At 35.6% G+C, this 42,076-nt stretch carries 38 protein-coding genes; 14 read left to right on the top strand and 24 right to left on the bottom strand.

Going from position 1 to position 42,076, the window contains the following annotated elements:
• Positions 1-947 precede the first annotated feature (947 nt).
• From AAC069_RS17440 to AAC069_RS17430, 3 genes are read right to left on the bottom strand one after another with little or no spacing between them, the layout of a single operon-like run.
• Positions 948-1,202, bottom strand: a complete 255-nt coding sequence (locus AAC069_RS17440; RefSeq protein WP_339921714.1) for a hypothetical protein — start codon at positions 1,200-1,202, stop codon at positions 948-950.
• Positions 1,203-1,233: 31 nt separating this feature from the next.
• Positions 1,234-1,629: a DUF5675 family protein gene (locus AAC069_RS17435; protein ID WP_339921713.1), complete on the bottom strand. Its 396-nt coding sequence runs from the start codon at positions 1,627-1,629 to the stop codon at positions 1,234-1,236.
• 1 nt (position 1,630) lies between these two features.
• Positions 1,631-2,386: a hypothetical protein gene (locus AAC069_RS17430; protein ID WP_339921712.1), complete on the bottom strand. Its 756-nt coding sequence runs from the start codon at positions 2,384-2,386 to the stop codon at positions 1,631-1,633.
• 272 nt (positions 2,387-2,658) lie between these two features.
• On the opposite strand from AAC069_RS17430, the gene AAC069_RS17425 reads away from it, so the two are divergent.
• Positions 2,659-2,862, top strand: coding sequence for a hypothetical protein (locus AAC069_RS17425; protein WP_339921711.1), 204 nt, complete (start codon positions 2,659-2,661; stop codon positions 2,860-2,862).
• A gap of 1,349 nt (positions 2,863-4,211) precedes the next feature.
• Here AAC069_RS17425 and AAC069_RS17420 read toward each other — a convergent pair.
• A complete protein-coding gene (locus tag AAC069_RS17420) occupies positions 4,212-5,510 on the bottom strand; it encodes a Fic family protein (protein WP_339921710.1) in 1,299 nt (432 codons plus the stop codon).
• A gap of 628 nt (positions 5,511-6,138) precedes the next feature.
• On the opposite strand from AAC069_RS17420, the gene AAC069_RS17415 reads away from it, so the two are divergent.
• Both AAC069_RS17415 and AAC069_RS17410 read left to right on the top strand, forming a co-directional pair.
• Positions 6,139-6,558 (top strand): hypothetical protein, encoded by a 420-nt coding sequence (locus tag AAC069_RS17415; protein WP_339921709.1) that lies wholly within the window; start codon positions 6,139-6,141, stop codon positions 6,556-6,558.
• 143 nt (positions 6,559-6,701) lie between these two features.
• A complete protein-coding gene (locus AAC069_RS17410) occupies positions 6,702-8,879 on the top strand; it encodes a TonB-dependent receptor (protein ID WP_339921708.1) in 2,178 nt (725 codons plus the stop codon).
• A 935-nt stretch (positions 8,880-9,814) separates the two neighbouring features.
• On the opposite strand, the gene AAC069_RS17405 is transcribed toward AAC069_RS17410, so the two are convergent.
• Positions 9,815-10,282 carry a helix-turn-helix domain-containing protein gene (locus AAC069_RS17405; RefSeq protein WP_339921707.1) on the bottom strand — a complete coding sequence of 156 codons (468 nt, stop codon included), beginning with the start codon at positions 10,280-10,282 and terminating at the stop codon, positions 9,815-9,817.
• A gap of 1,717 nt (positions 10,283-11,999) precedes the next feature.
• Between AAC069_RS17405 and AAC069_RS17400 the strand changes: the two genes are divergently transcribed.
• Genes AAC069_RS17400 through AAC069_RS17390 form a run of 3 tightly spaced genes read left to right on the top strand, consistent with a single transcriptional unit; the run spans position 12,000 to position 19,004 of the window.
• On the top strand, positions 12,000-15,032 hold the full coding sequence (locus tag AAC069_RS17400) for a SusC/RagA family TonB-linked outer membrane protein (protein ID WP_339921706.1): 3,033 nt from the start codon (positions 12,000-12,002) through the stop codon (positions 15,030-15,032).
• 14 nt (positions 15,033-15,046) lie between these two features.
• The gene (locus AAC069_RS17395) at positions 15,047-16,417 is read left to right on the top strand and encodes a RagB/SusD family nutrient uptake outer membrane protein (protein WP_339921704.1); all 1,371 of its coding nucleotides are present in this window, start codon (positions 15,047-15,049) and stop codon (positions 16,415-16,417) included.
• A 1-nt stretch (position 16,418) separates the two neighbouring features.
• Positions 16,419-19,004 (top strand): prolyl oligopeptidase family serine peptidase, encoded by a 2,586-nt coding sequence (locus AAC069_RS17390; protein ID WP_339921703.1) that lies wholly within the window; start codon positions 16,419-16,421, stop codon positions 19,002-19,004.
• A 57-nt stretch (positions 19,005-19,061) separates the two neighbouring features.
• On the opposite strand, the gene AAC069_RS17385 is transcribed toward AAC069_RS17390, so the two are convergent.
• From AAC069_RS17385 to AAC069_RS17370, 4 genes are all read right to left on the bottom strand, one after another.
• On the bottom strand, positions 19,062-19,328 hold the full coding sequence (locus tag AAC069_RS17385; RefSeq protein ID WP_339921702.1) for a hypothetical protein: 267 nt from the start codon (positions 19,326-19,328) through the stop codon (positions 19,062-19,064).
• Positions 19,329-19,423: 95 nt separating this feature from the next.
• Complete coding sequence (locus tag AAC069_RS17380) at positions 19,424-20,935, bottom strand: MauE/DoxX family redox-associated membrane protein (protein ID WP_339921701.1); 1,512 nt, start codon at positions 20,933-20,935, stop codon at positions 19,424-19,426.
• Positions 20,936-21,086: 151 nt separating this feature from the next.
• A complete protein-coding gene (locus AAC069_RS17375) occupies positions 21,087-22,010 on the bottom strand; it encodes an AraC family transcriptional regulator (protein WP_339921700.1) in 924 nt (307 codons plus the stop codon).
• A 37-nt stretch (positions 22,011-22,047) separates the two neighbouring features.
• Positions 22,048-22,425, bottom strand: coding sequence for a hypothetical protein (locus AAC069_RS17370; RefSeq protein WP_339921699.1), 378 nt, complete (start codon positions 22,423-22,425; stop codon positions 22,048-22,050).
• A gap of 210 nt (positions 22,426-22,635) precedes the next feature.
• Between AAC069_RS17370 and AAC069_RS17365 the strand changes: the two genes are divergently transcribed.
• The 3 genes from AAC069_RS17365 to AAC069_RS17355 all read left to right on the top strand — a co-directional run bounded on the left by AAC069_RS17365 (position 22,636) and on the right by AAC069_RS17355 (position 26,930).
• A complete protein-coding gene (locus AAC069_RS17365) occupies positions 22,636-25,077 on the top strand; it encodes an aminotransferase class I/II-fold pyridoxal phosphate-dependent enzyme (RefSeq protein WP_339921698.1) in 2,442 nt (813 codons plus the stop codon).
• 279 nt (positions 25,078-25,356) lie between these two features.
• Complete coding sequence (locus tag AAC069_RS17360; RefSeq protein WP_339921696.1) at positions 25,357-25,674, top strand: hypothetical protein; 318 nt, start codon at positions 25,357-25,359, stop codon at positions 25,672-25,674.
• Positions 25,675-26,075: 401 nt separating this feature from the next.
• On the top strand, positions 26,076-26,930 hold the full coding sequence (locus AAC069_RS17355; RefSeq protein WP_339921695.1) for a hypothetical protein: 855 nt from the start codon (positions 26,076-26,078) through the stop codon (positions 26,928-26,930).
• An 825-nt stretch (positions 26,931-27,755) separates the two neighbouring features.
• Here the strand turns inward: AAC069_RS17355 and AAC069_RS17350 are convergent.
• The 4 genes from AAC069_RS17350 to AAC069_RS17335 are packed head-to-tail and all read right to left on the bottom strand — an operon-like array spanning position 27,756 to position 29,341.
• Positions 27,756-28,214 carry an NAD(P)H-dependent oxidoreductase gene (locus AAC069_RS17350; protein ID WP_339921694.1) on the bottom strand — a complete coding sequence of 153 codons (459 nt, stop codon included), beginning with the start codon at positions 28,212-28,214 and terminating at the stop codon, positions 27,756-27,758.
• Between the two features lie 6 nt (positions 28,215-28,220).
• Complete coding sequence (locus AAC069_RS17345) at positions 28,221-28,364, bottom strand: hypothetical protein (RefSeq protein WP_339921693.1); 144 nt, start codon at positions 28,362-28,364, stop codon at positions 28,221-28,223.
• A gap of 2 nt (positions 28,365-28,366) precedes the next feature.
• Positions 28,367-28,729: a DoxX family protein gene (locus AAC069_RS17340; RefSeq protein WP_339921692.1), complete on the bottom strand. Its 363-nt coding sequence runs from the start codon at positions 28,727-28,729 to the stop codon at positions 28,367-28,369.
• 15 nt (positions 28,730-28,744) lie between these two features.
• Positions 28,745-29,341, bottom strand: a complete 597-nt coding sequence (locus AAC069_RS17335) for an NAD(P)-binding domain-containing protein (RefSeq protein WP_339921691.1) — start codon at positions 29,339-29,341, stop codon at positions 28,745-28,747.
• Between the two features lie 115 nt (positions 29,342-29,456).
• Here AAC069_RS17335 and AAC069_RS17330 point away from each other — a divergent pair, with 115 nt between their 5' ends.
• The 3 genes from AAC069_RS17330 (at position 29,457) to AAC069_RS17320 (ending at position 31,062) form a co-directional block, all read left to right on the top strand.
• Positions 29,457-29,810 (top strand): helix-turn-helix domain-containing protein, encoded by a 354-nt coding sequence (locus AAC069_RS17330; RefSeq protein ID WP_339921690.1) that lies wholly within the window; start codon positions 29,457-29,459, stop codon positions 29,808-29,810.
• A 429-nt stretch (positions 29,811-30,239) separates the two neighbouring features.
• Positions 30,240-30,485 (top strand): hypothetical protein, encoded by a 246-nt coding sequence (locus AAC069_RS17325; RefSeq protein ID WP_339921689.1) that lies wholly within the window; start codon positions 30,240-30,242, stop codon positions 30,483-30,485.
• The gene (locus AAC069_RS17320; RefSeq protein ID WP_339921688.1) at positions 30,475-31,062 is read left to right on the top strand and encodes a hypothetical protein; all 588 of its coding nucleotides are present in this window, start codon (positions 30,475-30,477) and stop codon (positions 31,060-31,062) included. Before AAC069_RS17325 ends, AAC069_RS17320 begins: the two co-directional genes overlap by 11 nt.
• 728 nt (positions 31,063-31,790) lie before the next feature.
• Here the strand turns inward: AAC069_RS17320 and AAC069_RS17315 are convergent.
• From AAC069_RS17315 to AAC069_RS17300, 4 genes are read right to left on the bottom strand one after another with little or no spacing between them, the layout of a single operon-like run.
• Positions 31,791-31,967 (bottom strand): hypothetical protein, encoded by a 177-nt coding sequence (locus AAC069_RS17315; RefSeq protein WP_339921687.1) that lies wholly within the window; start codon positions 31,965-31,967, stop codon positions 31,791-31,793.
• A complete protein-coding gene (locus AAC069_RS17310) occupies positions 31,954-32,193 on the bottom strand; it encodes a hypothetical protein (protein WP_339921686.1) in 240 nt (79 codons plus the stop codon). The genes AAC069_RS17315 and AAC069_RS17310 overlap by 14 nt, the downstream gene beginning before the upstream one ends.
• Positions 32,194-32,202: 9 nt before the next feature.
• The gene (locus AAC069_RS17305; protein WP_339921685.1) at positions 32,203-32,598 is read right to left on the bottom strand and encodes a DUF5675 family protein; all 396 of its coding nucleotides are present in this window, start codon (positions 32,596-32,598) and stop codon (positions 32,203-32,205) included.
• 1 nt (position 32,599) lies between these two features.
• Positions 32,600-33,355, bottom strand: a complete 756-nt coding sequence (locus AAC069_RS17300; protein WP_339921684.1) for a hypothetical protein — start codon at positions 33,353-33,355, stop codon at positions 32,600-32,602.
• Between the two features lie 647 nt (positions 33,356-34,002).
• Here AAC069_RS17300 and AAC069_RS17295 point away from each other — a divergent pair.
• Both AAC069_RS17295 and AAC069_RS17290 read left to right on the top strand, forming a co-directional pair.
• Positions 34,003-34,767, top strand: coding sequence for a hypothetical protein (locus AAC069_RS17295; protein ID WP_339921683.1), 765 nt, complete (start codon positions 34,003-34,005; stop codon positions 34,765-34,767).
• 189 nt (positions 34,768-34,956) lie between these two features.
• Complete coding sequence (locus AAC069_RS17290) at positions 34,957-35,697, top strand: CpsB/CapC family capsule biosynthesis tyrosine phosphatase (protein WP_339921682.1); 741 nt, start codon at positions 34,957-34,959, stop codon at positions 35,695-35,697.
• A 17-nt stretch (positions 35,698-35,714) separates the two neighbouring features.
• Here the strand turns inward: AAC069_RS17290 and AAC069_RS17285 are convergent, their stop codons facing one another.
• The 7 genes from AAC069_RS17285 to AAC069_RS17255 form a co-directional block, all read right to left on the bottom strand.
• Positions 35,715-37,568: a nucleoside-diphosphate sugar epimerase/dehydratase gene (locus AAC069_RS17285; protein WP_339921716.1), complete on the bottom strand. Its 1,854-nt coding sequence runs from the start codon at positions 37,566-37,568 to the stop codon at positions 35,715-35,717.
• 272 nt (positions 37,569-37,840) lie between these two features.
• Positions 37,841-38,980 (bottom strand): DegT/DnrJ/EryC1/StrS family aminotransferase, encoded by a 1,140-nt coding sequence (locus tag AAC069_RS17280; RefSeq protein WP_339921681.1) that lies wholly within the window; start codon positions 38,978-38,980, stop codon positions 37,841-37,843.
• Between the two features lie 33 nt (positions 38,981-39,013).
• Positions 39,014-39,589, bottom strand: coding sequence for a sugar transferase (locus AAC069_RS17275; RefSeq protein WP_339921680.1), 576 nt, complete (start codon positions 39,587-39,589; stop codon positions 39,014-39,016).
• Positions 39,590-39,617: 28 nt separating this feature from the next.
• Positions 39,618-40,571, bottom strand: coding sequence for a glycosyltransferase family 4 protein (locus AAC069_RS17270; RefSeq protein ID WP_339921679.1), 954 nt, complete (start codon positions 40,569-40,571; stop codon positions 39,618-39,620).
• A gap of 139 nt (positions 40,572-40,710) precedes the next feature.
• Positions 40,711-41,580, bottom strand: coding sequence for a glucose-1-phosphate thymidylyltransferase RfbA (gene rfbA / locus AAC069_RS17265; RefSeq protein WP_339921678.1), 870 nt, complete (start codon positions 41,578-41,580; stop codon positions 40,711-40,713).
• A 19-nt stretch (positions 41,581-41,599) separates the two neighbouring features.
• The gene (locus AAC069_RS17260; protein ID WP_339921715.1) at positions 41,600-41,725 is read right to left on the bottom strand and encodes a GxxExxY protein; all 126 of its coding nucleotides are present in this window, start codon (positions 41,723-41,725) and stop codon (positions 41,600-41,602) included.
• 88 nt (positions 41,726-41,813) lie between these two features.
• A partial coding sequence (locus AAC069_RS17255) for a hypothetical protein (RefSeq protein ID WP_339921677.1) occupies positions 41,814-42,076 on the bottom strand: 263 nt, incomplete at its 5' end.

The raw sequence follows: 42,076 nt of genomic DNA, 5'->3' as shown, positions 1-42,076 counted from the left end.
TTTTTGTTACTTTTTTTATCAAGGAAAAAAGTAAAAACATTCAATCGAAGATTCAGCGAACTGACAAAACAATATCCCACACATTAAAAACGTCCAATTTAGAACCGCCCTTAAATTAAAAACGAAAAAAAACAACGATAAAACGAAGTGGCAGCAGTCCGCGAGTTGAGCCTGAAAGGCGAACGGCTCGGGCTGCGGAATGGCGTTTTGAGGTAGTTTTTAAGTTTTGAATTTTCAGGCAGTGATTTTTTTGTTACTTTTTTTATCAAGGAAAAAAGTAAAAACATTCAATCGAAGATTCATAAAGACAATAATAAACCATGAATATTTTTTTATTACCGTCACACTGAGCGAAGACGAAGTGTTGATCAAGCAAAAAAGTAAAATCATAAATTAGAGAATATTCGTCCTTGTAAATAACAACTTCAAATCAATCTCAAAAAATGATTCCCCTTCTAGTGAGATTGCTTCGTCCCTCGCAATGACCCTGTACTCCTCCAACTATTTTATCTTCAAGATCACGATAAGCATTTCAACATTGGCCAGCGGGATTACCCGGGAGTCGAGGAGGAACGACGAGCGGCTCGGGCTGCGGAACGGAGTTTTGAGGTAGTATTTAAGTTTTAAATTTCCACGCCGTGAAATCGGAGATTATTTCATACGTTCGCCTTTCAGGCTCGGGTCATGAATACAAAAAAAACAAAAAAGCCCAAACCTAGTGGTCTGGACTTCATTGTAGCTAACTCAAATCACTTCAAATTAAACTATTGTTTGCGCTTCTTAATTAAAAACTTGAGCAGCATCGATACTATAAAACTGACTGTGGCGCCAATAGCAGCCAAAACAACAGTTTTGAAAATGTCTTCCGAATACAAATTCGGCACAATACTCAAAAAGATACCGCCTGCAGTATTTATTTTGGTGGAAATATCAATATGCATTGATAACTACACTTTACTGCCAGCTCCCTTAATCCCAGTCGAAGGACTAAGAGCATCATCATTACTGGTTGTAATCTGACTTATTGCCGAAAGCACGCCTCCAGCAACAGCTAAATACCCCCCAACGGACCCCACTAAAGTAGGCAATGCAATAGGCGCGGCTAAAATAGTTCCGCCAACTGCGGCCAATGCCAATCCAATATTTCGAAGCACTTTGAAAAATTTTGGCGTGGGAGCTTTCGCTCTTTTTACTATATTCATAATTTTACTTTTTTTTATTCCCGTTAGGGAATCAAGATTGAACAATTAAACTAACTTCCTCATCACGATCTAAAACTTTATAAATCGACTCTTTCAATTTATAAAATGCTTTTCGTGACATCAGACCCAAACCAGGTCCTGAAAATTGAGTTACGGGAGCTATACAGCCATTTAATTCTAAAAGGGCATTGTTCGCAGGATGAATCAGAATAAACTTTCTGCTTTCAACATTCATAACCTCCAAATGCCACTTGAATTTGTTACTGTAACGTTTTCTGATAAAATATTTCCCCTCTGGAATACAGGAAACCTTCGTTTCATTCTTTTTCCAAGGCAATTCAATGGTATTGCAAATAAATTTTCCCTCACATTCGAGTCTGCTATTTGTTCCATCAGGGAAATAAGTTCTGGATAGTACTAAAACCATCTTACAATCCGTTTACTAAAATCAAAGCCAATGGATTGTAGGAACCATTTTTCAACGGATACATCCTTCCATTAACCTCTTGAAAATACTCAACTCCAAGTGCCAAAAATAACGGACTGACACTGTTCGAACTGACCGAATTCAAATGGTTGATTGCGACGGTGGGCGTGTTGTCCCACGGAAAGACAACAGTCTCTGAAGTCGCTACTTCAAAAGTTTCAGCTTCAAAATTAATTGCAGCACCTGCCGAAATAATTTTAAAATGACTAGTCCCTCCTGGAGCTGCAATCATGTTCGCAGGGACAAATGAAGCCAAATCAACCGAAATTTCACCACTAGCCCGATCAATTGTCCCAACAAAAGGTGCAAACAAACTGGTTCCCAATTTCCCTCTAATGTTAAACTCAAAGCCTACAAGCAAATCCGCCTCACCATCAATTACATTGCGCAGTCCACGCTCATTAACTAAATCAGCTTGGATCACTTTAATCATACTCTGGGTCAATCGACTCACCATTCTGCTGTCTGCAGAATTCAAAAGCAGCGTTCGCAAAGCAGTTCGCAAAGTTTTCCCCGCCTTCCCTGCCCTACCAAATTCAGCACCATTCTCCCGCGTTCGCTGAAACGCTGGATCGTTCGCAATTCTACTCGCTTCAATGCCACCTTTCTCACGGGCCAAATGCCCGTCTTTGGTTTTGTAAAAAGTAATATCCCCGATAGTACCTTTTAACTTAATTATGCCTTTCTGTCTTGCCATAATTTCTAAAAATTTAAGTTTAAAATAATCCAATTACTCTCTCATTCCGAATACTCGTTGCAACTAAATCTTGAATGATTTCAAACAAAGATTCCATCAATTATTCCACATTTCAAAAAACGCTGGTCAATAACGGTACTAAATGGTACATAATTACCTACTTTAGTCACTTTTTTAACTAACTAATTTTCATAACTTTACAAATAAAAGTACGCCAATTAGACAAAAAAATAAATTGAGTAGGCGTAGATAACACCATAAAACGAACAAGTGTGATTGCAAGTAACATCAGGGTATGTATTTATCCAAAAGATGTACAACGGATTACTGGTAAAACGTACCGCCAAGCAAGGTTGTATCTCAACAAGATTAAAACCAACTTGAATAAAGAACCACATCAACTAATTTCAATCGAGGAATTTTGTGTGTATTCAGGTCTGCAAATGGAACATGTTTTGCGTTGTATAATCGGATAAGGGTTTAAAAGGCAATTCAAGAAAAGCCTCATATACTTCCACAATAAAGCATTACCAGTTCAATAACTAGTTCAACCAGTGGTTCAAATAACGAACCACTACATCAAAAGAAAAACCATAGTCAAAATCACCCTCAAATTTAAAACGTAAAAAAACAATCAATACTCCCTTTTTTAATTTCTCCCAGTCATTGCGAAGAATGAAGCAATCTGGCGGGGAAAAAATTAAAAAAAACCGACCCCATAACAAACCGCATATCCTTTCGAATAAAAACGCATGCTTTAGAACCGCCCTTAAATTAAAAACGTCAAAAAATAAAATTTGAAATTAAAAGGAGGACTGCCAATGGCAGTCAGGTAAATACTCAAAAACAGTTTTTAAATTTTCAGGCCGTGAAATCGGAGATTATTTCATCCGTTCGCCTTTCAGGCTCGGGTCATGAATACAAAAAAAAACAATATTAAAGCATGAATAATTTTTTGTTACTTTTTTTATCAAGAAAAAAAGTAAAATCGCAATTCAAAGAATATTTGCAATTCACAACAAAAATAGAAAATTTAGTAAACTCTGTTCCGTAAAATACATGATCCGAATTGTTATTTAATCTTAAACGTGATTGGAACTGATTTCTGAACCGCCCTTAAATTAAAAACGAAAAAAAACAACGATAAAACGAAGTGGCAGCAGTCCGCGAGTTGAGCCTGTAAGGCGAACGGCTCGGGCTGCGGAACGGCGTTTTGAGGTAGTTTTTAAGTTTTTAATTTTCAGGCAGTGATTTTTTTGTTACTTTTTTTATCAAGAAAAAAAGTAAAAACATTCAATCGAAGATTCAGCGAACTCTGGAAATACGAACTGACAAAACAATATCCCACACAATAAAAACGTCAAAATTAGATTCGCCCTTAAATTTAAAACGTCAAAAAATATTTGAAATTAAAAGGAGGACTGCCAGTGGCAGTTAGCTAGCAGCAGTCCGCGAGTTGCGCCTAAAATGCGAACGGCTCGGGCTACGGAACGGCGTTTTGAGGTAGTATTTAAGTTTTAAATTTTCAGGCCGTGAAATCGGAGATTATTTCATCCGTTCGCCTTTCAGACTCGGGTCATGAATACAAAAAAGACAATAATAAACCCTGAATATTTTTTGTTTCTTTTGAAATCAAAGATTCACGAACTCCAAAAAATTATTAACTCGTGAGTAATCAAGACAAAAGAAAAGATAATCAATATCAAAAACTCTTTTTTTGACAACTGATAATCCCAAATTGACAAGTATACCAACTATAAAACTAAAACGATGAATAAAACTGTTTAGTTTCGCTAAAAAAATTCGTAAATAGACAATTAAATTATTAAGATGTGTATTTTCCCATTATCAGGTCGAATTTATCAGATTTAATAAAATTTCGCTTCTTTTTATTGACTTGAATTATATCCAAAAAACCTAATTCAACAAGTGCTTTTAAGTCAGTTCTAGCGGTGAAATTTGAAACGTTGAACCGAACCTCAATTTCTTTTGTAGTCAAAATTCTATCGGAATCATCATGTAAAATTTTCAGGATCTGTGCCATCCTATCATTCACATTTGGAATCTTCATAAACTTTGCTGCTTGAAAAACTTCCTGCTGTTTTTTGCTAATATACGTTTTCAATGCTGCATATGATTTCTCCATCGTCATAATATGATAGGTAATGAAATATCCCAGATCATTACCATCTACCTCTGAATATAAAAATGCTTTTTCATATTGAGCTTTAGTGTCTTTAATAATTCTTGATATGGACAAGTATTCTGTTAACCAGTACCCTTTTTTTAGCATATACCAATAAAATATCGCTCTGGCCGTTCTCCCATTTCCATCAGTAAAAGGATGTATCCAGCCAATCATAAAGTGAATAATACAACCTTTTAGTATCGGATGTATAAAATCCTCATTGTCTTTATTAAAAAAATCACATAAATCTTTTACTAACACATTAAGTTCATCTTTCAATGGAGGTGTGTGAACAATTTCACTATTAACATGATTGACCACATGAACATCATCATGATCTCTAAACTGCCCTTCATCTTTGGCATCATCTAAAGTATTATTTGATATTAGTTTATGTAGGTATAATATTTTTTCAGCACTAATAGCTTCATTCTTATGCTGAACAATATATTTCATAGTAATATAATTGTTCATTATCATTTGCTCAGATTTATTTTTAGGCTTTTTCTCTTGCTGTATCATTTCCTTCGCTTTCTTTCTGGTAGTATTTGCACCTTCCATTTGACTGCTCGAAATAGCTTCCTCCATTATTGAACTAATAATAAATTTCGTTTTATCAGTTTCAGCAATCCCTATATTACTTCCCAAAGTTCCGCCAATATGCATATCAAATTGATGCAATGCTCTTTGAATGTAATCTGTAATCATATAACTAAAAGTATTTTTCCCGAAACGAATAGTATTACTTCTAATAAAGCGATATAATTTTACTGCATTCCATAACTCCTCAGGGGTACAGTTTTTTGCCTTATATTTTATTTTATCCCAATATAGATAATCATCTTGTATCTTTTTTAAGGTTCCATCTCCTTGCAAGTTTACCATTAGTGTAATGGTATTATCTTCCTTTATATATTTTGGAGCAGCTTCTAGCATAATTGTTATAATAAAGATTTCAACACAAAAATAGTCAAAATTGCGAGATTATACAAAAATCTCGCAATTTTGACTATTACATAATAGGATCTCGTCCACTCCTCTTCCAACTCAAATAGAGAACGCATAGGATTTTCTTTTTTAACATGAAATCAAAAACTCCTTTTTTTGGCGACTAATAATCCCAAATCAACAAGTACTTTACAGATAATTAAAAACTAATCCTTTGAACTACCTGAACTCTTGAAATTTCAATTTTATTTAGGATTGCCCAAATCTTAACTAAATAACAATCGATTCGATCTTCATCTGTTTCATTTTTACTGCTGGGCACGCAAAAACCATTTCAGTCATTGGTTTTGCATATTTCGCATCATTTAAATCACTTTTGATGTATTTCTTATAAAAAAGAATTGCTACCCATTTGCCTTTCTACGGAATTATTAAGCAAAAAGGACTTTTAGCAATGCTAATTTGGATTATTTTTCACTGTCAAAATAAAATCCAATCCTAAAAAAACAAAAATTCATACTATTTTCAAACACTGTTGATATTTAGTCTAAATAAATTTGCCGATTCAAATATGGAATTTTATATTTGCGCAGTTATTTTTAATTATTCTAAATAAATGAGAGGAAAATACTTTTTAATTGGATGTATTGCAGTGATAACACTATCTAGCTGTACTGATGATTCCCAATATACGTCTGTGGTTAGCAATAAAATTGCAATTACAACATTAATTTTCTTTGATAGTAATCTATCTAAACTCATAGGGCAAGCAGGCGCTTCTTATCATGCCGCTCAAACTGATTTTAGTGACCTATTGCACCCAGAGCTGACAGAAGGAGCTCTAACAGGAAGATTCTCAAGTATCAATTCTTCAAGGGTAGCTCACAATGTATTTGCACCTGAACATATTTACAATTCAACTGATCAACTATCATTCCGAAATATAGCGCTTTCAGCACCTTACTTTCATAACGGTTCTTTTAAAACTGTAAAAGAGGTCATTCCTTTTTATAATGTTCGAGATATAAGTCCATAAGAATGCCCAGAACCTGAAGTATTTGACAACATAAACAAAACAGAATTAGGGAATTTTAAAATTTCCTTAGAAAAAGAATCATTACTAGAAACAATTACTGATCATTACCGAAAATAATCTTTTTATAATCTACAAATAACAACATGAATTTCAATAAAATAATAATTATAACGGCATTCGCTTTAATAAGCAATCAATTTATAAAAGCACAAGTAAAAACCGAGAATACACTAAAAGAAGTAATAATTAAAGGATTTAAAACGGTAAATGGAATTGGCCATTTACCTAATAGTAAGGATGGGATTATTTATGCCGGTAAAAAAAGTGAAATTATCCTTGTAGATAGTCTGGATGCTAATAAAGCAGTCAATAATACCCGACAAATCCTTGGAAGAATTCCCGGACTGAATATTGTTGAGACAGAAAGTAGTGGATTCACTGCCAATGGGATAGCAACCCGCGGTCTTAATCCGTCACAAAGTGTAGAAATGAATACGCGACAAAATGGATACAACATTAGCGCTGATATATATGGTTACAATGAATCGTACTACATTCCACCTATGGAAGCAGTGAGTCGCATCGAAATGGTTAGAGGTGCTGCTTCCTTGCAATTTGGTTCTCAATTTGGTGGTTTAGTGAATTACGTCACCAAAGATGCTCCAAAAGACAAACCCTTCGAATTTATTACATCACAATCCATAGGTAGTTATGGGCTGTATAACTCTTTTAATTCTATTGGTGGAAACTATAATAAAATAAGTTACCATGGCTTTTTACAATACCGTAACATGGATGGATATAGACCCAATAGCCAGCAAACGCAAGTTTCTGGATTTGGAAAAATACAATACAATCATTCGGATAAATTAAATTTTGGTGTAGAATATTCTTTGCTAAGAAATAAAATAAAAATGCCTGGAGGACTAACTGATAGTTTATTTTATGCCAATCCAAAAAGTTCAACCAGAACTAGAAACTGGCTAAAAAGTCCATGGAATATTATTACAGCATACGCTAATTATACACCTAATAAAAACAGTACTTTAAGTGTAAAATCAACTTATTTATTTAGTGGCCGTTCATTAGTTTGGAGAAATGAAGATGGAGGAGCCCAAGCCACAGATGATATAGATCTCGCAACAGGAGAATTTGTACCTAGAGAAGTAGGCATTGAAAAAATGCACAACACAACAACCGAAGTCCGCTATTCTCAAAATTATTCTTTAGGAAATCAAAAATCTACATTGGCAATTGGAGTACGTCAAAGTTATGCTTGGTTTAAGCGCCAAGGTGGCGGTGAAGGTACTACAAAAAGTGATTTTGACTTATCCATTACTGGCGATTGGGGATATGATTTAGATTTTACTACCACTAATTTGGCACCATTTGTAGAAAATATTTTTAAAGTATCTAAAAATTTCACTGTAACTCCTGGATTTCGATTAGAATATTTAAGAAGTACTTCAAAAGGACATAAAGAAGTAGAAGGTGACATTCAAATTACAAATGAAAATAGAAACAGAACTTTTGCATTAGCAGGGCTTGGATTAGAGTTAAAATCTGGAAGAAATACGAATGTATATGCCAATATCAGTCAAGCATATCGCCCAATCGATTACAGCCAATTAGAACCTTTTGGAACAAGTTCAAAAATAGACCCCAACCTGAAAGATTCCAATGGATTCAATAGTGATTTAGGATATAGAGGAACCATAAGCAACTACCTTAATTTTGATATTGGCGGATTTTATATGGCGTATAACAAACGTATCGGACTAACATTAGCAACCAATCCAAATACTGGAGATTATTATTCTATCAGAAAAAATATTGCCAATAGTGTACACCAAGGAATCGAAAGTTATATCGAATTTAATATTCTAAAATACTGTAATTCACAATCTGATATTGGCTTAAGTATTTTCAACTCCTTTTCTTATGTAGATGCCAAATACACTACAGGAGAATTTAAAGGAAAAAGAGTCGAAGCAGCAGCCGAAACCATAAACCGCATAGGCTTAATTTTTAGCACTACTAAATTATCAACCACTTTACAATACAATTATGTTGGAGATGCTTTTGGAGATGCTTCAAATGCAATGACTAGCGAAGATCCAATTGCGGGTTACATCCCTTCGTATACAGTTTGGGACTGGAGCGCTTCCTATACTCTAAATAATTTTGCAATTAAATTTGGGGCTAATAACCTAACCGATAAAGCATACTTCACTCGTAGAACTGATGAATACCCAGGTCCAGGTATTATACCTGCTGTGGGACGAAGTTTCTACCTTGGATTTACTGCCAAATTTCAATAAACAAAACACCTATCTTTCTATTTCTAACCACACATATCTTTTTTGATAGGTGTGGTTTTTAATTTTAAAAGAGAGCTTTTGATTCTTTAATCTCAATAAGAAAAGCACATGTTCAATTCCAACCTTATCACACCACCATTAAAGAAAAACCCTAAGAAAACAATGTTTGAAATTAAAAGGAGGACTGCCTGTGGCAGTCAGGTAAATATAAACGAGCTAGTTTTCAAGCTTGCAGTCCCGATAGCTATCGGGATCAGGCTTGAAATCGAAGATTCATGAATACCAAAAAACAATAATAACCCATGAATAATTTTTGTTTCTTTTGCATCAAGGCAAAAGAAAAAATGTTCTTCAAATAAAAATACTGGAAATAAATATACAATTACATCTTGTTAATTCCCTTACACAACTCAAATATCGCATATTGCGATTTACGATATACTTAGGTACCAACTAGTAATTACCTTTATAAATGCTAATATTGCATATAGCAATATGCATTTTACCAATAAATATGGCACAATTAAAATACACTTTTAGCATGCTCTCCAAACTACTGCATTGAATTGCTCACCTTCATAAAACAAAAAAAAAGACACCTCATCAGCATCTTTTCACCCCTTTCCCCTACTCCTCCAACTATCATTTTTATGATAACCCTTCCTGAACTTATCCATCTTGATTCCCAGATAAAGTCCTATAGGCCATACTACAACAAACCCTATTATCTCATACCATTCCATACCTCAAATATAGAACGCATAAGGTTTCCTTTTTTGCAGCAAGCCAATTACTCCTTTTTTGACAACTAATAATCCCGAATTGACATCTGTTCCATCTAAAACCGAAAAAAATGCTTGAATATCTTTTTTAAAATCTTTTCCTTTACGTGCTTTTTTAGATGATTTATAAAGTCTAAATCAAATTTTGTAGTCTCAAAGCAAAATATTTTTTCCATAAAACTCCTCAAATAATTCACCTGGTTTCTTTCCGATAGCTTTTTCAATAAATATTAATTCGTAGGCATCTAAAGCACCTTTTCTATAATACAATTCACTTAATCTTATTTCGTTAATTCCAGTTTTGGCTGAAATTTCTTCTAGCGAATTTGTAATATTTTCGTATTTAGACATTATTTTCCCAAATTCATTCCGCTCTTTAGGAATCCATTTATTTAAATCAAATTTCTGATTCAGAAATACAATTCTAGTTGCATTATTTATAGAATCATTAAAAGCTTTTACAACTAAATAAAAGGTTTGAGCAGATAATCTTGATACTGAACCATTTTTAAGTTTGCTAACTTGTCCTTTTGATATCCCAGATATTTCGGATAGTTGTTTATCCTGCCATTTTAGTTCAAAAATCTTGTCACTAATGTATTTATCAATATTATGATTCATTTTCTTTGTTTAAAAATTTTGTAATTAAGAAACTATTGTTATATTTGTACTAGCGAATTGACAATTAGCCATTTTAGGCATAATTAAAACGATGTTTTCTCGAACCGAAACGACCAATTTTACTATCGAGAGTATCGTGAAATCGCTCCATGTCAAAAAGTTTCTTACTTTTGCATCCGGCATGCGAGCGGTTCTCACGTAAGCTTTAGATAGTACCTTTCCAATCGAAAGATTGCAGAGACGGGTTTGGTCGCCCACGGTTCTAAAGTGTGAGGCCGCTCCTTGCTTTTTTCTGCAAGTACCCTTCATACCCGAAATACATCGTTCCATAACCATAAACCTCTAAATTATGAGAACGATTTTTTTATGTACAACCGTTACCAAACCACCTTAACTACCTGCTAAAAGCAAGCCGCCTTTTGTTATCCCAAAACTGAAACAAACATTGCGTTAGGATAGAAAAACACCGTGAAGTACTCTTATTAGAGACACTTCCACCATCAAATTTGTAGTACTGATGTGTTCAACTATACCTTGATATATGAAAAAGGGAATTATATAAAATAACAATCACCTCTATATCAATCCTCAACCCTAACCTAAAATGCTTTTGGCACTTAGATTTAAGCTTTTTCTCTTTAAACTCGCACTTTAAAAGTATTGCCTTTATTTCTATTTTCCAAATGGTATCTTAAGATTTTAAAGTTTGTTTCAGAAAGGAGAGCAAAAGCAGTTTTTTTTAAATCCTAAACCCATTATTCATAAATCCCAGTTAGGAAAATGTCCCTTTCTTAACCGGTCGGGAATACCTATGTCAACTTTAAACTTTAAACAACTATTAACTACTCACTATTAACCATTAACTGTGAAGTGCCTATGATGAAATAAACGAGTACTACTAACTAAGAAACTCCTGCACCGCAAGCCTCTTTGAACAAAAAGTCTCATTAATTTAATTTGAATTTATTAATAAATGGTGCAGGATGTTTTACCCTAACCACAAAACAAACCGATAATAATTAACAATAAGATGAAATATTACAGACACATACAAGCCGCATTAATAATAGCACTTATAACATTGATATGCCTTTGGATTTATGGTTGAAACAATTATAAAAAACGGATATTCCAAAGTCACAACTGAACGAACGGTCCTTTAAATAAAAACACCTAACTAAAGACTTATAAAATCACGCTGTAGCTCATACCGCCCTTAGACTGTGGCAGCCGGGCACCTGCTTTTAGAAAATTCTGAAAAAATCCAACACTGTTTGAGCGGAGTCGAAATCGAAGATTCGCGAATTCCACTAAAAGTTAAATAGCGTGAGCAGTTTGTTGGATTTCAGAATTGATAAAATAGCGGGTCGGCGAACAGTCCAGGCTAGCGTTTTTTGGTTCTTTTTTGGGCGATAGGGCCAAGCGTTAATAAACAGTACGGTGGACTGTTTTAGCGAAGGAGCCAGACTGCCGCGCGGGCAAAAGAACAATTAAAAATATATTAACTAAACCTCCTCACTATGATAAAATAGAATCTCAAAACAAAAAAGGCCCTCTAACCCGTCTGCAAACTAGTATAGAGAACCCTCGCAAACAAAACTAACGTTTCATTTAACTAAACCAATATTATGAAATGAGCATAACGCTTATACGATGCAAGCATCAATAGCTATTTGCGAATTACATAAGACCGATAAAAAACAATAAATATAAACTTATGAAAAATATTTCATTAAACAAAGGCTTGGGAGCACTTTGGTGTCCGCTTATTTTCGGCCTTTACCTCTGCTGTACCCCTGCTCAAGCAAACAACAGACTGAGGCAAATGCAATCCCCACACCAACAAAACCAAATAAGCGGTACCATCACTGATGGCACTAATCCTTTACCCGGTGTGACAATTTCCATAAATGGAAAAAGAAACAATACCGTTAGCTCCGACCTCAACGGGCAGTACATCCTTTCGGCTACTGCTACAGATACGTTGTTAGTCTCCTTTATAGGCTTCAAAACAGCAATAGTTCCCATACGCGGACAGAAAATAATTAACATACAATTGCAGGAAGACATGACCTCCTTACAAGAAATCCGCGTCAACGCAGGTTATTATTCCGTGAAAGAAAGCGAACGTACCGGAAGTATCGCGAAAATCACAACCAAAGACATAGAAAAACAACCCATCAATAATCCCTTGGCTGCAATGCAGGGAAGAATGGCGGGTGTCAATATTACACAGAATACTGGATTACCCGGCGGGGGATTCAGCATTCAAATACGGGGTATCAACAGCATCCGTAACGGAGGCAACGATCCTTTATATATAGTCGACGGACTGCCATATGGCTCTCAATCACTGGTAACAACCAGTTTAGCCAACGGTATCCTCCCCGGAACAATAAGCCCTCTCAACAATATCAACCCCAATGACATAGAAGGTATTGAAGTACTCAAGGACGCCGATGCAACTGCAATTTACGGTTCTCGTGCTGCCAATGGAGTGGTGCTGATCACTACCAAAAAAGGAAAAGCTGGCGCAACCCATTTCAACATAAACACTGCAACTACCATTGGGAAGATTGCCAGAAAAACAGACTTGATGAACACCCAGCAATATCTTGCCATGCGCCGGGAAGGATTTGCAAATGATGGAATTGTAGAATACCCTGACTATGAATACGATGTAAATGGGACTTGGAGTCAGACCCGCAACACCGACTGGCAAAAGGAACTCCTCGGTGGCACCTCATATAGCAACAATACCCAAGCATCAGTTTCCGGCGGTAGTGAGAATACGCAATTCTTATTAAGCGGAACCTATCGTAGGGAAACTACCGTTTTTCCAGGTGAAGCGCGTTATGGAAAAGGGGCCCTGCATAGCAGTATGGTTCACTCTTCAGGAGATCACAAGTTTAAGCTGACATTCTCCGCAGATTATGTAGCGGATAAGAATACATTACCGGGTATAGACCTTACGAATGCGGCCTACAATTTGCCTCCAAACGCTCCGGCACTCTATGACGCATCTGGTAAACTCAATTGGGAAAACGGCACTTTTGAAAATCCGTTGGCCTTTCTCGAAAGCACCTTTTTGGCGACTACCCAAAACCTGATTTCAAATGCATTGCTTTCCTATAAACTCTCGCCTGCATGGGAATTTCGGACTAGCTTAGGTTATAACGATATCCACCTGTCTGAATCACTCACCTCTCCGTCAACAATGTTTAACCCAGCCTATGGCGCCGGCCCGGAATATTCGGCTTTATCGGTAAGTTCGGCAAAACGCAACTCATGGATTATCGAGCCACAATTAAATTGGGCAAAAAAATGGGGAGCTCTTGAATTCAATGCATTAGCTGGTACAACTTTTCAAATGCAAAAATCGCAACAACTTTCCCAGAACGGAGCTGGTTTTGTAAGCAATAGCCTGATCAATGATCTGGCAGCTGCCGCACGCCTTTCCATAGTAAATCATGAGCTCTCTGAATACAAATACAATGCGGTGTACGGGAGACTTAATATAAATCTTAAAGACCGATATATCATAAACTTAACGGGGCGTCACGACGGCTCTAGCCGTTTTGGTCCGGGAAACCGCTTCGCCAATTTTGGTGCGATAGGTACTGCTTGGATTTTTTCGAAGGAAAATTTCCTCAGTGCGATTCCGTCAATAAGTTTCGGAAAACTGCGTGTCAGTTACGGAACATCTGGCAACGACCAGATTGGCGATTACCAATTCTTAGATACCTATCAGGTGTCGGGGCAAAATTACAATGGAATTATAGGTATAAAGCCCACAAGACTGTTCAATCCTGATTTTGGATGGGAAACTAACCGGAAATTCGAGGCGGCCATGGAGATGGGGCTTTTCTCAGACCACATTTTTCTAACTTTAGCATACTTCCGGAACCGCTCATCAAATCAGTTGGTTGGTATTCCATTGCCGGCAACAACTGGTTTCACTTCGCTACAGGGAAATCTCGATGCGACAGTCCAAAATACTGGGATTGAAGTAGAATTGCGTACCGTCAATTTCAAAAAATCCAATTTTCAGTGGATCTCAACAATCAATTTGACAATTCCTGAAAATAAAGTACTGGCATTCCCTAATTTAGAAGGATCCACTTATGCAAATACGCTAGTTATAGGAAAATCACTTAACGCTCGTAAAGTATACCACTACACGGGCATAAATCCGCAAACGGGAATATATACCTTCGAAGATTATAATGGTGATGGAAAAATAGCATCAAATGATCGACAGTATGTTGTCGATACCGCTCCAAAATATTTCGGTGGCCTTTCCAATCAACTCACTTATAAAAATTGGGCTTTCGATTGCCTTTTTCAATTTGTCAAACAGTTGGGGGGCAACTACCTTACTTCTAGCGGATTCGCTGGTGTAATGGCAAACCAGCCTGTTGAGGTGCTCAACCATTGGCCTCAGGACGGTGCTGGGGCTGCAACCCAAGTATATACCAGCGGATCGAATAATGATGCTGTCATTGCGGCTTCACGCTATAGCAACAGCAGCGCAGCCTTCACCGATGCATCATTTATAAGGCTCAAAAATGCAAGCATCTCGTACCAGCTTCCAACACCGTGGTCAAAATCACTCTCCGCTAAATTATACTTGCAGGGACAGAATCTTTTTACGATAACACACTACAGAGGTGCCGATCCCGAAAATCATTCCGGGCTATTTCTACCGCCCTTACGACAATATACCTTGGGATTTCAAATCAGTTTCTAATTCAAATATTAATAATGATGAAAAAATTTAAAATAATACTTTTGGCAGTCATGGTGTTTTGTCTGGATGCCTGTGAGAGCTTTACTGAAGTGGATCGGCCACAGTCACAGCTTACCGGATCTTCTGTTTATGAAAACGCCGCAACGGCTACTGCCGCCCTGTCGGATATTTATGCAAGCCTACGCGATCGCGGGATCGCTTCGGGAAATGCACAAGGGCTATCCATACTGATGGGATCGTACTCAGATGAGTTACAGGTCTATTCTAACGATAGTCACGTTACAAATTTTTACAAACACAATGTATTGGGTTCAGACCCTAGTGTATCCCAACTCTGGAGCAACAGTTATTCACAAATCTACGCAGCTAATGCGCTTATCGAGAGATTGCCAAATTCATTAGTAGACAATGAAAGTAAAAATCAAATTCTTGGCGAAGCCCTTTTTCTACGCGCCTACCTGCATTTTCAACTGGCGAACTTGTTTGGTGACATCCCGTACATAACAACTACCGATTACAGTCTCAATAGAATTGCATTAAAATCAGCTCCCCATCAGGTATACCAGAGCGCAATAAATGATCTCTTAGTAGCGCATAACCTGCTGGGAGAAACGGATCCCTCGGGAGAACGGATAAGGGCTAATAAAGCGCTCGCCACAGCATTGCTGGCACGTATTTATTTATACACGGAAGATTGGTCAAATGCAGAACTAGCCTCGCAACAAATGATCGACAATCCAATGTATAGTATCCCTGATAATCTTACCGAGACCTTTCTGAAAGATAGTCCTTCTGTGATATGGTCACTACATCCCGGACTGGCAGGCAACAATACGTCCGATGCCCAAATCTTGATTTTTACAAGCGGTCCTCCCCCTTTTGCGGCTGTCAGTCCCTCGCTACTGGCTGCTTTTGAAACGGGGGACAACCGTAAAAGCCAATGGTTAGGCAAGATAACAAACGGCACGAATACCTGGTATTATCCGTTCAAGTATAGGCAAAATACCAATACCGGAACTTCTGAGGAATATACTATAGTATTCAGGATCGAAGAACAATACCTGATTCGTGCCGAGGCACGAGCGCATTTGAACAAGGTATCTGGAGCGCAGATGGATTTAAATACAATCCGTAACCGCGCTGGTCTTTCCAATACCACAGCTGCAACAGAAGGCGACCTTATTACTGCTATTTTACACGAACGACAGGTAGAATTTTTCATGGAACAGGGGCATCGATGGTTCGACCTCAAAAGAACAAACCTGGCCAACATGATAATTGGCGGGCTAAAACCGGCATGGCAAGACACGCACGTCCTGCTACCAGTACCAGAATCAGAACTTTTGCTCAACAGCAACTTGCAACCACAAAATCCAGGTTATTAAAATGAGAAAATTATTTTTTACAATAGCTTTTTTAGGGGCGATATCCAATATGTGTAGCTATGGTCAGCTAAGAAAAAAAAGCCTGACACCAAATGATTACGATACCTTTAGTACGCTTTTGGGTGAAAGTATCGCTCCTGACGGAAAATGGATTAGCTACACCCTCGATTATGATGTCGGGAACGACACACTGTTTCTACAACAAGTAAAGACAGCAAAGAAACAGGCGTTTTCCCTCGCAACTGATGCTCGCTTTAGCCCGGATGGGAAATGGTTTACTGCGCTGCACCCCCAAAAAGGAATGGTACTTCAAAATCTAAGTACAGGTGTGCAACGCTGGTTTGAAGGAACTACTGATTCAGAATTTTTTGGACGCAATGAATATCTGGTAATTCGTCAGAATCAAGAATTAATGGTGCTTCAGTTGCAAACCAATAAGGAATTTTATATCCATGATGTAGAAAACTTTACAACGACTGCTGCTGGAAACACTTTGATTTTCTCTACCAAGGAGGGTGTTTTTCTTTTGCAACCCGAAAATGACACTATAACGAAAATACTAGTGAGCCGTCATGAAGGCACTTTTAGTAATTTCGTCTGGAAGAACGATGGTGATGCACTGGTATTTATGGAACTGCAAGACACCAAAGGATACAAACTGGCCAATTATAAAATCTGGAATTATACTGATATCAAAACCAATCCAAAATTATTTTGCCTCGACACTCAAAAATCAGAAACAATAGCAAACAAACACATTGTAATCCCAAACGGAAAGGAAGCAATTGGTATTTCACCCGATGGCAAACGCATATTTTTCAATATGGCGCTTCCTGAGAAAAAACCGAAACAAAAAACAGTTGAAGTGTGGGATGCGCTTTCTCCCTTGGAATATCCGCGCCAACAAAATATAGGAACGGGCGAACATGTACCAATAGGCGCAATATGGATACCAAGTACAGATAAAATAGTAACGCTGGGCAGTCAAGAACAGCACGAGGTCTGGCTCACTGCGACCCACAATCATGCAATCACGTATAATGCGCTGGATTACGAGCCCCAATATTATTTACATGGGTGCGCAGATATGTACTTAATCGATGTCAATACTGGTAAGAAACAATTATGGCTCAAAAAACAAACACTCGAGCCGCAAACCATGGGCTCTTCACCAGACGGAAAATACATCAGCTATTTTCGGGATGGTAATTGGTGGGTGTATGACATTACTAAAGCAAATCACACGAATATAACAATAGGTTGGGAAATAGTATTATTCGATTACAGCTATGGTGTAAAAACACAACTGGAGCCATATGCTGGTCCCGCATGGACAACTGATGGGCGATTGATTATATGCAGCCAGTATGATATTTGGATAGCCTCAGCTGACGGTAAAAATAAAAACAGGATTACAACTGGACAAGACACTCAAGTCAAGTTCAAGATTTCTCCAGCCTCAGAAATAACCCACAAGCACAAATCCTATGACCTGCTTACTCAATATTATGACCTTTCAAAAGGCTTGGTGTTAGAAGCAACCGCCGAAAATAGGGCTACGGGCTATTACCTATGGTCTCAAAAGACCGGTCTAAAGAAATGGATTTTTACCGATAGCAAATACAGCCATTTACAAAAAGCGCAACTTAATAATAAATATAGTATTCTGGAAGAAAATACCGCACTCTCCCCTCGGATTCTCTTTTGTTCCAAGTTGGGAAGCAAACCCGCTATTGTATTTCAAAGCAATCCGCAACAGGAACATTTTGAATCTGGTAAAGCGGAATGGCTTTCATATAAAACTCCTGATGGGAAAGCACTGCATGGCGTCTTGTTTTATCCCGCTGGTTATATCGCCGGCAAGCGGTACCCTATGATCGTTTACATATATGAAAAACAAGGCTACAGATTACATCAGTACCTGAAACCTTCAGCTTACCAAGCTATTGGTTTCAGCCATGCAAATTATGTAGCCGACGGCTACCTTGTATTTTGTCCCGATATAGTATATGATTTAGGAAGTCCCGGCAAATCTGCAGTTACTTGTGTAGAGACTGGTGTCCGTGCCGTAATTGACAGGGGGATTGTAGACAGTGGACATATTGGACTAATTGGTCACTCTTACGGTGGTTATGAGACATCCTATATAGTAACGCAGTCTAAGCTTTTTGCCTGCGCTGTTGCTGGAGCTGGCGTAACAGATATGGTGAGTGCTTCACTGAGCATGAGCGAGGGTGCTGCCCGTTCACAAATGTGGAGGTACGAAACCTACCAGCCCAGAATAGGAAAATCACTTTATGAATCTTATGAAAAATACATTAATAATTCTCCAATCTCACAAGCGGAAAACATTAGCACACCACTGTTGAGCTGGAGCGGTAAAGAAGATAAGTCCGTAAATTACAGCCAAAGTATGGAATTACATCTGGCAATGCGAAGGCTGCAAAAAAGGCATGTTTTATTACTGTATAATGGGGAAGGCCATTTGTTAGAACAACCTCACAATCAATTAGACCTCAATGGTCGTATTCGGGATTGGTTTGCCTATTACCTTAAAGAAAAACCTTTTACATACGATGAATTCTAGAAAACAACAAAGCCAGGTTAATATCCTGGCTTTGTCTTTTTTTAAGCTTTACCCCGCTTAAGGAATGATTTTGTAAAGCTGGGTAGGACAGGAAGAACCATTAAAATGACGAAGAGTCACATTACTGCTGTTTTTACACGGCAACGCTGTTTCTTCCACACTACAGCTCACATTAGTCTCTGTACACTGAGGATTTGGGAGCCTTCCCAATTCAGTAGTCAAAACGGAATCATTTTCAGGAGCTTGGCTAAAAGCAAATGCTCCTACAACTGCAAACAAGATGGTTGCGAATTGAAGTCCTGGTTTTAAAAAACGTGTTTTCATAATATTAAAATTTAAATTAATGGTTTACTCTATTACAGGTTTTCAACCGTTTCCCTGACATCTAGCTAGGATATGCTTTATACTTATTCAATCTTTTATAATTTTATTCGCTCATAATAGTCGGTCTGCAACTGGTAGACCTGAAGATACTTTCCACAAATTACAATGACCTTATTATCATCTACTTTAAACTGGGAAACTTTTTTCCCGGATTTATCAGGAAGGTAAAAGCTAAATACATAACTGTAGTCGATAAGATTATAGACATCAAGTACTGAAGCGCTTTTCCACATAGCAACGGGCTCGAATCGGCCTGTCATAGCAGCATTAATAAATAGATATTTTCCGAAAGTCGAAGCCCCCTTATTAACTATATAGGGAGGACTGGCAAGTTTTCCTATTTTGTCACCGTCACTATAGGCAACCTTTATTCGCGCTATACTGACGGTATCAATGGTTTTGCCTGTACGCTCCGGTAGTAAAGAGGGAGTGGCAACCACATACTGATTGCGGTAATAGTAGGTATAGATAACCTTTTTCATAAACGGATTGTACTGTAAAATACCATTGGTGTCAAAATAACCGTCTATTTGCTTGGTTAGCAAATTAGGGACTATTTTTACATCTAAATCATCTTTCCCAGCAATTGTACCCAGTACATTCCTGTGCGTAACACTACTAACAGTTGATATAACAACACTGCTAGAGTCTATAGGCTCAATACGCGAAAAAAACACCTTCTTTTGCATCCATAGTTGTGCTTTCCAGTCTTTCGTTGAACCCTTGAAAATACAGGGAACACTTCCGTCACTGACATAAAAATAGGGTGATCTTACCATAATTTTTAAGGATCTGAAGGGAAAGTCGGTCCTTGAAAGTTTTATAAGGTTGACCTGCTGAACTTGTAAAGAAGTATCTATTATTGTTATGCTTAAAGGGGCTCCATAGTTTCCAAGAAATATTTTCCCTTCACCGGCTCCGGCTATGTAGTACGCATCAGACTGAAGGTTGCGCTCATGTATAAGCTCAGCAGAATGCTGTGGAAACCGTCGTATAAAATTATTATGATGATGCATCGTATCTTCAGACAACAGGAATAAAACCAGAACAATCGAAATACTGCAAAATACATTAAGAAATAGAAAAGGAAAACGGAGCACCTTTCTCGTCAAATTAGGATAATCTGGCTCTTTATTGACAATAAATATACCGGCCATAGCCAGAAACACAAAAATGAAATTAAAAATAAGATGTTCATGCCAGCCCAATTTTTCAAGAACTCCTCCACAAGAACAAGGTACAAATGGACTAAAGTTCAAGATAATTATTATATACGTAGTAAACATTACCATAATGCTTAAAGCAATAAATAATGCAACATTCCTGAATTTTGGAATAAGGAGCAGACCTACAGTAAAAAATTCTGCCAATGGAACAAGATAAGAAATCCACCCCGCATAGGCGCTCAATAATGGAGATTGAGCCAGCTGTATCTGAAAATTCTTAAAATCCATTAATTTGTTAACGGCAGCATAAACGAATAATAAAACATACAGCAGGCAGATACTGTCGAGAATAATACTTTTGGTTACGGTACTTAGTTTCATATCGGTAGACTTTAAATTTAATCCGATATAAAATTCCGAAAAACAAAAGACTAAGGCTTTGCAAATCGGTAGTATTTAGTTGTCAAAAAGGTATTATTTACACACCCATTATAAAACAGCATCGTATTTAAGGCAGTAGAAAAGGCTGTCGCTATTGCTTTCTTGTAATTTTATTAGGTGCATAACCATACGATTTCCTAAATGCTTTTGAAAAATTAGAGTAATCTATAAACCCGCTCATTGCGGCAATTTCTTTAAGTGGTATGCCAGTATTCTCAATTAACAAATGTGCTTTTTTTAAGCGTTCTACATTATAAAATTGATAAATAGTGGTTTTAAATAAATGTTTAAAACCATATTTTAACTTATACTCATTTGTACCAAAAATATGAGATAGCTCTTTTAAATTTGGTAAAGGACTATCAATATGAATTAAAATATAATCGTAAACCTGCTGAATTAATTGTACATCGGACAAACGATAAACGAACTCTTTTCTTGGAATCACAGGGACAGCAGAAGAATCATTGGCAATAACATTATCCTTAACTGCTGTAGTAACTATTGTAGTAACTAAGCTAATTAATATTTTAGTACTATCCATAAAACGGCAAATGTTACAAAAAGCAGGCACAAGCAATTGGTTTTGGCTTACAAAAACCAACTCCAAGTTTTCTGAATAACTACTATTCTTTGACAATTTCTCCTTGATGCTATTAAAAGATACAGCGGATTCTTCTGATAAAATAATTTCAAAAGTGGCTCCATAAAGCATTTTTGGACTGTATCCCAATAAAATAGATACATCTGTACTTATCTTTTTTACTATCCAACTGGAATCTACAATAAAACTGGCCTGAACATAGGAACTATAGCTGTTGTGTGGATTTACATAACTCAGATGAGAAAAAGAGGACTTTAATTCTTCGGCTACCATATTCAACAGCAATATTAAGGATTCCACTTCATCATCAGCTGTACTCCGCTGAATACGATAGCTGAAATTCCCTACTGCCATTTCAAGCAACATTTGGCGAATAGGCCTAATACGTTCATGATTAATTTTATCTTCCATGAAATACCATAGCATTTAAAAAGAGTTTTTAGTACAACTAAATATAATTGGAAACAAATGCTATCGCGGCCAATTGATCTGTAAATAGTCGGGTAGGAACGCTGGGTTTATTAATTTTAAGATAAAAATAACTTACCATCACAGAAACTTGTTCGTTGACCAGTAAACCAACTGCTTTAATAAGCAACGAACCCGATTGCGCTAAATAATCTCGTGCTGGTTTATCCATGGATACAATGCCTCGGGCATCACAAAAAATTGGATAAGCCACATCATTTTGAAACTGAATCCTATCAGCTACAATACATTCTGCAGCCTCTAAATTAATGCTGACATTATCTTTATATATAAAAAAAAGAATAGTCCCATCAATCCAAAAACGAGCAAATTCATTCTCAAAGCCGTCTATATCCATTTGGTAATATTAAGTAAAACAGCACAAATAAATGAAATATTATTCACAAATAATTAACAAATACTAATAATTTTATACAAAAAGCAACAATTATTCATTATTGTTGTCAATTCGGGAGTATTACATGTCATATAGGGATTTTCGCATAAAAAAGCCAAAATATCTAATTTTTTATACTCACTTTTATAAAAATAATCAAAACCTTACACTATGGCAAAAATTAAACACAACAACTTTATTGATACCGTTGATGAAGTATTTTCAGGAGCGAAAAAAGAGGGCGTAATGCATCTTTATGCAGAGGATAAATCCTTAAATGGGAGAACAATTCAAATAAAAGGCAAAGAAATGTTCCATTTTGGAACTACAGGTTACCTTGGATTAGAGCAAGATAGCAGATTGAAAGAAGCAGCAATTGATGCCATAAAAAAATTTGGAACCCAATTTCCATTATCTAAATCCTACATATCAAATCCACTATATGCAGAACTAGAAGCTAAAATGGAGGCTATGTACGGTATTCCTACTATTATCACCAAGAACAGTACCCTCGGTCATATGGCGGTAATTCCAACAGCGGTGAGAGATGAAGACGGAGTCATTCTCGATCATCAGGTCCACTGGAGTGTCCAAACTGCTTGCCAATTACTCAAATTAAGAGGTATTCCAGTCGAAATGATTAAGCACAGCAATATGGTTTTGCTAGAAGATAAAATCAAACAATTGATGTCAAAATGCAAAAAAATTTGGTATATGGCTGACGGAGTCTATTCCATGTTTGGTGACTATGCTCCTATTGCAGCACTAATGGAACTTAGTAAAAAATATCCACAACTGCATTTGTATTTTGATGACGTCCACGGGATGAGTTGGAAGGGTAAAAACGGCACGGGCTACGTGTTAAGCGTACTAAAAGAAATACCGGATAACGTGATGATTATGGGCACATTAAGCAAAACATTTGGAGCCAGTGGCGCCGTTTTACTTTGTCCAAATGCAAAGCTTCGCGAAAAAATAAAAGTTTTTGGTGGCCCGCTAACTTTCTCTGCACAACTGGAGCCAGCTTCGGTAGCTGCTGCCATAGCTGCTGCAGATATCCACCTGTCTGTAGAGATCACCATTTTACAATCGGAACTAGCCGAAAAAATAGCCTATTTTAATGAATTAATTTCTAAAACGGCTTTACCAATAATAGTCAAAAACGATTCTCCGGTTTTTTTCCTTGGTACGGCAATACCAATAACTTCTTATAAATTAGTTCAAAACCTATTCGAAGAAGGATTCTTTGTCAATCCTGCAATATATCCAGCGGTTCCTGTTCAAAACACAGGGATTCGCATCACACTTTCGAGACACAACCAAAAAGAAGAAATAAAAGCATTAGTCGAAGCAATAGAAAAGTATTTACCCATCGTGCTCAAAGAAACAGGAAATAGCTTAAGCAAAATACAAAGTGCATTTGGTTTGGTCGAGACCCATACTACTATAGACACAATAGTTGACAAATCCTCGTTACAACTGAAATATGAAACATCGATATCAAAAATGGACAAACCTACTTGGAATGAGTTACTAGGACAACAAAGCACATTTGATTGGGATGGCCTTCATTTTTTAGAAGTTGCTTTTGCCAATTCTGATGAACCTGCAAACAAATGGGACTTCCACTACTACATAATCAAGGACAAGAATGAAATTCCTTTAATAGCCACTTTTTTTACTTATGGACTTTGGAAAGACGACATGATGGCAACAGAATCAATATCAAAGCATTTAGAAGAGGAAAGAATAAAAAATCCTTTATACCTAACCTCTAAAGTGTTAGGAATGGGGTCTTTATTCACCGAAGGAAATCATTGCTATCTTAATACATCACATCCATTAATAGAAGAAGCTATTCTAATGCTATTGCAAGAGATAGAAACTCTTTACAATAATTTAAATGCTGATATGTTAGTATTAAGGGACTTTGAAGAAAATGAACAATTAAATCGCATATTCCATAATCAAGGTTACTTAAAAGCTAATATGCCCGACTCCTGTGTGGTTGAAAATCTGGAATGGGACACTCCACAAGCCTTTACCAACAAACTTTCCCCACGTTCTAAACGCCATTTTATCGAAGAAGTGCTTCCCTTTGAAAAGGCTTTTGATGTAGTAATAAAAAATGAACTAACTATAATAGAAACGGAACAGATCTATCAACTCTATAAAAACGTAAAAAACAATAATCTCGCCTTTAACACTTTTACCTATCCTCCTAACGTATTTATAGCCATGGTCACCGACCCAAATTGGGAATTTATAATGCTATATTTAAAAGATGAAGACAATGAGCAACAACAGGGGCAATTAGTGGGCACGCTTTTTTGTTATAAAAACAGCAACTATACCTATTCTCCCTCTTTGATAGGAATGGATTATAACTATGTTAGAGAATTTCAGATTTACAGACAACTTTTGTATCAAGGAATTAAACGCGCCAAGGAACTGAATTTTAAAAAAATAGATTTTGGTTTTTCAGCCACTTTTGAAAAGAAAAAACTGGGTGCCACAGTAATTCCGAAAGTAGCCTACGTTCAAGCAAGAGATAATTTTTCAATGGAATTGATGGGAACACTTCAAAACGATGATAAAACACACAAAAAATAACAAACCACAATATATCATAATTCGTCGATATCCTCCATTTTGTAATTCCAACAAAGGAGGACACGACGCCGTGCGCCAACTGATGAAGTAATCTCGTCAAATGCAATTTTATGTATTTAATGAAACGCAACTCAGAATCCTAAACCTGAACATGTAACACAGAACTCAGAATACTGAAGACTGAAAAAGGAATACTGAATACTGATCACTAAAAACTGATCACTGATCACTGAAAATTGACCATTAAAAACCAAATATTAAAAAACTGAACACCATCCAATGAATTACATAAAACACCTCACTGGTTTTTTTGATCGTACCATACAAGACCACCACCTAAATCCTACACATATAAGCCTTTATATTGCATTATTCCAATACTGGAATGTAAACCATTTTCAAAATCCTATAAGCATATCCAGAGAGGAAGTGATGCTAATAAGTAAGATTTACTCAAAAGCAACCTATCACAAATGCATGAAAGAGCTAAACGAAAAAGGATATATTAAATACGAACCCTCATTCAACCCATTCAAAGGCAGCATGGTAATTCTATTTAATTTTTCAGAAGACCAAAACCAGTTCAAAAAAGAGTAAACCAAAAAAAATCATTAATAAAAAACACCAATAAGAAAAGTATACGTTCTCTGACAACCTCCTTACCCCCACGCTGGCACGAATCCTTTCGTGTGGTTCTTTATTCAAAAACGATAGTTGTAAAAACAGAAAAAAATGAAACAGGCACTGAGATGTTAGATGTTTTTTGTTCGAGTTAGCTATTTTGGAGTACCGTTCTTTGAAGTCTCTGACTTCGAACTATAGCATCTTCCAGACTAGAAATACACATAGGTAGCAGAAAATTCCTGAGATATATTGCATTCCAAAAATGCGAAAATTCCAGTTTTGGCACAACTTTTTTGTTATATTTGATGCAACTAAAACGGATGTTTTTCACAAACTGACTTTAGCTGTAATTCTAAATCCAATTTTTTACCAAATTGAAATACAATCTAAAAAACACCACATATGTTGAATTTTTCAATAAACTAAATACATTTTTGGAACTTATTGAAAATGAAAACAAAAGTCTAATTGAAATAAAAAAAGAAATAGATTTATTTTTAGATGAATACATCTATCCTAGTTCTGTTGTTTTTTTAGATATTTTTGATGAAAATAATTATTCAATTTTCAACAGATTTAAATCAAATGCAAAGACGGAAAACTTAGAATATGAACGAATTGACCTTTATAATAAACTCACAATATTAATTGATTATCTATCGATCATTGAGTATTTCGACAATCACAAAGAATATCTAATTCTAAATAGCATAACTGAAAAATCAGACTTTTTATTAAATAAACTCAACAAATTGTTTAATGATAATTTTTACTCCATTAGCCTTGTTTTTAAATTAAATGATATTGAGTTTAGAGACGGAGAACCTAGAGAAATAGCTGAAAATTTATTCAAAAGAGGATATCTTATATTACAAGAAGAATATGGTAAATCTGATAATTCAAAAATATCTATAAAAGGCGCTAACTATATTGAAAGAAAAAACAAATCAAAACTCATAGAAAAGAATACAAAGAAAAAGAATACAGACTTAGATAGAAAATTAGATCAAATAACAGAGTATTTAATTAAATTAGGCTATGGACAGGAAATAATTTTTGAAGAAATTGAAGAATTGAGAGAGTTGCAATCAAAAATTTCGAAAAAATCTTGGAAACAACTTTTGAAAGGAAAATTATTTGATTTGGTAGTTGACGAAATTTTAAGCAAAGAAACTGTAAATCAAGTATTTGAATTCATAACAAATTCTTCAATAAAACTAATAAAATAAGTCCACAACTGGTACTCGCTCGTTGACAACGAGTGCCTAAATTATAATCAGATAACGCGGGATCGCATTCCGTGACCGTCAATAAGAAACGTACAACTCCTTAAAAGTACAGGAGTGTTCTTATATAAAATTTTAAAGTAAAGATCTTTTATCACTCAAATTTAAGTATTCAATTCGCGAATCACACACTACACTATTAGTTACTAAGGCATTAAAATTATAGGTTTGAAGTCTAATCAAATCAACAATGACAATGCTGTGGTATGAAATTCTAATAGCAATACCAGTTATAATTACCGGTGCTTACATCCGAGGTAAAATCTACGAGCATAAAAAGAACTGGTTTAAAAACGATAGCTGGAAAAACAAAAAAAATGAAAGATGTTGAGAGGTATCTTTTTTAGTTGGGAGATATCTTTTTTTATATGATATTTTTACTGATAATGTAGAAAACCGTAAAGGATAGTAGAAATGGTTTTGTAGGTTTGGTACGTCCTGTATAAAACTATTTTATGCCACAAACCCGACCATCGGCTACTAGCCCAAACGTAAGCGGCCACCATTCTAAAAATTGAACGGACTTACCATATGTTACGACTAAAAACATTAATAAGTAGATTTGTGATCCACTGATGCGCCAGGATCACCTTTAGTATTCCTACTTTAAAAATTTTAATTTCCAATGGTAATCTTATTCTTAGATGCAGAAAAACCGAGATGTCATATTACCTTGAAGAAAGGATGTAATGACAAAGTCATTTTTAATAATAACGTCCTAAAATAAGTTGTGTTTGGTGCTATCTTATTTCAGGACGTTTTTTATATTTAAAATGAAAATTCGTTTACAGTTTTTAATGCTTTGGTTACAGCCATATCTTTTATTTCAGGGATTACGGTTCCCTCAACTCTGAAAACAGTAATATCCGTCATACCCAAAAAGCCCAAAACGGCTCTCAAATAAACTTCCGTAAAATCAAACGGCTTCATTGGTCCTTCAGAGTAGATACCGCCAGAAGCAATTGCTAAATACACCTTTTTATTTTTTATTAATCCTTCTGGTCCATTTTCTGTATAAGTAAAAGTAAAACCTGCTCTTGCTATATGGTCTATCCAGGATTTTAGTGTCGATGGTATCCCAAAGTTGTACAAAGGCACGCTGATCACAATTATATCGGCTTCCATCGTTTCTTTGATTGCATCACTGGAAATTTTGATTACTTCTTTATCATCATCTGTTTGCAAATTTTCGGGTGTAAAAAATGCTGCTAAATGAACTTCATCCAAATGTGGCTAAGGATTTTTTCCTAAATTAACTGTTTGTAAACTACTGTTAGGATATTTAGTTTGCAATTTTTCGACAATAGCGGTTGATAATTTGCCGCTAAAAGAATTCTCTCCCGTAGCACTAGATGTAATATTTAATATTTTTTTCATTTTTATTCATTTATTTTATTGCTATAGATATAGGATACTAAAAGGATGCCTAAAAAAATCAAAGGCATAATTGCTGTTGACATTGGGTCGCCACTTGATATGTGAGCAATAAATGCAGAAACAAATGTTATGGTAAAACCCAAATAAGCCAAACCTTTAATGTTTTTTGAAATAGTGGGAATCAGCAATAGGATTGCTCCAATAATTTTAGCTATCGCCAATTCAATTCTGAAATAATTTGGAAATCCGAGATGCACAAAAGCACCTTTCATCTCTTCATTTGTTAAATAGCTATAAGCACTAAAAAGCATCATAGCACCAATTATACCTGTACTAGTCCAATAGATAATCTTGTTTGTTTTCATTTTGATATATTTAAATTAAAGTTTTATAAAGTTTAGAGTAGATAAAGCCCCTTTTGCTTGTTGAAATTTACTGCCAACCGATAAAGAACCTAGATCTACTGGTGCAAATCCTATTGCCTTAATCATCTCACTTACCTGAATTTTAGCCTCTTTATCATCACCGGATATAAAAAGGACTCGATGGCCATTTGCTACCTTTGGGTCAGCTTCAAGTATTTTAAAATAAAGGGTGTTAAAAGATTTTACAATTCGAGCACCAGGAAGGTAATTCTGGACAATTTCACTAGATGCACGGTCACCTAAATCCTCAACCTGAAAATCAGGTGTTATAAAGTGGTTGGTTGCATCAATTACAATCTTGTTGTTCCAATCTGTAATTTGTGTAAGTGTTTTAACTTGGGACCATGGTAATGCTAAAAAAATAATTTCAGCTTCAGTTGCCTCAGCTATTGTTACAGCTTTTACTTCAGTTCCTAGTAACGCAACCGTTTCTTTTAAAGATTCTGGACCTTTACTGTTGCTGATCATTACAGAGTAGTTGCTTTTTAATAGGTGTACTGCAACCGTTTTTCCAATATTTCCTGCTCCAATAATTCCGATGGTTTTTTTCATTTTTATTTATTTTGTTTATTCAGCAAATGTCACTATATTTACTATACAAAAGTTAGAACTATACTAAAGTATAGGACTATACTTTGGTATAGTGACTTAAATAATTAAATAGAAAATGGAAAAAGAAGTAATAAAAACACATGGCTCTTGTATAGGTTTATTACAACCTGTATCAGATGCGTTGTATGTACTGAGTGGAAAATGGAAGATTCCCATTTTGATTTCATTAACATTCGGAAATAAACGGTTTGGACAAATGGCAAAAGAAATACCAAAAATTACAGAAAAGATGTTGTCAAAAGAATTAAGGGAATTGGAATTAAATCAGTTGATAAAACGTACTGTATATGATACTATTCCTGTTGTAGTGGAATATTCTATAACAGAATATGGTCATTCTTTAGATAAATTGATTTTTGAACTTGCTACCTGGGGAACTGAGCATAGAAAACGAATTATTGGAAAATAAATATTGTTTGTCGTCCGATACTGTTGGCAGTAATATTTCCCCTACTCTTCGCGGTCTCCTGACCTCAAACCAGTATCTTTTCGAAATACCGCAAATAAAAAATATGCGGTGATTACTCTATTAATCAACGTGTTTTTGCGGTAAATACAAAGCCTTTTTAAGGTACGGTTATCAAAAAAAAGTATGCAATTCCCGAATTTCCCCACTCACGCATGAATCCTTTCCTGTGACTCCCAAAACTACAGCGAACGTACGAAGTAATGAAAGTAACTTTTTTCTAAAAATGAATACAAAGTATAATCTTCAACTAATCTTATGAAGCTTTGAATTTGTAGCTAAATTGGAATTATTTAGAAGTTAATGAAAAGTAAAATTGCCATACAATGAATTATGATTTTACTATATTTGTAATTCAATAAATTTATTATCATGAGTGTAAAGAAAGCTTTCAGAAAAGATGTTTTACAAACAAAATCGCTTGTAAAAGCAGGCAAGGTAAGTGCTACAAATGCATTACGTGCCTCTAGGGCACTGGGTTTGACAGTGGCTTTTATTGAAAAAGGCGTAATATATGAAGAACTGCCTGATGGTTCTAAAAAGGCAGTAGAAAAGGTAAAAAAAGGAACGGAAGCTCCATTTGTGTTATCTAAAGGAATGGTACTCCATGCCAAGTAGTAAAAAAATAAGGATTTTTGCTGGGCCTAACGGTTCAGGGAAGAGTACTTTATTTAAAGAATTTTCCAAGAACTACAATACGGGCTTTTTTATTAATGCTGATGAACTGGAACAAAAACTTTCAGAATCAGGCTTAATCGACTTAAAAGAGATAGGCCTTTCGGCAACCCAAGCTGATTTAGATGCTTTTAAATTGTTACCTTCTTCACAGTCTCTTATTCAAAAAGCAGCTCATGATGGGCGCGCAATAGATGTTCTTATTAAAGAGAATTTTATTGTTGACCGCTCTAAATCAACTCATAGCTATGAGGGTTCTTTTACCGCATCATTTATAAGAGATTTACTAATAAAGCAAAATAAATCTTTCAGTTTCGAAACAGTAATGAGTCATGAATCTAAAATTAATGAGATAAAATCTGTAGTTGACCTTGGCTATAGTGTTTATCTATATTTTGTTTGCATTGACAGTCCTGAAGTAAATATTTCTAGAGTTTCAAAAGAAAAGATTTACTTAAAAATAAAAAAACTGCATGCAACCAATAAACGTTCAATTACAACCTCCTCACACCGCCCTTAAAGAAAAAGCATAAGAAAACAACGATGAAGTAAAGTGGCAACAGTCCGCGAGTTGAGCCTGGAAGGCGAACGGCTCGGGCTGCGGAACATAGTTTTAGAGGTAGTTTTTAATTTTTTGGCTTGATCGTTTGTTTCTTTTGAAATCGCAGATTCACGAACTACAATAAATTATTAACTCGTGAGAAATCAAGACAAAAGAAAAGATTCATGAACACAACAAACATGTTATTACAAACTCCTCACAACGCCCTTAAATTAAAAACGTCAAAAAACAACGAAAAAACGACGTGGCAGCAGTCCGCGAGTTGAGCCTGAAAGGCGAACGGCTCGGGCTGCGGAACATAGTTTTAGAGGTAGTTTTTAAGTTTTTAATTTTCAGGCTTGATTTTTTTGTTTCTTTTTTAATCAAGAAAAAAAGAAAAAATTCCCTTCAAAGTAAAAATCACTCCATCTGTTCCTACTTCTGTGATCTCTCCTACGTCGAGATGACAAATTACTCAATAAAACATTTTTTACTCCTCCTCCTTTATCTTTTTAAACAAGAAAAAAAATTAACAGTAGTACACCCGCAATTCTTTCATAATAATAAAAATCGAGTGACGAGTAACGAGTAACGAGCAACGATTTTCGATTTTCGATTTTCGATTCTCGATAAACAAAAAAAGCCCATTCCTTTCGGTTTGGGCCTTCACTTCGTTTTAATTTTCAGTTATAAAAACCAAATTAAAACTATTTCTGGTACTTCTTTATTATAAATTTAAGTACCATCGATATTCCAAAACTGACTATCGCTCCAACAGCAGCCAATAAAACAGTTTTCAAAACATCCTCCGAATGCAAATTCGGAACAACACTCAAGAAGGTGCCTCCTGCCGTACCCATCAGAGTACGATTACTCGTTATCATCTCCTACGGGATAAGGAACATCTCCATAAAAGGTAGTAAGCTGACTTACTGCTGACAGCACTCCTCCAGCAACAGCCAGATACCCTCCAATCGAACCAATCACGACAGGTAAGCCAACTGGCGCGCTAATGATAACGCTCCCTAAAGCAGCCAAAACCAATCCTATAGTACGAAGGTCTTTAAAAAATTTTGGCGTTGGAGCTTTTGCTCTATTTACTATATTCATAATATAAATTTAAGATTGAACAATTAACGAAACGATTGCGGACTGATCCAAAGCTTGATATACTACATTTTTAACTTTAGTAAAAGCCAATCGGGATTCCAAACCTGAACCAGCCCCCGAAAGATGCGTTACTGGAGCAATACAGCCTTTCAATTCACGAATAGCATGATTAGCAGGATGCAACAAAATAGAACTTCTGTTTTTTACAGCAACCACTTCAATATGCCATTGAAATTTCCGATTGTATCGCTTTCGCAATAAATAATACCCTTCTGGAATGCAGGAAACGCATTTCTCATTTGCTCGCCATGGCAATTCAATTGTAAAACAAATAAATTGGCCATCACAAACTAGTTTTCCATTAGTTCCCTCTGGAAAATAAGTTCTGGACAATACCAAAACCATCTTACAATCCACTTACTTGAACCAATGCCAATGGATTATAAGCCCCATTTTTCAAAGGATACATCCTCCCATTAACCTCTTGGTAATATTCCACTCCAAGAGCCAAAAATAAGGGACTCACACTATTTGGTGTTACTGAATTCAAATGATTGATGACAGCAGTTGGGGTCATATCCCATGGTAGAATAGCTGTTTCTGAATTGGAAGTAACAAATGTATCAGCCTCAAAATTGATTTCAGCTCCTGCTGAAATAATTTTGAAATGGGTAGTGCCTCCAGGAGCAGCAATCATATTGGCAGGTATAAAAGAAGCTAAATTAACAGTTATTTCCCCTGTAACTCGATCAATTAACCCTAAAAACGGAGCAAATAAACTTGTCCCTAATTTTCCGCCTACATTAAATTCAAATCCCACAAGCAATTCTGCTTCACCGTCAATAACATTGCGCAAGCCACGTTCATTGACCAAGTCGGCTTGGATCACTTTGATCATAGATTGAGTAAGTCGGCTCACCATTCGGCTGTCGGCAGCATTCAATAGTAAAGTCCGTAATGCCGTTCGCAAAGTTTTACCTGCCTTACCAGCTCGTCCAAATTCAGCACCATTTTCACGTGTGCGCTGAAAAGCGGGATCATTAGCAATTCTACTTGCATCAACCCCTCCTTTTTCACGGGCCATATGACCGTCTTTGGTTTTGTAAAAAGTAATATCGCCAATAGTACCTTTTAATTTAATTATTCCTTTTTGTCTTGCCATAATCTTTAAAATTTAAGTTAAAAAAAATTTACTACTTGTTCATCCTGAATATTCGTTGCAACTAAATCGGGAATGATTTCAGTAAAGTTTCAATTAATTAAATCATATTTCAAAAAGCAGATGTCAATAATGGTACTAAAAGGCCTACAATTACCCTTTTTAATCAATCCATAAGTGATTAATTTTCATAACTTTACATAAGTTTTCAAATTAAAAGAAGTCAATGGACTTTAATTAGGGATTAAAATAAAAAAATGTGATTGCAAGTAACATCAGGGTATGTATTTATCCAAAAGATGTACAACGTATTACTGGTAAAACATACAGACAAGCACGGTTATATCTGCACAAGATAAAAACCACCTTGAAAAAAGAGCCACATCAACTACTCTCCATTCAAGAGTTTTGTGACTATTCAGGGCTTCAATTGGAACATGTTTTGCGTTGTATAATTGGATAACAATTGAAGTCATAAAAAACGGCTGATGTACTTTTCTAAACACACAATACCTGTTCAATAAGCAGTTCAAATAATAATAAACGCGCATCGAATAACGAATAACGGTCATCGAGCAATGCTAAACGAACATCGGTCAACGAAAAACGGATAACGAAAAACGAATAACGACCATCGAAAAACGAAAAATATGGCAAAAATACTAGCACCCTTCTTAATCAAAGGAACCATAGACGACATTAACTTTGTAGTAACTGCAGACGGAAATAACTATGCAAGGGCGAAAGGAAAAACGGGCATCACAGCCAAAGAATTTAAAAACAACCCCATTTTTGATAGGATACGAAATCAGGGACAAGAGTTTGGAGGCTGTGCAAAAAAATCGGTTGTATTTCGTCAATTAGCATCCCGTTTCAATGAACGGGCAAAAGAGGGAAGCTTTGCTGGTAGGGCAAACAAACTACTGTTCGAAATTTTACAAGAAGACACAACCCAGCCACAGGGAAAAAGAACACTGGCGGAAGGATTAAAAACAACGAATGGGAAGGATTTTTTATTGCTTTTTGAAAGCAACAGTCTGAGACCATTGCAGAAAGTCCTAAAAATAAAAGAACAATTTGATCTAGGCAATCAAACAATTACGCTGTCTAAATTCAAGGCGAAGAAACATATAGACTGGCCTGAAGAGGCTACACACGTACATCTGGCTATAGCTACAGCCAATTGGGATTTTGAGAACGACACACACGACACTTGTTACAGCGAGGAATGGGTCCTGGATAAAGAATCCGTAAAACAAAACATAATAATATCAACTAATAAACCAAAAGGAAATAATGTACACCTAACGTTCCTATTCATCGGATTTTCAAAAGTAGAGCGGAAAAAACACAAAATGCTGCACCGAAAAAACAACACTTCCACAATAATAGCCCACTATAATCCCACAGCCTGATAACAATTTGGCTACAACTCATTACGCAAGGAACAGAGTGTACTGCTAACTGAATACTGATCACTGAACACTGAATACTGAATACTGATCACTGAATACTGATCACTGAATACTGAACACTGAATACTGAACACTGAATACTGAACACTGCCCCCTTGAACACTGATTAATTTTTTCTACATTTGCAGAATGCTTACATTTTTCAAATCAAAACCCGTACTTAAAGACTTAATTCCGGACAACCATATCGATATCCACTCTCATCTTTTGCCGGGTATTGATGATGGCGCTCGAAATTTTGGGGATAGCTTACGATTAACTAAAGCACTTCAAGGGTTTGGCGTTACAGAGTTCATTACTACACCACATATAATCCAGCATGTTTGGGACAATACCCATGAACAGATTATTACCAATAAAAAGAGTACGGTTGCTGAACTTGAAAAAAACAATATCCGACTTCCTTTTAAAGCAGCGGCAGAGTATTTAATGGATGATCAGTTTGTACGTCTCTTTCAATCCCATGACCTACTGACTTTGAAAGACAATTATGTATTGGTAGAAATGTCATACATCAATGCACCCATCCAATTGTATGCTATCCTTTTTGACTTGCAGGTGGCGGGATACATACCTGTACTAGCTCACCCAGAAAGGTATCTATTTTATCATAATAATTTTAACGAGTACTTAAAATTGAAAAGAGCAGGCTGTTTATTCCAATTGAATTTATTATCGACAGTAGGCTATTATGGAACCAAAATTACTAAAATTAGTGATCAATTATTGCAAAAAGGAATGTATTCCTATGTGGGCTCCGATGTGCATCACGACAATCACATTGCCTCTTTTGAATTAAAAGTAAAAATAAAAGACACCACACCATTAAATGAAATAATAGCCAACAACCAATTTTTTAAAATCGATTAAATAGTATTGTATGTATTTTAATTGACATCCAATACCTCATAACTAGAATTCATACTCTTAAACTCAGGTACAATTTCTTTCATTTTTGAAACAATTGCCTCATTTTCAAAAAGATTAGCGATTTGAATTAGATCTTCAATATCGGTATGCAAGTTTTCGTATTCATCTTGAATTTCTTCTGCAATCATAATTTTATTATGATAGGTAGGAATTGTTTTTGATGTATCATTTAATAATTCCTCATACAGTTTTTCACCAGGTCGTAAACCAACCACTTTTATCATGATGTCTTTGTCAGGAACAAACCCTGCTAATTTGATCATCTTTTTGGCCAAATCAATAATTTTAACTGGTTTACCCATATCAAAAATATAAATTTCTCCTCCATTACCCATGGCTCCAGCTTCGAGCACGAGTTGACAGGCTTCGGGAATAGTCATAAAATACCTAATAATCTCAGGATGTGTTATGGTTACTGGTCCACCATTGGCAATTTGTTTAGTAAACAAAGGAACTACAGACCCATTCGAACCTAGAACATTCCCAAAACGAGTGGTGATGAATTTGGTTGCTTTTACTTTATTTTCTTTTTGGTTTTTTAATTGGAGTGATTGTACATATTTTTCGGCAATTCTTTTACTGGCGCCCATCACATTACTTGGATTTACTGCTTTATCAGTAGAAACCATTACAAATTTTTTAACTTGATATTCACAAGCCAAGTCGGCAAGATTTTTAGTTCCAACTATATTGGTAAGAATGGCTTGAGATGGATTTTCTTCCATCAAAGGGACATGCTTATAAGCAGCTGCATGAAAAACGACTTGAGGTCCATACTGCCTGAAAATAGTATTCATGGACTCTTTATTTCGCACATCAGCAACAATGGTAATTATTTTGGATTTAAATTCGGTAATATTCATCTCCAAAAACAGATGATGTAAAGGAGTTTCTGCCTGATCCAATACAAGTACAGTTTTGGGATTAAAGAGTAATACTTGTCTAACAATTTCACTTCCTATGGATCCCGCTGCGCCAGTAATCAAGATGGTTTTATCTTTCAATTGCTTCGATATGGATTTATTATCCAATACAATCGGTTTTCTTTCCAATAAATCTTCGATTTGAATATTTTTAACTTTTTGAGAAATCTCTTTTTGATTTTCCCAATCAGCAATCAATGGTACCTTATAAACTTTAAAATTAAATTCTAAACATTGATCAACTATAAGTAATCGTTCTTCTTTTGACAAGCTTTTATCCGCAATAATAACGCCTTCTGCTCCAATAGAACGCATTAAAGTGGGTAATTTTTTCTTTTGAATTAATATAGGCAAATCTAACATTCGCTTTGACGAATTCTGATTATTCTTATCCACAAACCCTACTATTTTAAAACGGGCTGGCGTTTCCAATTTTAACGCTTTAGCAACGGATATGGCATTAGCATCAGTACCGTAAATAATGGTTCTCGATAATTTAACATCACTAGTTTCCGAAAAATAATGTTCGAATGTTTGCTTTACAATTACGCGATATAAAAACAACCCACAAAAGGAAAGCACCATATTGATGAAGAGTGCCGTATTTAAAAAAGCTTTTCTTCCAATTAACATCTCAAAAGCAAAATTCAAAATAAGAAATACGATGAGGACAGCCATTTGTGAAAACAACAATTTAACAGCATCTATAAAAGAAGAATGCCTAATTATTCCCGAATAGGTCCTGAACAACCAAAAAAAGAAAACATTAACTCCCAATAAAACACCTATAAAAAAAACACTATGAGGTGTGATGATATACTCTAATCCAGTACCTCTAAAAATCAAATAGGTAAAGAAAAAAGCAATCATAAGCACAACAACATCCATCATTACAATTATCCACCTTGGCAAATAACTTAAATTATGAATGTTAAATCGTAAATTTTCTCTAGAGAAAAAATGAGATGAAAAAGAAGTCGATCCTGATTTTGTATTATTATTCAAAATAAAAATATATTTTTTTAGACTAATGCTTTATAATACATCAAAAATAAGACATAATGAATCGAAAAAAAAATAATACAATTCATTATAATTGCGTATATATAAATGACCAAAAGGGAATAAATTAAAAAATGACCGTTTGGCTCCTAATCAATTTAGGGATTGAACAAATTAACTAGTACTGATTTAATCCTAAATCGGTCCTCCTCAGAAAGAGAACTCCCTGAAGGCAAGCAAAGTCCTTTATTAAAAAGGGATTCGGCAATAGCACTTCCATAATAGGGATAGCTACAATAAATAGGTTGCAAATGCATGGGCTTCCATAAAGGTCGGGATTCAATATTTTCTTCTCCTAGAATTATCCTAATCTTTTCATTGGTTATTCCATTGGTAATGGTATCATCAACTAATATAGTACTCAACCAATAATTAGCAAAATAATCAGTATTGGGAACTGAAAAAACAGAAACCCCTGGAATATTCTGGAATAAATCAACATAAAATTCATGCATCTCCCTTCTAGATTTTACATGCTGGTCTATTACTTCCATTTGGCCTCTACCAATTCCCGCTAAAACATTACTCATCCTATAATTATATCCCACTTCACAATGTTGATAATGAGATGCAGGTTCTTTGGCTTGAGTAGCCAGAAAAATAGCTTTCTCTTTCAACTCTTTTGTCTTCGTTACAATAGCGCCTCCTCCTGAAGTGGTAATAATTTTACTTCCATTAAAGGACAAAGTACTAACGTCTCCAAAAGTACCACACCGTTTTCCTTTATAACTACTACCCAAAGCTTCGGCACTATCTTCAAGAATAGGGATATTATACTTACTAGCAATTGTTCTTATTTCTTCAACCTTATAGGGAACACCGTAAAGCGTAACAGCAATTATTGCTTTTGGACTTACACCTTTGGCTATTCGGTCAATAATAGCTTCCTCAAGGGCAATAGGACATAAATTCCAAGTATCGATTTCGCTATCAATGAAAACAGGAGTGGCTCCCAGATATAAAATAGGATTTGCCGAAGCTGAAAAAGTCATACTTTGACAAATTACTTCATCCCCTGCTTGAACTCCCAATAGAATTAATCCCAAATGAATGGCTGCAGTACCTGAGCTTAATGCGGCAACCTGTCCTGAGCCCAAGTAATTTTCAAGATTAGCTTCGAAAACATCAATATTTGCACCCACAGGAGCGATCCAATTGGTATCGAAAGCTTCCTGAATATACTTTTGTTCGCTGCCACCCATATGAGGTGGAGAAAGCCAAATTTTGTTTTTAATCATTTTACGATCAATAAAATACTTACAAAAACAGTATTAATTCTTTTTAAATAAAGTAACCTTAATTGTTTCTAAAATTATTCTAAAATCGCCACAAATACTATGGTTATAATAATAGTCTAGATTTAACTTTACTTTATCAGGAAAAATAAAAGTGTCATTATAAACTAAAGGATCAGCTTGTTTATTTAAAATGGCATCCTCATTGGTATATTTTATAGTGGCCATACTGGTCAATCCCGGTTTCAATTCCAAGAGTTTACGATTTTCCCCCTTTAATAAATCATAATAACCGGAAACATCAGGTCTAGGACCAACAATACTCATGTCCCCTTTTAAAACATTAAATAATTGGGGCAATTCATCTATTCTAAATTTACGAAGGAATTGTCCTATTTTTGAAATAGGAAGTGCTACTGACGAAAATGATTCTCGAATCGTGCGGACTTTATAAATTTTAAATTTATTTCCAAATTGACCTATTCGCTCTTGAATAAATAATCCGCTGGTATGGGTTTCAATAGCGGCCATTAGAACAGAAATAATAATTAGCCAAAATAATAAAGTCAATAAAAACAGCGCGAAAACAATATCAAAAACTCGTTTTGCCATTCAAGGGAGGTATTTATAAAACTCGTTTTTATAGGCGTATTTTATTCACCTTTCTAACAATAAAAGCTCTCAACAATAAATAAACAAGAGTCAATGTCAGTAATAACTCAAGGACGAAAAGCCCAGACAAAATTCCTTGATTATCCATATAAATAATCAAACCATTGATTAGCAATTGCACTCCAGCATATATAACCGAAATTAAAACATGCGAAAAACCCATCTCATTAGCTAAATATTGATACAAATGAGAACGATGGGGTTGAAAAATATTTTCTCTTTTTTTAATTCGGTTCAAAATGGTAATAACAGCATCAATTCCGTACACCGAGAAAAAAAGAATATACCCCAATTGCTTGGTATCCAATATCGTTTTTATCATGAAATAACCCAGAAAAAGAGCCATACTGATACTGCCTACATCTCCTGCAAATGTTTTGGCTTTTTTTCTAACATTGAATATCCCAAAAGCCACACAGGATAAACCCATGGTAATTAATAATGGCAAACTGGAAACCTGTGTAGGTAAAAATGAAAAACTAATAATTGCTGTTAAGGCATACAACACCGTTATTCCATTAATTCCATCCATAAAATTAAAGGCATTCACCCAGCCAATTAGCAATACAAATACTATGGGAAGCAACCATAAAGACTCGACGAATAAATTTAAATCATAAAATACCAATCCTACTGCAATTACATGAGAAGCAAAACGAGGTAATTGAGATAATGGCTTAATATCATCGATAAAACTAACCACTGCAACTATAAGAACTGCCAAAGTTAATTCCCAAGAAACAGATCCAAGAAAAAAAGCGATACATATAGCAATTGGAAAAATAATCCCGCCTCCTCTTAAAGTGATGGTACTATGCGAAGATCTGGAATTAGGCTTATCAATAATATTGTATCTATCGGCAATTTTGAAATAAAGGAGTTCAATTCCTACCAATAAAACTAGTAATGTAATATATATCATATTTTAAAATATAGGTATAGGCAATCTAAAAACTCTGAATCCTGAACACTGATCACTCTAATCACTGCCCACTAATTACTGATCACTCTGAACACTGATCACTCTGAACACTGAACACTTATCACTGAACACTGAACACTTACAACTTATGCTTCAATAATTCCAACAGGTATTCCCCATAACCTGATTTTTTCAAAGGTGCTGCCAAATCTTTTAACTGTTGTTCTGTAATAAAACCTTGCCTCCAAGCAATTTCCTCAATACAGCCCACTTTCAAACCTTGACGCTCTTCTATAACTTGAACAAACTGTCCAGCTTGCATCAAACTATTAAATGTACCTGTATCTAGCCAAGCGGTTCCCCTGCTTAAAATACCCACTTTCAACTTTCCTTTTTCTAGATAAACTTTATTGACATCGGTGATTTCATATTCACCACGCGGACTTGGCTTGATGTTCTTTGCAATTTCTACAACTGAATTATCGTAAAAATACAATCCTGGAACAGCGTAATTTGATTTTGGAACAGCTGGCTTTTCTTCGATAGAGAGCGCTTTTAAATTTTTGTCAAAGTCAACTACACCATATCGCTCTGGATCCGAAACATGATAAGCAAAAACAACACCTCCCTCAGGATTGGTATTGGATTGCAATAATTCATCCATATTCGAACCAAAGAAAATATTATCTCCGAGAACCAAGGCAACACTATCTTTCCCTATAAACTCTTCTCCAATTACAAAAGCTTGGGCCAAACCGTTAGGAATAGCTTGTTCCGCATAACTAAATTGACAACCAATAGCCGATCCATCACCTAATAATTTTTTGAAATTAGGCAAATCATGAGGCGTTGAAATAATTAATATTTCATTTATCCCCGCGGTCATCAAAGTAGACAACGGATAATAAATCATGGGTTTATCGTACACCGGCATCATTTGCTTACTCATAGCTAAAGTAAGAGGGTGCAAACGAGTTCCTGAACCACCTGCTAATATAATTCCTTTCATAGTATACTAATTTTACGATTTAATTCGAATTTTTCAAATTAATCATTCTTTTATAAGTTAATGAAGCTGTGCCAAAATTAATCAACATACCCAATTCCAAATTGGTACATCTTAAATAATTTGTCAACTGGGTATAAAATGTTATGGGTATTTTGACACCTATTTTATTTCGATAATAATTTCACAGAAAAATAACAATATTAATTAAAGTTTTGGAGTTTTAGATCTATTTTTTAATTGTAATCCAAATTGCTACTATTTACCAAACCAAATGTCCTTAACATCCGCAGTCGAGCGTCAAATATTTGAAGAGTATACAAAAAGAAAAAGAACTTCTCTCCATTCACCACAGCTAAACTCATTTCTCTTTTCTCTATCTTCTTTTTAACCACTCCTAACCCCGCCCTTAAATTAAAAACGTCAAAAACAACGATAAAACGGCGTGGCAGCAGTCCGCGAGTTGAGCCTGAAAGGCGAACGGCTCGGGCTGCGGAAC

This window comes from uncultured Flavobacterium sp. (assembly GCF_963974175.1).
In the GTDB taxonomy this organism is placed as follows: domain Bacteria; phylum Bacteroidota; class Bacteroidia; order Flavobacteriales; family Flavobacteriaceae; genus Flavobacterium.
This window is presented reverse-complemented; position numbering and strand designations above follow the sequence as displayed.

What these genes read in the sequence shown, in the direction of transcription:
- AAC069_RS17440 (WP_339921714.1), bottom strand. Translation starts at nt 1,202, where the DNA reads ATGAATATAGTAAAAAGAGCGAAAGCTCCCACGCCAAAATTTTTCAAA.
- AAC069_RS17435 (WP_339921713.1), bottom strand. Translation starts at nt 1,629, where the DNA reads ATGGTTTTAGTACTATCCAGAACTTATTTCCCTGATGGAACAAATAGC.
- AAC069_RS17430 (WP_339921712.1), bottom strand. Translation starts at nt 2,386, where the DNA reads ATGGCAAGACAGAAAGGCATAATTAAGTTAAAAGGTACTATCGGGGAT.
- AAC069_RS17420 (WP_339921710.1), bottom strand. Translation starts at nt 5,510, where the DNA reads ATGCTAGAAGCTGCTCCAAAATATATAAAGGAAGATAATACCATTACA.
- AAC069_RS17415 (WP_339921709.1), top strand. Translation starts at nt 6,139, where the DNA reads ATGAGAGGAAAATACTTTTTAATTGGATGTATTGCAGTGATAACACTA.
- AAC069_RS17410 (WP_339921708.1), top strand. Translation starts at nt 6,702, where the DNA reads ATGAATTTCAATAAAATAATAATTATAACGGCATTCGCTTTAATAAGC.
- AAC069_RS17405 (WP_339921707.1), bottom strand. Translation starts at nt 10,282, where the DNA reads ATGAATCATAATATTGATAAATACATTAGTGACAAGATTTTTGAACTA.
- AAC069_RS17400 (WP_339921706.1), top strand. Translation starts at nt 12,000, where the DNA reads ATGAAAAATATTTCATTAAACAAAGGCTTGGGAGCACTTTGGTGTCCG.
- AAC069_RS17395 (WP_339921704.1), top strand. Translation starts at nt 15,047, where the DNA reads ATGATGAAAAAATTTAAAATAATACTTTTGGCAGTCATGGTGTTTTGT.
- AAC069_RS17390 (WP_339921703.1), top strand. Translation starts at nt 16,419, where the DNA reads ATGAGAAAATTATTTTTTACAATAGCTTTTTTAGGGGCGATATCCAAT.
- AAC069_RS17385 (WP_339921702.1), bottom strand. Translation starts at nt 19,328, where the DNA reads ATGAAAACACGTTTTTTAAAACCAGGACTTCAATTCGCAACCATCTTG.
- AAC069_RS17380 (WP_339921701.1), bottom strand. Translation starts at nt 20,935, where the DNA reads ATGAAACTAAGTACCGTAACCAAAAGTATTATTCTCGACAGTATCTGC.
- AAC069_RS17375 (WP_339921700.1), bottom strand. Translation starts at nt 22,010, where the DNA reads ATGGAAGATAAAATTAATCATGAACGTATTAGGCCTATTCGCCAAATG.
- AAC069_RS17370 (WP_339921699.1), bottom strand. Translation starts at nt 22,425, where the DNA reads ATGGATATAGACGGCTTTGAGAATGAATTTGCTCGTTTTTGGATTGAT.
- AAC069_RS17365 (WP_339921698.1), top strand. Translation starts at nt 22,636, where the DNA reads ATGGCAAAAATTAAACACAACAACTTTATTGATACCGTTGATGAAGTA.
- AAC069_RS17360 (WP_339921696.1), top strand. Translation starts at nt 25,357, where the DNA reads ATGAATTACATAAAACACCTCACTGGTTTTTTTGATCGTACCATACAA.
- AAC069_RS17345 (WP_339921693.1), bottom strand. Translation starts at nt 28,364, where the DNA reads ATGAAAAAAATATTAAATATTACATCTAGTGCTACGGGAGAGAATTCT.
- AAC069_RS17340 (WP_339921692.1), bottom strand. Translation starts at nt 28,729, where the DNA reads ATGAAAACAAACAAGATTATCTATTGGACTAGTACAGGTATAATTGGT.
- AAC069_RS17335 (WP_339921691.1), bottom strand. Translation starts at nt 29,341, where the DNA reads ATGAAAAAAACCATCGGAATTATTGGAGCAGGAAATATTGGAAAAACG.
- AAC069_RS17330 (WP_339921690.1), top strand. Translation starts at nt 29,457, where the DNA reads ATGGAAAAAGAAGTAATAAAAACACATGGCTCTTGTATAGGTTTATTA.
- AAC069_RS17325 (WP_339921689.1), top strand. Translation starts at nt 30,240, where the DNA reads ATGAGTGTAAAGAAAGCTTTCAGAAAAGATGTTTTACAAACAAAATCG.
- AAC069_RS17320 (WP_339921688.1), top strand. Translation starts at nt 30,475, where the DNA reads ATGCCAAGTAGTAAAAAAATAAGGATTTTTGCTGGGCCTAACGGTTCA.
- AAC069_RS17315 (WP_339921687.1), bottom strand. Translation starts at nt 31,967, where the DNA reads ATGATAACGAGTAATCGTACTCTGATGGGTACGGCAGGAGGCACCTTC.
- AAC069_RS17310 (WP_339921686.1), bottom strand. Translation starts at nt 32,193, where the DNA reads ATGAATATAGTAAATAGAGCAAAAGCTCCAACGCCAAAATTTTTTAAA.
- AAC069_RS17305 (WP_339921685.1), bottom strand. Translation starts at nt 32,598, where the DNA reads ATGGTTTTGGTATTGTCCAGAACTTATTTTCCAGAGGGAACTAATGGA.
- AAC069_RS17300 (WP_339921684.1), bottom strand. Translation starts at nt 33,355, where the DNA reads ATGGCAAGACAAAAAGGAATAATTAAATTAAAAGGTACTATTGGCGAT.
- AAC069_RS17295 (WP_339921683.1), top strand. Translation starts at nt 34,003, where the DNA reads ATGGCAAAAATACTAGCACCCTTCTTAATCAAAGGAACCATAGACGAC.
- AAC069_RS17290 (WP_339921682.1), top strand. Translation starts at nt 34,957, where the DNA reads ATGCTTACATTTTTCAAATCAAAACCCGTACTTAAAGACTTAATTCCG.
- AAC069_RS17285 (WP_339921716.1), bottom strand. Translation starts at nt 37,568, where the DNA reads ATGGATGTTGTTGTGCTTATGATTGCTTTTTTCTTTACCTATTTGATT.
- AAC069_RS17280 (WP_339921681.1), bottom strand. Translation starts at nt 38,980, where the DNA reads ATGATTAAAAACAAAATTTGGCTTTCTCCACCTCATATGGGTGGCAGC.
- AAC069_RS17275 (WP_339921680.1), bottom strand. Translation starts at nt 39,589, where the DNA reads ATGGCAAAACGAGTTTTTGATATTGTTTTCGCGCTGTTTTTATTGACT.
- AAC069_RS17270 (WP_339921679.1), bottom strand. Translation starts at nt 40,571, where the DNA reads ATGATATATATTACATTACTAGTTTTATTGGTAGGAATTGAACTCCTT.
- rfbA (WP_339921678.1), bottom strand. Translation starts at nt 41,580, where the DNA reads ATGAAAGGAATTATATTAGCAGGTGGTTCAGGAACTCGTTTGCACCCT.